The 57,671-nt window shown below is 63.0% G+C and carries 42 protein-coding genes and 1 pseudogene (1 of these 43 running past the window's edge); 27 read left to right on the forward strand and 16 right to left on the reverse strand.

Features of this window, described 5'->3' with window-relative positions; translation table 11 throughout:
• Positions 1 to 206 precede the first annotated feature (206 nt).
• Positions 207 to 719 carry a GNAT family protein gene (locus VHD36_11055; GenBank protein ID HVU87850.1) on the reverse strand — a complete coding sequence of 171 codons (513 nt, stop codon included), beginning with the start codon at positions 717 to 719 and terminating at the stop codon, positions 207 to 209.
• Between the two features lie 133 nt (positions 720 to 852).
• Here VHD36_11055 and VHD36_11060 point away from each other — a divergent pair, with 133 nt between their 5' ends.
• The 6 genes from VHD36_11060 (at position 853) to VHD36_11085 (ending at position 10,710) form a co-directional block, all read left to right on the forward strand.
• On the forward strand, positions 853 to 987 hold the full coding sequence (locus VHD36_11060) for a hypothetical protein (GenBank protein ID HVU87851.1): 135 nt from the start codon (positions 853 to 855) through the stop codon (positions 985 to 987).
• 414 nt (positions 988 to 1,401) lie between these two features.
• A complete protein-coding gene (locus tag VHD36_11065) occupies positions 1,402 to 2,859 on the forward strand; it encodes a DUF1501 domain-containing protein (GenBank protein ID HVU87852.1) in 1,458 nt (485 codons plus the stop codon).
• Positions 2,860 to 3,014: 155 nt separating this feature from the next.
• Positions 3,015 to 6,146, forward strand: coding sequence for a PSD1 and planctomycete cytochrome C domain-containing protein (locus tag VHD36_11070; protein HVU87853.1), 3,132 nt, complete (start codon positions 3,015 to 3,017; stop codon positions 6,144 to 6,146).
• A 168-nt stretch (positions 6,147 to 6,314) separates the two neighbouring features.
• Positions 6,315 to 7,793, forward strand: a complete 1,479-nt coding sequence (locus VHD36_11075; protein HVU87854.1) for a DUF1501 domain-containing protein — start codon at positions 6,315 to 6,317, stop codon at positions 7,791 to 7,793.
• Positions 7,794 to 7,797: 4 nt separating this feature from the next.
• Complete coding sequence (locus tag VHD36_11080) at positions 7,798 to 9,318, forward strand: DUF1501 domain-containing protein (GenBank protein HVU87855.1); 1,521 nt, start codon at positions 7,798 to 7,800, stop codon at positions 9,316 to 9,318.
• Positions 9,319 to 9,402: 84 nt separating this feature from the next.
• Positions 9,403 to 10,710, forward strand: coding sequence for a Gfo/Idh/MocA family oxidoreductase (locus VHD36_11085; GenBank protein ID HVU87856.1), 1,308 nt, complete (start codon positions 9,403 to 9,405; stop codon positions 10,708 to 10,710).
• Between the two features lie 220 nt (positions 10,711 to 10,930).
• Here the strand turns inward: VHD36_11085 and VHD36_11090 are convergent, their stop codons facing one another.
• Entirely contained in the window at positions 10,931 to 11,425 is a 495-nt protein-coding gene (locus tag VHD36_11090) for a flavin reductase family protein (protein ID HVU87857.1), read from the reverse strand.
• 183 nt (positions 11,426 to 11,608) lie between these two features.
• On the opposite strand from VHD36_11090, the gene VHD36_11095 reads away from it, so the two are divergent.
• Complete coding sequence (locus tag VHD36_11095) at positions 11,609 to 13,027, forward strand: sulfatase (GenBank protein HVU87858.1); 1,419 nt, start codon at positions 11,609 to 11,611, stop codon at positions 13,025 to 13,027.
• Positions 13,028 to 13,321: 294 nt separating this feature from the next.
• Positions 13,322 to 13,723 (forward strand): response regulator, encoded by a 402-nt coding sequence (locus VHD36_11100; protein HVU87859.1) that lies wholly within the window; start codon positions 13,322 to 13,324, stop codon positions 13,721 to 13,723.
• A 43-nt stretch (positions 13,724 to 13,766) separates the two neighbouring features.
• Here the strand turns inward: VHD36_11100 and VHD36_11105 are convergent, their stop codons facing one another.
• Both VHD36_11105 and VHD36_11110 read right to left on the reverse strand, forming a co-directional pair.
• Entirely contained in the window at positions 13,767 to 14,978 is a 1,212-nt protein-coding gene (locus tag VHD36_11105) for an argininosuccinate synthase (protein HVU87860.1), read from the reverse strand.
• Positions 14,979 to 15,233: 255 nt separating this feature from the next.
• Positions 15,234 to 16,628, reverse strand: coding sequence for a DUF1501 domain-containing protein (locus VHD36_11110; GenBank protein ID HVU87861.1), 1,395 nt, complete (start codon positions 16,626 to 16,628; stop codon positions 15,234 to 15,236).
• A 157-nt stretch (positions 16,629 to 16,785) separates the two neighbouring features.
• Between VHD36_11110 and VHD36_11115 the strand changes: the two genes are divergently transcribed.
• The 3 genes from VHD36_11115 to VHD36_11125 all read left to right on the forward strand — a co-directional run bounded on the left by VHD36_11115 (position 16,786) and on the right by VHD36_11125 (position 21,136).
• Positions 16,786 to 18,138, forward strand: a complete 1,353-nt coding sequence (locus VHD36_11115; protein HVU87862.1) for a mandelate racemase/muconate lactonizing enzyme family protein — start codon at positions 16,786 to 16,788, stop codon at positions 18,136 to 18,138.
• Between the two features lie 320 nt (positions 18,139 to 18,458).
• Positions 18,459 to 18,698 carry a BON domain-containing protein gene (locus VHD36_11120; GenBank protein HVU87863.1) on the forward strand — a complete coding sequence of 80 codons (240 nt, stop codon included), beginning with the start codon at positions 18,459 to 18,461 and terminating at the stop codon, positions 18,696 to 18,698.
• 536 nt (positions 18,699 to 19,234) lie between these two features.
• Complete coding sequence (locus VHD36_11125; protein HVU87864.1) at positions 19,235 to 21,136, forward strand: M12 family metallo-peptidase; 1,902 nt, start codon at positions 19,235 to 19,237, stop codon at positions 21,134 to 21,136.
• Positions 21,137 to 21,220: 84 nt separating this feature from the next.
• Here the strand turns inward: VHD36_11125 and VHD36_11130 are convergent, their stop codons facing one another.
• From VHD36_11130 to VHD36_11160, 7 genes are all read right to left on the reverse strand, one after another.
• Positions 21,221 to 22,459 carry an amidohydrolase family protein gene (locus VHD36_11130; protein HVU87865.1) on the reverse strand — a complete coding sequence of 413 codons (1,239 nt, stop codon included), beginning with the start codon at positions 22,457 to 22,459 and terminating at the stop codon, positions 21,221 to 21,223.
• Between the two features lie 102 nt (positions 22,460 to 22,561).
• On the reverse strand, positions 22,562 to 22,864 hold the full coding sequence (locus VHD36_11135) for a hypothetical protein (protein ID HVU87866.1): 303 nt from the start codon (positions 22,862 to 22,864) through the stop codon (positions 22,562 to 22,564).
• A gap of 45 nt (positions 22,865 to 22,909) precedes the next feature.
• Entirely contained in the window at positions 22,910 to 24,166 is a 1,257-nt protein-coding gene (locus VHD36_11140) for a cystathionine gamma-synthase (GenBank protein HVU87867.1), read from the reverse strand.
• 44 nt (positions 24,167 to 24,210) lie between these two features.
• Entirely contained in the window at positions 24,211 to 25,593 is a 1,383-nt protein-coding gene (locus VHD36_11145) for a pyridoxal-phosphate dependent enzyme (protein ID HVU87868.1), read from the reverse strand.
• Positions 25,594 to 25,978: 385 nt separating this feature from the next.
• Complete coding sequence (locus tag VHD36_11150) at positions 25,979 to 26,524, reverse strand: hypothetical protein (GenBank protein HVU87869.1); 546 nt, start codon at positions 26,522 to 26,524, stop codon at positions 25,979 to 25,981.
• Between the two features lie 280 nt (positions 26,525 to 26,804).
• The gene (locus tag VHD36_11155; GenBank protein ID HVU87870.1) at positions 26,805 to 27,404 is read right to left on the reverse strand and encodes a non-canonical purine NTP pyrophosphatase; all 600 of its coding nucleotides are present in this window, start codon (positions 27,402 to 27,404) and stop codon (positions 26,805 to 26,807) included.
• Between the two features lie 38 nt (positions 27,405 to 27,442).
• Complete coding sequence (locus VHD36_11160; protein HVU87871.1) at positions 27,443 to 28,573, reverse strand: hypothetical protein; 1,131 nt, start codon at positions 28,571 to 28,573, stop codon at positions 27,443 to 27,445.
• Positions 28,574 to 28,948: 375 nt separating this feature from the next.
• Between VHD36_11160 and VHD36_11165 the strand changes: the two genes are divergently transcribed.
• The 3 genes from VHD36_11165 to VHD36_11175 all read left to right on the forward strand — a co-directional run bounded on the left by VHD36_11165 (position 28,949) and on the right by VHD36_11175 (position 35,715).
• On the forward strand, positions 28,949 to 30,328 hold the full coding sequence (locus tag VHD36_11165) for a TolC family protein (protein HVU87872.1): 1,380 nt from the start codon (positions 28,949 to 28,951) through the stop codon (positions 30,326 to 30,328).
• Positions 30,329 to 30,591: 263 nt separating this feature from the next.
• Positions 30,592 to 32,049, forward strand: coding sequence for an efflux RND transporter periplasmic adaptor subunit (locus tag VHD36_11170; protein HVU87873.1), 1,458 nt, complete (start codon positions 30,592 to 30,594; stop codon positions 32,047 to 32,049).
• Between the two features lie 201 nt (positions 32,050 to 32,250).
• A complete protein-coding gene (locus tag VHD36_11175) occupies positions 32,251 to 35,715 on the forward strand; it encodes an efflux RND transporter permease subunit (protein ID HVU87874.1) in 3,465 nt (1,154 codons plus the stop codon).
• A gap of 17 nt (positions 35,716 to 35,732) precedes the next feature.
• On the opposite strand, the gene VHD36_11180 is transcribed toward VHD36_11175, so the two are convergent.
• Positions 35,733 to 37,007, reverse strand: a complete 1,275-nt coding sequence (locus tag VHD36_11180) for a threonine/serine exporter family protein (GenBank protein HVU87875.1) — start codon at positions 37,005 to 37,007, stop codon at positions 35,733 to 35,735.
• Positions 37,008 to 37,226: 219 nt separating this feature from the next.
• Between VHD36_11180 and VHD36_11185 the strand changes: the two genes are divergently transcribed.
• Positions 37,227 to 37,661, forward strand: coding sequence for a VOC family protein (locus tag VHD36_11185; protein HVU87876.1), 435 nt, complete (start codon positions 37,227 to 37,229; stop codon positions 37,659 to 37,661).
• A 48-nt stretch (positions 37,662 to 37,709) separates the two neighbouring features.
• Here VHD36_11185 and mprF read toward each other — a convergent pair whose 3' ends face one another.
• Positions 37,710 to 40,304, reverse strand: coding sequence for a bifunctional lysylphosphatidylglycerol flippase/synthetase MprF (mprF, locus tag VHD36_11190; protein ID HVU87877.1), 2,595 nt, complete (start codon positions 40,302 to 40,304; stop codon positions 37,710 to 37,712).
• Positions 40,301 to 41,161, reverse strand: coding sequence for a lysoplasmalogenase (locus VHD36_11195; protein HVU87878.1), 861 nt, complete (start codon positions 41,159 to 41,161; stop codon positions 40,301 to 40,303). Before VHD36_11195 ends, mprF begins: the two co-directional genes overlap by 4 nt.
• 382 nt (positions 41,162 to 41,543) lie before the next feature.
• Between VHD36_11195 and VHD36_11200 the strand changes: the two genes are divergently transcribed.
• Positions 41,544 to 42,305 (forward strand): PEP-CTERM sorting domain-containing protein, encoded by a 762-nt coding sequence (locus VHD36_11200; GenBank protein HVU87879.1) that lies wholly within the window; start codon positions 41,544 to 41,546, stop codon positions 42,303 to 42,305.
• A gap of 23 nt (positions 42,306 to 42,328) precedes the next feature.
• Here VHD36_11200 and VHD36_11205 read toward each other — a convergent pair whose 3' ends face one another.
• A complete protein-coding gene (locus VHD36_11205; GenBank protein ID HVU87880.1) occupies positions 42,329 to 43,042 on the reverse strand; it encodes a hypothetical protein in 714 nt (237 codons plus the stop codon).
• Between the two features lie 318 nt (positions 43,043 to 43,360).
• Between VHD36_11205 and VHD36_11210 the strand changes: the two genes are divergently transcribed.
• From VHD36_11210 to VHD36_11235, 6 genes are all read left to right on the forward strand, one after another.
• Complete coding sequence (locus tag VHD36_11210) at positions 43,361 to 43,900, forward strand: hypothetical protein (GenBank protein HVU87881.1); 540 nt, start codon at positions 43,361 to 43,363, stop codon at positions 43,898 to 43,900.
• 230 nt (positions 43,901 to 44,130) lie between these two features.
• Positions 44,131 to 47,133: a PVC-type heme-binding CxxCH protein gene (locus tag VHD36_11215; protein HVU87882.1), complete on the forward strand. Its 3,003-nt coding sequence runs from the start codon at positions 44,131 to 44,133 to the stop codon at positions 47,131 to 47,133.
• 2 nt (positions 47,134 to 47,135) lie between these two features.
• Positions 47,136 to 50,210, forward strand: a complete 3,075-nt coding sequence (locus VHD36_11220) for a PVC-type heme-binding CxxCH protein (GenBank protein HVU87883.1) — start codon at positions 47,136 to 47,138, stop codon at positions 50,208 to 50,210.
• Positions 50,211 to 50,379: 169 nt separating this feature from the next.
• On the forward strand, positions 50,380 to 50,904 hold the full coding sequence (locus VHD36_11225) for a hypothetical protein (protein HVU87884.1): 525 nt from the start codon (positions 50,380 to 50,382) through the stop codon (positions 50,902 to 50,904).
• Between the two features lie 5 nt (positions 50,905 to 50,909).
• Positions 50,910 to 51,746, forward strand: coding sequence for a type II CAAX endopeptidase family protein (locus VHD36_11230; protein HVU87885.1), 837 nt, complete (start codon positions 50,910 to 50,912; stop codon positions 51,744 to 51,746).
• A complete protein-coding gene (locus VHD36_11235; GenBank protein ID HVU87886.1) occupies positions 51,743 to 52,672 on the forward strand; it encodes a hypothetical protein in 930 nt (309 codons plus the stop codon). The genes VHD36_11230 and VHD36_11235 overlap by 4 nt, the downstream gene beginning before the upstream one ends.
• A gap of 21 nt (positions 52,673 to 52,693) precedes the next feature.
• Here the strand turns inward: VHD36_11235 and VHD36_11240 are convergent, their stop codons facing one another.
• Positions 52,694 to 53,236, reverse strand: a complete 543-nt coding sequence (locus VHD36_11240; protein ID HVU87887.1) for a DUF1697 domain-containing protein — start codon at positions 53,234 to 53,236, stop codon at positions 52,694 to 52,696.
• 42 nt (positions 53,237 to 53,278) lie between these two features.
• Between VHD36_11240 and VHD36_11245 the strand changes: the two genes are divergently transcribed.
• From VHD36_11245 to VHD36_11265, 5 genes and pseudogenes are all read left to right on the forward strand, one after another.
• A complete protein-coding gene (locus tag VHD36_11245) occupies positions 53,279 to 54,175 on the forward strand; it encodes an alpha/beta hydrolase (GenBank protein ID HVU87888.1) in 897 nt (298 codons plus the stop codon).
• A 109-nt stretch (positions 54,176 to 54,284) separates the two neighbouring features.
• Positions 54,285 to 55,148 (forward strand): tetratricopeptide repeat protein, encoded by an 864-nt coding sequence (locus VHD36_11250; protein HVU87889.1) that lies wholly within the window; start codon positions 54,285 to 54,287, stop codon positions 55,146 to 55,148.
• A gap of 44 nt (positions 55,149 to 55,192) precedes the next feature.
• Positions 55,193 to 55,336 (forward strand): annotated as a pseudogene (locus tag VHD36_11255) (GYF domain-containing protein).
• Between the two features lie 51 nt (positions 55,337 to 55,387).
• A complete protein-coding gene (locus tag VHD36_11260; GenBank protein HVU87890.1) occupies positions 55,388 to 56,194 on the forward strand; it encodes a TIGR00266 family protein in 807 nt (268 codons plus the stop codon).
• Between the two features lie 428 nt (positions 56,195 to 56,622).
• A protein-coding gene (locus tag VHD36_11265) for an APC family permease (GenBank protein ID HVU87891.1) crosses the window boundary here: on the forward strand, positions 56,623 to 57,671 show its 5' portion. It continues 1,201 nt past the right edge of the window; 1,049 of the gene's 2,250 nt are visible here — the first part of the coding sequence; its start codon is at positions 56,623 to 56,625; its stop codon lies beyond the right edge, outside the window.

The following is a 57,671-nucleotide window of genomic DNA, read 5'->3' on the forward strand; positions in this document are numbered from 1 at the left end:
TGCTTGCACCAACCACTCGATCGCCCAGCTATGAACATCCTGGCTCGTTATGGTATGACTCACCCTTGAACGCATGGCTCCCTCCTTGGAAGTGACCTGCTGGACACAAGTCATGTACAAGAGGAGCCTTGCGTTCACCTACACCAATTCGCCAAACTTGGCACTACTGTCATTCATCATTCTGCCTTCTGCATTTTTCTTCCCTCTCACCGCACGATCGCATACACCAGTTCATCGCGCGTGCGGCCGTTTTTGGTAATCGTCTGGCGCAGGCGGGCCTCGAACGTGAAGCCGGCTTTTTCCAACACGCGGGTGCTCGCCACGTTGCCCTCGAACACTCCGGCGAAGAGCCGGCAGATGTCGAAGTTCTCGAACGCGTAGTCGACGGTCGCCTGCACGGCGGCGGTCATGATGCCGCGTCCCCAGAAGGGCTCGCCCAGCCAGTAGCCGATCTCCATCGAGCGGCGATAGACGTCCTCGCGCAGAACCAGCCCTAAGCCACCCGCCACCCCACCTTCGACAACCAACGCGAAATTGCGAGGCGGCTCGTACTTGTTGGCCACGGTCAGCCAGCGGTCGGCATCGGCCGGCGTGTACGGGTGAGGAAAGGCATCGCGCAGGTTCCCGGCAATGCGCGGATTGTTCGCCAGCGCCACCAGCGCCTGGGCATCCTCCCAGTCCCAGGGACGCAGCACACCGTGGGAGAATTTGATCTGCATGGGCGGCTCATTTTCGTCGTCCGCGGCCACCGACTTCGCGGGCATGGTAACAAATCGACCAGGATTTCGCTTAACCCGATAGTGAACCTGACGCGTAGAACAAGGTGGACAAGGGAATTGAGGAGGCCGAGCCATGCCAGACGGGAAACGGGCACGCAGGCACTGCACGAACAAGGCCAAGCGACAGTGGTACGCTCGCTATCGTTCGATCCGCTTTCACCGCCGCTTTGGAATCGTGGAAGTCGCCATCGTACAGGTCGTCGTCTGATACGTTTTCGCTTTTTCGTGACAGGTTGTCAGAAGAATCAGAGCAGGACCGGCGAATCTGGGTTCGCCTTCTCCTTGCGAAGCAAGCCCGCGGTCTTGGCCTCCTCGACAGGCCGAGCGTCTTCGAAGTCCGCGGGATGCAGGGCGTGAGCCTGGCACCTGTTCTTTATGTAATCCGGTTCGTCTTATCCGGATGCCATGCCTTTTCGCGCCACGAATAAGCATGCGATCAAGGGTTATCGGCACCCAGGCCCCTTTTTGCTCCTTTGTCAGAAAAGCAAGCCGCACCAGGCGAAATCTACCGGCCAAACGGTGAAAGCCCCCTGTCGGTCAAATTTGGCGTGCAAAGCCCCCCGCATTTTGCTAACATCCACGTTCGTTGATGCGTTGGCGAACCAGCCGGAGGCGGGCCGCGATGTTGAACATCCTGGGCGGAACACAGCGAGTGTGCGGCGGAGTCTCGCGCCGCCAGGTCTTGCAGGCCGCGGGAGCCGGCTTGTTCGGCCTGCACGTGAATCAGGTTTGGGGAGCCGAGAGCGCTGCGCGCGGCTCGGCCGCGCCGCCGCGGCCGGCCCGGGCCAAGAGTGTCATCTTCTTGTTCCTGTTCGGCGGCCCCAGCCAGTACGAAACCTTCGACCTGAAGCCCGACGCGCCGTCGAAGCTTCGCGGACCGTTTAACCCGATCGCGTCGCGCACGCCCGAGCTGCGTATTTGCGAGCACCTGCCGCGGCTGGCGGCGCAAAGCGACAAGTTCTGTGTCATCCGCACGATGACGCATCCCTGGAACGACCACAGCTCGGCCGGCCATTACATCCAGACCGGGCATCCTTGGCACATTCCGATCGGCGGCGGCTTCAATGCCACCGAAAAAGACTGGCCGGCGATGGGCTCGGTGGTCGAGCACGTCGACCAGCACGCCCCGGGCGGCAGCAATCGCGAAATTCCCAGCTACGTTTACCTGCCCAATCGGCTCGGGCATCTGCAACCGTACACGACCAAGCTCGACCGGCCCGGGCAGTACGCCGGCTGGCTGGGCCGCGGCTATGATGCGCTAGCCACCGACATCCGGCTGCGGAACGAGAAGGACAATCCCTTCTTTCGCGACTGCACTGACGAAGAGCTCGACTTCCGCATCAAGGGATTGGCCGCCGACGACAGCCTGTCGCTCGATCGCTTGCACGGGCGCCGCACGCTCTTGGAACAATTCGACGACCAGCGACGTCGCCTCGATCACGACGCCTTCGCGGTCCCTTATCAACGATTTCAGCAGCGGGCACTGTCGCTTGTGACGTCGGAGCGAACGCGCCAGGCCCTCGACATTCGCCAAGAACCCGCGGCCCTGCGCGACAAGTACGGGCGGCACCTGTTCGGGCAGTCGACGCTCTTGGCGCGCCGGCTCGTCGAGTCCGGAGCGCGGTTCGTCACCGTCGCCTGGGACTGCCCCGACGGCTATAGCTGGGATTCGCACGTGAATAGCGACGACGTGCGCAAGCATTTGCTGCCGGGCCTGGATTCGGCGCTGGGTACACTACTGGAAGACCTCAGCGAGCGCGGATTGCTTGACGAGACGCTGGTCGTGTGCCTGGGCGAAATGGGACGCACGCCCGCGGCCAATGGCACCTGGGGGCGCGGTCATTGGAGCACGCTGTTTCCCGCGGTGCTGGCCGGCGGCGGTATCCGCGGCGGCATCGTTTATGGGCAATCGGACAAGGACGGCGCCCTGCCGCAGCAACATCCCACAAGCCCCGAGGACCTCGCCTGCACGGTCTTTCACGCGCTGGGGATCGATCACGAAATGCGCGTCCACGACCCACAAGGACGACCCACGGCGGTTGTCGATGGCGGACGGCCGCTGGTAGAATTATTTTCGTAAGCGATTCTCGTCTGTGTAACGGCCGGAAATCGCGGAAGAAGCGCCGAGCAGATACGGGCTTACGTCACGGCCTGTCAACTTGTCAGAGATTGACCGTCTTGTGGCCGTAAAAGAAAATGGGCAGGTTGTTGCCCCCAGCCCGCAATCTCCCGCCTATGCTGCGAACATCCCTTCTCCCTGCGGCGCTCGTTCTGTTTGCATCCATCGCCACGGTGCGCGCCGAGACGCCGAGCGCCGCCGACGTCGAATTCTTCGAGACCAAGGTGCGGCCGGTGCTGGTGGCGCGCTGCTACAAATGCCACTCGCAGGAGGCCGAGAATTTGCGCGGCAGCCTGCTCCTCGATAGCCAACCCGGTTGGATGGCCGGCGGCGACTCGGGCCCGGCGATCGTGCCGGGCGATCCTGCGGCGAGCCTGCTCGTCAAGGCTTTGCAGTACGACGGCGACGTGCAGATGCCTCCCGAAGGGAAGCTGCCCGACGCGGAGATCGCGACCCTCACGGAATGGGTCAAGCGCGGCGCGCCCGACCCTCGCGCGACAAAACCCACCGGCAAGGCGAAGCGGACGATCAACCTCGCCGAAGAGCGCAAGCACTGGGCGTTTCAACCGCTCGCGCCGCAGGTGACGCCGTACGTGGCTGATCCCTCGTGGTGCCGTACGCCCGTCGATCGCTTCATTATCGCACGGCTGAACGACAAGCAGCTCGCGCCGAACGCCGCGGCCGATAAGCGGACCTTGATTCGCCGCGCGTATCTGGATTTGCTCGGTCTGCCACCGAAGCCGGAGGAGGTCGAGGCGTTCGTCGCGGACCTGTCGCCCGACGCCTACGACCGGCTGGTCGAACGGCTCCTCGACAGTCCGCACTATGGCGAGCGGTGGGCCCGGCACTGGCTCGACCTCGCGCGGTTCGCCGAGAGCCACGGCTTCGAGCACGACTACGACCGGTTAAGCGCCTATCACTATCGCGATTTCGTCATCAAGGCTCTGAATCAAGATCTGCCGTACGACACGTTCGTGAAGTGGCAGATTGCCGGCGACGAGTATGAGCCCGAAAACCCGCTCGCGCTCATGGCCACGGGCTTTCTGGCAGCCGGGGTACACAGCACGCAGATCACGAAGAACCAGGTCGAGAAGGAACGCTACGACGAGTTGGACGACATGTCGGCCACGATTGGCAGCTCGATGCTCGGGCTGACGATCGGCTGTGCCCGCTGCCACGACCACAAGTTCGACCCGATCCCCACGGCCGACTACTACCGATTGTTATCGACCTTCACCACGGCGGTGCGCAGCGAGGTGGATTTGAACCTCGATCGGGCCAATTACGAAGCCGCGCTGGCAACGTTCAACCGCGAGCACGCTCCGCTTGCCGAGGCGCTTGCCCAGTACGAAGCTCAAGATTTACCAATCCATTTCGACGCGTGGCTCGTCAATCGCTCGGCGCCTCATGCCGCCGCCGGCGGCGGTTCGTCGACAGCGAACGTGCCGGTGACCGGTGCGGCAACCACGTGGCAGATTCTAGAAATCACGGACGCCAAGTCGGAAGCAGGCGTGCCGCTCGCCCCATTGGAAGACGGCTCACTGCTGGCCGGCGGCAAAGCCGCGGATAAGGACACGTACACCTTCGTCGCGCGGACGCACCAAAGAAACATCACCGGCATCAGGCTGGAAGCCTTGGTCGACGACACGCTTCCCAAGCACGGGCCCGGCCGCGCAGCCAACGGCAACTTTGCGCTTTCCGACGTTCAGATCACCGCCGCCCCGCAAGGGAGCGAGAAGGATGCCGCGCCGGTGAAGCTGGCGGCGGCGCGGGCGACATTCGAGCAGCCCAACCTGCCCGTCGCCGCGGCGATCGACGAGGACAAGAAATCGGCGTGGGCCGTCGATGGCCAGATCGGCAAGGATCAGGCGGCGGCTGTTGAATTCGCGGCGCCGGTCGGGTTCGATTCCGGCACGGTCTTTACGATCACGCTGCGATTCGAAAACAACGCCGGGCACTCGATCGGTCGGCCGCGCATCGCCCTGACCACGTCGCCGACGCCCCCGGCACTCGATGCGCCGAGCGAGCGACAGAATGCCGCCGAGATTGCCGCGCTGCTCGCGCAGCCGGGTGCGGCGGACGCAAAAGCACGTGAAGCGATGCTCCGTTGGTATCGGCCCCTGGACGACGGATGGCGCGAACGCAACCGCTCCGTTCTTGAACATTCCGCGAAAGCACCGCAGCCGACATTGACCAAGGTGTTGATCACGAGCGAAGGCCTGCCCGCCGTGCGACTGCACACGCAGGGAGACGATTTCCTCAAGGAGACGCACTTCCTCGAGCGCGGCGATCCGAATCGCAAGAAGGACGTAGCCACGCAAAGCTTCTTGCAGGTCTTGATGACCTCGGCCGATGGCGAGCGCGCCTGGCAAACGCCTCCGCCCGCGGGCTGGCGCACGTCGTACCGGCGCCGGGCACTGGCGGAATGGATCACCGACCGCGAGCATGGCGCGGGAACGCTTTTGGCCCGCGTGATCGTCAACCGGCTCTGGCAGCATCATTTGGGACGCGGCATCGTGGCCACGCCGAGCGACTTTGGCACACAAGGCGCGCGGCCCACGCATCCCGAGCTGTTGGATTACCTGGCGGCCGAGTTGATCGCCAACGATTGGCGGCTGAAGCCCATTCACCGCCTGATCATGCAGAGCGCCGTGTACATGCAGGGCTCCGCCGCGGACGAATCGCGTGCCAAGATCGATCCCGACAACAACCTGTTGTGGCGGCGGCCGCGGGCACGGCTCGAGGCCGAGGTGATTCGCGATTGCATCCTGGCCGCCGGCGGCATGCTGGACGAGCGCATGTTCGGACCCGGCACGCTCGATGACAATCAATTGCGTCGCAGCATTTATTTCACCGTCAAGCGCAGCAAGCTGGTACCGATGATGATGCTTTTCGACGCGCCCGACGGCTTGCAAGCGATCAGCGCGCGCTCCAGCACCACGATCGCGCCGCAGGCCTTGCTACTCTTGAACAATCGCCAGGTGCGCGAAGCAGCGCGACATTTCGCGGCCCGCGTCACGGATCCGGCCGCCGCGGATTCCGATTCCTGGACGGAACCAATACGCCGCGCCTATCTGATCGCGCTGTCGAGAACGCCCAGCGATGCGGAAGTGGCCGACGCCGTACAGTTTCTGGATGAACAGTCGCAGTTATACGCCGCCGACGGAAAGGCCGATCGGCGCTTGGCAGCGCTCGCCGATTTTTGTCAGGTGCTGTTCGGACTGAACGAGTTTGTGTACGCGGATTGAAGGGTGCGAATTTTCACGATCAAGCTTTATGGATGAAACCCCTCTCCCTCCGGGAGAGGGAAGGGTGAGGGTCAAACCGTTCACTAAAAATCAACTCGCGCGTAGTGCCAAGCGTTACCCTCCCCTGACCTCCCTGGCATACAGGGGAATTAGAAGAGAGCCACCGAAATGGAAAAACTTTTTGCTACGCCGGCACCGCACTATCCCGATCGGCGCGAATTTCTCCGCCGCACCGGCAATGGCTTCGGCCTGATGGCGCTCGCGTCGCTGTTGGGCGATGACGTGCTGCGATCAAACCCGCGTTGCGGCGCCGCCTTCGCCAACACACCGTCGTTGAATCCGCTCGCGTCGCGGCCAGCCCATTTCCCGGCCAAGGCGCAAAACGTGATCTGGCTCTTCATGAACGGCGGCCCCAGCCAGGTCGACACCTGGCAGTACAAGCCAGAGCTGGAAAAGTGGGACGGCAAGGAACTCCCCGGCTTCGACAAGAACACGGGCTTCTTCGTCGAACAGGTGGGCCCACTGATGAAGTCGCCTTTCAAGTTCGCGCAGCACGGCAAGTCCGGCGCCTGGGTCTCGGAAATCTTTCCACGCATGGCCGAGCACGTCGACGATATGGCGTTCCTGCACGGCTGCTTTACCGAAACCAACAATCACTCCCCTGCCCTGTTCCAGGTGAACACCGGTTTCAGCCGCATGGGCTTTCCCAGCGTGGGCGCTTGGGTGACCTACGGGTTGGGCAGCGTCAGCCAGAACCTGCCCGCCTTCGTCGTGATGTACGACACGCTCGGCCGCGGCCTGCCCAAGGGCTATGCGCAGAACTGGGGCGCCGGCTTCCTGCCCGGTATCTTCCAGGGAACCGCGCTCAATGCGCAGGGCGCGCCGATCGACAACCTGGCCCGCGCCGAAGGGATGACCGAGGCCGAGCAGCAGAACCAACTGGCACTGCTCAACCGCTTGAATCGCCGCCAACAAGAGCAGCATCCGGGCGAAGCTGAATTTGCCGCGCGGATCGAAAGCTTCGAGCTGGGCTACCGCATGCAGATGGCCGCGCCCGAGGCGCTGGACGTCGACAGCGAGCCGGAGTCGATCAAGCAGCTCTATGGCCTCGACAATCCCAAGTGCAAGCATTTCAGCCGGCAATGCCTGATCGCGCGGCGGATGATCGAGCGCGGGGTCCGCTTCGTTCAGATTTACTCAGGCGGCACCGAAAACGAGAAAAGCTGGGACGGCCACACCAACATCGCCGACAATCATCGCGGCTTCGCGGCCGAGACCGATACGCCGATCGCGGCGCTGTTGGCCGATCTCAAGCAGCGCGGACTGATGGAATCGACGCTCGTGGTTTGGAACGGCGAATTCGGCCGCCTGCCGATCGTGCAAAAAGGAGGTACCGGCCGCGATCACAATCCGCACGCTTTTACCACGTGGATGGCCGGCGCCGGTGTCCGCGGCGGCGTGCACCACGGCGATACCGATGATTTCGGTCACAAAGCAGTCGCCGGCCGTGTCAGCATCAACGACCTGCACGCCACGATGCTGCACCTGTTGGGCATCGATCACAAGCGATTGACGTATCATTTCAATGGCCGCGACTTTCGCCTGACCGACGTGGCCGGCGAAGTCGTGCGCGAGATCCTGGCATAAACCGATGCTCCCACCCCGCGACAGCTTCTGTGCCAGCCGGCAGCGGCCGCTCGCGGCGGATCTTGCCGGCGCAAGCGCGGCGCATCTTCCGCGGCGCGATTTTCTCTGGCAACTCGGTGGCGGATTGGGCGGGATCGCGCTCGCGCAGCTCTTGGGCCAGGAGGGGCTTTTGGCCGCCGACGCGCCTGCAAACGATGCTGAGCACGCTCGCGCCGATCTTAACGGCGGATTGCACCATCGCGCCCGGGCCAAACGCGTGGTGCAGCTTTTCATGTCGGGCGCCGCCAGCCAGTGCGATACGTTCGATTACAAGCCGGAACTCTTGCGCCGCAACGGCCAACCCTTCGACCCCGGCGAAAAAGTCGAACTGTTTCAGAGCGACCCGGGCCTGTGCATGCAAAGCCCTTGGGCGTGGCGGCAGTACGGCCAGTGCGGCAAATGGATCAGCGACCTGGTGCCGCACCTGGCCAGGTGCGTCGACGACATCGCGTTCATTCACTCGATGGTGTCGAAATCGAACGTCCACGGGCCGGCCACGTTCATGCAGAATTCGGGCTTCGTGCTGCCGGGCTTTCCCGCCTTTGGCGCGTGGCTCAGCTACGGCCTGGGGAGCATGACGGGCGACCTGCCGACGTTCGTTGTGCTGCCCGACGGGCGCGGCTTCGCACCGAACGGGCCGGGCAATTGGACGGCCGGTTTCCTGCCGGCCACGCATCAGGGAACGATGATCCGGCCGGCGGCCGCGAACCCGATCGCCGATTTGTTTCCACCGGCCGCCGCGAAATTCATCAATCGCGCGAGCGAAGCGGCCGGGCTGGCGGTGCTCGGCGAACTGAACCGCGCGCACGAAGCGGCGCGGCCAGGCGATTCACAGCTCGAAGCGCGCATCCGCTCGTACGAACTGGCGGCACAATTGCAGACGAGTGCCCCCGAAGTGCTCGATCTCTCGAAAGAGAATGCCCGCACGGTTGACGAGTACGGTTTGAACGACCCCGTCACCGAGGATTTTGGCCGCAACTGCCTGGTGGCGCGACGCCTGCTCGAGCGCGGCGTGCGTTTCGTACAGGTATGGAGCGGGGCAGACAACGGCTTCCCGCGCCGCAACTGGGATTCGCACGAAGACATCGCCCGCGATCATGCCACGATGGGGCGCAGCATGGACCAGCCGGCCGCGGCCTTGCTCACGGACCTGAAACGTTGCGGCCTGCTCGACGACACGCTCGTGATGTGGACCACCGAGTTCGGCCGCATGCCATGCAGCCAGGGAACCAAGGGGCGCGACCACAACCCGTTCACGTTCACCAGTTGGCTGGCCGGTGGCGGCGTCCGCGGCGGCACTACTTACGGCGCAAGCGACCAGTGGTCGTACAAGGCCCTGGAAAACCCCACCTACTGCTACGACGTACACGCCACGATGCTGCACCTGTTGGGCATCGACCACACCAGGCTGACGTATCGCCACAACGGCATCGACCGGCGCCTGACCGATGTACATGGGAGGGTCATTGCCGCGATTATGTCGTAGAATGCAGCCCCAACGGTATCGCATTCTCGGTTCGATTATATCGTCGCTCCATTTCCACTCAGCTGCCGCAGGGAGACGCGTCTCATGCACGATTCCACATCCTTTTCGACTTCGCGTCTTTCGCGCCGCGGTTTCGTCGCCGCTGGTACCGCCGCCGCGGGCGCGATCGCCGGGAGCAGCCTGCTCCAGGCTCCCGCCACCGGAAAAGTCCTCGGCGCCAACGACCGCATTCAATTCGGCGTGATCGGCGTGGGCGGTATGGGCTCTGGCCACGTCGGCGACCTGGTCGGCCGCGCCGAGCGCGACAATATCCGCTGCGTCGCCGTGTGCGACGTCTATCAGAAGCGGTTGAATCACAATCGCGAGCGTTGCGGGGGCGAGGGCTTTACCGACTATCGGAAACTGCTCGACAGCAAAGATATCGACGCCGTGATCATCGCCACGCCCGACCATTGGCATTCCAAGCAGGCGATCGACGCCATGGAGGCCGGCAAGGACGTGTATCTGCAAAAGCCGATGACGCTGACCATCGAGCAAGCCCTGGAAGTGCGCGATGCTGCCAAGAGGCTGAAGAAGAAGCTACAAGTGGGCACACAGTACGCCTCGGAGCCCGAGACCTGGGCCGCGCGCCAGGCCATCGCCGACGGACGCATCGGCAAGGTCGTCTGGTCGCAAAACGGCTATTGCCGCAACAGTCGCGATGGCGAATTCAACTGGCCCATCGATGCCGCCGCCGGCCCCGAGGCAACGGGCGAAAACCACATCGACTGGGATATGTGGCTGGGGCACGAATTCGGTCGAGCCGCGAAGATTCCCTGGAACGCCGAACACTTTTTCCGCTTCCGCAAATATTGGGCTTACAACGGCGGCGTGGCCACCGACCTCTTGTATCACGCGCTCGCTCCGCTGGTGATCGCGGTCGCCGGCCCCAAGGGTGAATACCCGAAGAAAGTCGTGGCGGGCGGCGGCCTGTACGTGCAAAAGGACGGCCGCGACATTCCCGACAGTCATTTCATGCTGATCGAATACCCCAGCGAGCACACGATCTTCCTTGCCAGCGTGATGACCAACGACAACGGCATCCCGCGCGTCATTCGCGGGCAGCAAGGCACGATCGAATTCGGTGGTGGGCTGAAACTGCGCGGCCAGGGGGCCTGGAAGCAGGAATTCTCGGCAGCCAACGGCGGCCAGATGGAAGCCACGATTCCCGCCGAGCCGCGCCGCGACCACGTGGGAAACTTCATCGACGCCGTGCGCGGCCAGGCAGAATTGACCTGCAACGAGGACGTCGGCTGCGCCCTGATGGTCGCCATCAAGATGGGCGAAGATGCCTATCGCGAGAACAAGGTCCTGCTGTGGGACGCCGGCAAAGAGCGCGTGGTGCCGGCGTGATTAACTCTGTTTGAAATCGCCGCTCTCGAAATGAGGCGGATCAGCGAGCAGATACCCCCCTTGTTGCAAGATACATGGGCAGGGTGAGGGGTGAAACTTTCACCAAGAATCGGCTGACGAATCAAGAGAACCGCATGCACGGCTCTTGGCTGGTATCGAGTCGCGCGGAGCCGGTAGCCGTCATCCTCCCCTAGCCCCTCCCTGACAGGGAGGGGGAGTTCTACACGTCGCCCGCATCCTGAATGTCCGCTAGCGCTCGGTACTTGCCGCTGAAGTAGAGCAGCGGCTTTCCGTCGCGCGCTTCGCCCGCCACGATTTCGCCGACGAAAATATCGTGGTCGCCGCCGGGCAGAATTTCCGTCACGCGGCAATCGACGTAGCCCAGCGTGCCCGTCAGGATCGGCGCGCCGGACGCGCCGATGGTGAAGTCGACGTCCGTGAAATCCTTGGGCCCGGGCGTCGCGAACTTCTGCGACAAATGCTCCTGCTCGGCAGCCAGAATGTTCATGGCGTAAATCCGATCGCGCATGAGATACTCGTGGGAGTGCGCTCGCTTCTCGACGGCCACGAGCACCAGCGGCGGATTGAGCGATAGCGACGCCACAGCATTGGCCGTCAGGCCGGAATAGTTGCCGTCGCGTCCGGTCGTGACCACCGTCACGCCGGTGGCGAAGCGTCCCATGATCGTCCGCTGCAGCTTTGAATCGAAAGGCACCAGAAACCTCCCGGCCAAGGAAAATCGAAACTCAAGGCAGCCCGCCACGATAGGTTTGCCCACGGCGCGCGTCAACCGCGTCGGCGGCCAGCTGCTGGCGGCGCCATGGCGCCGCGACTATAACCGGCGGTGATCGGATTCGCGTGCGGTCGCTTGCGCGCAGACTTGACGGAGTTTATCAACATGCCGATTCGCTTCTCTTTTCTGTTGGCCGTCGGTTGTGCTTTTGCATGGTCGGCGCTCCTCGCCGCGCCGTGCCCTGCCGCGGAAGACGCCCGGCCCGCCAAGTTGAACGTCCTTTTCATCGCTTCCGACGATCTGAACAATCGGCTCGGCTGCTATGGCGATACGATGGTCCGATCACCAAATATCGACCGGTTGGCGGCGCGCGGCATGCGCTTCGATCGTGCCTATTGCCAGTTCCCCCTGTGCAATCCCAGCCGGGCGTCGTTCCTGACGGGCTTGCGTCCTGACACGACCGGCGTGCGCGAAAATCAAACCCATTTCCGCAAAAACGTGCCCGACGCCGTCACGCTGCCCGAGTTGTTTCGCAAGCACGGCTATTACGTGGCCCGCGTCGGCAAGCTGTATCACTACGGCGTGCCCGGCCAGATCGGCACGAGCGGGCTGGATGATCCTCAGTCGTGGCAGGAAGTCGTCAATCCGCGCGGCCGCGATAAGGACGACGAGGACAAGATCTTCACGATCAAGCCGGGCTCAGGCTTCGGCGCCACGCTCTCCTGGCTAGCGGCCGACGGCGAAGACACCGAACAGACCGACGGTCGGGGCGCCACGGCGGCGATCGAGCTCTTGGAAAAACATGCCGGCGAGCCCTTCTTCCTGGCCGTCGGTTTCTATCGCCCGCACACGCCGTACGTCGCGCCGAAACCGTACTTCAGCTTGTATCCGCTTGAGAACATCATGCTGTCTGACGGTCCCAGCGACGACCGCGCCGACATTCCCAGCCTGGCGCTGACCGTGAAACCACCCAACTACGGCCTGAGCGAAGAATTACAGCGCCAGGCGATCGAAGCTTACGCCGCGTCGATCACTTTCATGGACGCGCAGGTCGGCCGCCTGCTCGACGCCCTCGATCGACTGAAACTCTCGGACCGCACCGTCGTCGTCTTCATGAGCGACCACGGCTACCACCTGGGCGAACATGGGCTGTGGCAGAAAATGACCCTGTTCGAAGAATCGTGCCGCGTGCCGCTCGTGATCAGCGCGCCCGGCATGAAGGCGGCCGGCCAATCGTCGTCGCGGCTCGTGGAATCCGTCGACGTTTATCCGACCGTCGCCGATCTGTGCGGCCTGCCGGCGCCAACTCAGCTCGAAGGGCGCAGCCTGCGGCCCCTCTTGGATGATCCGGCGCAGCCTTGGAAGAAAGCTGCCTTCACGCAGGTACGTCGTGGCGAAGGAGTGCTGGGCCGGTCGGTGCGCAGCGAGCGTTTTCGCTACACCGAGTGGGACGAAGGACGCCAAGGCGCCGAGCTGTACGATCACGACAGCGATCCGCACGAGTACCGCAACCTCGTTAAGGATGACGCTCACGCGGAAACAGTGCGTGAACATCAGGTGCTACTGCACGCAGCCAAGCCATAAGCGATTCGTCCGGCATGGCACTGGTGATCGTAACGTGGGCAGACCCGGGAGCCGTTCGACGCGCGGCTTGATTGCGCGAACTCCTTTGGTCTCCACGTACGCGCGATGCCCCCCGTATGGACGGACATCGTCGAACCTTTGCGCTTCCTGTTGGCCCCAAGACTCGCGCCTGTAACATCTTTTTGAACTCGATTGCCGGTTCGGTGCTTACCACCCCTTGGCATGAGGTCTAGGCTTGCCTATAGATGGCGGCGGCGCTCAGAATTCAGAATTACGAGCAACATTAACGGGGGCGTGGCTCGATGGCAGGCCGCGACGGGCATGGAGATTTTGCGAGTTCTGCTGCTGTCCGGCGATCGCGAATTCGCAAGTGCCTTTGCGTCGCTGGTGCGGGCGTTCGGCCACGAGGTCGAAGTCCACGACGACGAGCAGGTTGCCGGTGAGGCAGCGGCTGTCTTGCCGCCGGACGTCGTGTTCGTCGATCAGACCACATCGACAACCGACGGCAGCCAATTGTGTCGCCAGGTGCGCTCCGCCGCGATACGGTCGGCGCGCTTCGTTGCCGTAACCCTCGACAATTCCAGCGAAACGCTCGCTGCCTGCCGGGCAGCCGGCTTCGACTTCCGCTTTTCGAAGCCGCTGGTGGCCACCGAGCTCGAGCGGTTTCTCTCGGTTACCAAAGCCGACCCGACGTGAACGCCATCGGCAAAAGGAATGAATCGTCGGGCAGGCGGGAATCTTAGCGGCGCGGATTCACGCGCCCCTGCACCCGTAACGGCAGCCCCTGGATGCGGAGGAATCCCTCGGCGTCGGTCTGATTGTACGACCCGCCCCCCTCCATGCTGGCGATCCCCTCGTCGTACAAGCTGCGGGGGCTCGTGCGACTCGCGACGTCGATATTTCCCTTGTACAGGCTCAACGTCGCTTCGCCCGTCACGGGTCGCTGCGCCTGGCGAATAAACGCCAACAGCGCGTCAAACTTGGCGTGGTACCAGAAGCCGTAATAGACCATCTCGGCCACTTCCGGCGCCAGCCGATCGCGTAAGTGCGTCAGGTCGCGGTCCAGTGTTAATTGCTCGACAACGCGGTGCGCGGCGTACAAGAGTGTCATGCCCGGAGCTTCGTACACGCCGCGGCTTTTCATGCCCACAAAGCGATTTTCGACCATGTCGATCCGCCCCACGCCGTTGCGGCCACCGATCTTGTTCAGCTCCGAAACGATCTCGAAGGCGTTCAACTTCTTGCCGTTCACCGAGATCGGCACGCCGGAATCGAAGCCGATCGTCACGGCCTCGGTTTTGTCGGGCGCCATCTGAGGCGAAACCGTCATGCCGAAATCGACCAACTCCACGCCATGGACGGTCAGGTCCTCGAGCCGTCCCGCCTCGTAACTGATGTGCAGGCAGTTTTCGTCCGAACTGTAGGGCTTGGCGATCGAGGCCTTCACCGGAATATTCTTCTGCTCGCAGAAAGCGATCATTTCCGTTCGGCCCGGGAAGCGCTGCCGGTATTTTTCGATCCGCCAGGGAGCAATCACCTTGACCGCCGGATCGAGCGCCTCGGCCGCGAGTTGGAAGCGGCATTGGTCGTTCCCCTTGCCCGTTGCTCCGTGCGCGTACGCGTCGGCGCCTACTTCGCGGGCCACGGCCAGGCAGACCTTCGAAATCAGCGGCCGCGCAATCGACGTGCCCAGCAGGTACACCCCTTCGTACTTGGCCTGCCATTGCAGGACCGGGAAGGCGAAGTCGCGGCACAACTCCTCGCGGGCGTCAACGATACGGGCCGACTTGGCCCCACACTTGCGCGCCTTCTCGAGCACGGCCTGGCGATCCTCGCATGGCTGTCCCAGGTCGACGTACACACAATGCACGTCGTACCCTTCTTCCTGCAGCCATCCGAGAATCACCGACGTATCAAGTCCGCCGGAGTACGCAAGCACGCAACTAGGCATAAATGTCTCTTCAGACTCGATTTACCGCGGGGGCCGGACCCCTGCGTCGACAAAGGGACGAGCAAAACACAAGGGGCCATTTTGCGATTCGGGGTTCCAAGTGACAAGTGCCCCCCATCGCCGGTGTCTGGCCATCGGAACATGCACGAGCACCACGGCCAGCGCCCGGCGCGCCGGCGTCGGGATTCGATCAAGGACACGGGTGAACCGTCGCCGGTTCGTCGGACCATGCGATCGCGCCGCGTTGCCCACGTGCTAGGCCCACATTTCGAGCGCCGGCGGTTCGTCCGCCAAGCGCCAGCGACGTCCCGCCGATACGGTCAATTCGGTGCTGGGATCGATCCCCAAGGCGTGAAAGATGGTCGCAGCCAGCCGCGCAGGCGAGATCGGACGTTCGCTCGGATAGGCGCCGTACTTGTCGGTGGCGCCGTAATAAGTGCCGCCAGGCAATCCCGCCCCGGCCAATAGAACGGTGAAGGCATTCGGCCAGTGATCGCGTCCTGCGCCGGAGTTCACTTTCGGAGTACGGCCGAATTCGCCCGCCACGACGACCAACGTCTCGTCCAGCATGCCGCGCTGGTGCAGTTCTTCGAGCAACGCCGCGATGGCGGCGTCGGCCGGCGGGAGGCGATGGTCTTTCAAGATATTGAAATTATCCTTGTGGCTGTCCCAGGTGCAGTTCGGCTCCAGGATGCTCGACATGCAATTCACGTGGACCAGGCCCACGCCCGCCTCAATCAATCGTCGCGCCAGCAAGGTCGACTGCCCCAGTTGCGTGCGACCGTATCGGTCGCGCAGCGTGGCAGGTTCGGCGGCAATGTCGAACGCCTGACGCGACGTTCCTCCGGCGAGCAGGTTGAAGGCTTGCGCGTGGCAGCCGTTGAAGTCGATAATGGATGGATCGCGGCGAAGATCGGCGCGCACCTCGTTCAACGAAGTCAGTAGCGCACGCCGCGCAAGGATCTGCTCGCGATCCACCGTCGCGGCCAGCCCCAAATCCTTGGGTCGAAAATCCTCGCTGTTCGGATCCCCGCCGGGCACGAGCGGATCGAAGCGGCGGCCCAAAGCGCCCGCGTTCTGCCCCGAACGGAACTGGCCGTTGACGATCAAATACTGCGGCACCAGGACGTACGGCGGTGCCGGGCAGAGAGGCCTGGCAACTGCCGCCACCGACGACCCCAGGTGCGGATGATCTTCGCGCGTGCTGTTATCCGCCAGGTTCTGCGCGCGCGGATATTCCCGACCGGTGGTCATTTGGTAGGCGCCGCTGGGATGTCCCGTATCCGTGTGAGACATCGAGCGTACGACCAGCAGTTTGTCGGCCTGGCGCGCCAGTCGCGGCAGATGTTCGGCGAAGCGCATCCCCGGCACTACCGTGTCGATCGGTCGAAATTCGCCGCGGATTTCCACCGGGGCGTCGGGCTTCAGATCGAACGTATCGAGATGCGAGGGCCCACCTTTAAGCCAAATCAGGATGCAGCTCTTGGCGCGGCCGAAGGATGAAACTTCGTTCGGTGCCCGGGAATTCGCCCGCAACCGGCCGCGCAGCAGGTCAGCCAGGGAGAGACCAAATAGTGACGCTGTGCCGAAGGCCAGTGCCTGCCGGCGCGTGGGGCGCGGGATGTTTGCAGCGTAATCCGATCGCGGCATCGGCGGCAAACTCCAAAAAATCTCCTGACTAGGAAAACGCACACGATCCGCAGGACGCATAAGCGCATCCTGGTGGTTTGCCGATGGATCGTCAAGTAAATTCAAATGGCTGCGCTTCCATCGCAGGCCCGATAACTCGATCAGCATTGAACTTTTCATGGCCAAACCCACCGACATTCGCCTGCGGGAACTGAGCAGTTCGACCGAGCGATTCGCCTACCGCACGCCCATCAAGTTCGGCGGCCGCGTCGTCACCGATGCCGTGGTGCTCGACGTGCACTTGGACGTCGAAACCCGCGACGGCCGCCGGGCCCGCGGCACGGGATCAATGTCGCTGGGCAATGCCTGGGCGTGGCCCAGCGCAAAAGTCAGCGGCGAGGAGACGCTGCGCGCCGTCCAGCGCATGGCCGACTTGCTGCTGGCCGACGCGCAGACTTACAGCGACTTTGGTCATCCGCTGGAAATCACGCGCGACCTGGCCGCCGGGCATGCTCGCATTGCCGAGCAGGTGCGGCGCGAGCTATCGCTCGCCGAGCCGATGCCGCGGTTGCCGCAGCTCCTGGCCGCCAGCCCCCTCGAGGCAGCGATTCACGACGCCTTCGGCAAGGCGCTGGGCCAGAATTCCTACAACGTGCTGGGGCCGGAATTTGCCAATCGCGACCTGGCCGCTTATCTGACGCCCGCTTTCCAGGGCGAATACCTGGATCGTTATACGCTCCGCGCACCCAAGCCGCGGATGCCCCTTTATCATCTGGTCGGCGCACTGGATCCCTTGACCGACGCCGACGTCGTGCAGCGAATCAACGACGGATTGCCCGAGACGCTGCCGGAATGGATCGCGCACAACGGCTTGACGCATCTGAAGTTGAAGCTGGCCGGCGACGATCTGGCCTGGGATGTCGACCGGGTGGTGGCCATCGAGCGCGTGGCCTCGGCGGCGCAAGAAGCCCGCGGCTGCCGGGAGTGGAAGTATTCGCTCGATTTCAACGAGCGCTGCGCCAATGTCGATTACGTCCTCGATTTTCTGGCGAAGGTAGGTGAACGCTCGCCGAAAGCGCTCGACCGCGTGCAGTACATCGAGCAGCCTACGCATCGCGATCTGAAAGCGCACCCACACAATCGGATGCACGCCGCAGCGAAGATCAAGCCGGTGGTGATCGACGAATCGCTGGTGGATCTGGAGAGCCTGCTTTTATGCCGCGAGTTGGGTTATTCCGGCGTGGCGCTGAAAGCCTGCAAAGGTCACAGCGAAGCGCTACTGATGGGCGCGGCCGCGCAAAAGTTCGGCATGTTCCTGTGCGTGCAGGATCTCACCTGTCCGGGCCGATCGTTTCTGCACTCGGCCACCCTGTCGGCGCGTATTCCCACGATCGCGGCGATCGAAGGGAACTCCCGTCAGTACTGCCCGGCCGGCAATCGCGGCTGGGAAGATCGTTTTCCCGGCATGTTTCGCGTGACCGACGGCACGCTTGAAACGTCGGTCCTCGCCGGCCCCGGCTTGGGATACTAGGCGCCGCAATCCGCGGTTAGCCCGCGCTGATTATTTGCCCAACGCGGGGGCATTTTGTTGCCCGATCGCTGAGCAAGATCAACCTGCGTCGCGGGCGCCGGCAGCATAGTCTTTGTGCATGAAAAGTCCTAGCTTACGCCGCCGTAATGAGTTACGTCTTCACTGGCGGTTCGCGCACAAACAAACGGCACAACGCTTGCATTACCCCGCCATCGCCCATCCACACTGGACTCCATGGCGGGATGTCCACAGGCGGTTTGGCGGGGCGAACGGACTCTAACAATCAGCTTTTGGCCGCCTGTGTAAAGGAATCCTCTTCCATGAAATCGTCTGGGGTGTTGGTCGGCGAGTTGAACGACAGGGACCTGGAACGACGGATCGTCACGTCTCTCGCGACTCGGCAAATGCCAGGGCTGCGTCAGTTGCAAGTGGACGCCAACAACGGCACTGTCACACTTCGCGGCCGGGTGCGTAGCTTTTACGAGAAACAACTTTGCCAGAACGTTTGTCGCCATGTGGCGGGCGTCGTGCAGTTTGTCGACGCTGTGGTGGTGGCCTGAGCACGATTTTCAGCATCTTGTTCGTTGGACCGGTAGCGGCGTGTGAACTCACACTCTTGTGCGTCGGGGGGTCATCAAATGTCCGAACCTAAAAGCAACGAAAACGTGTCGCCCGCCTACATTCTGGCAGGACTGCTGGCCGCGGCTGCCGTGGCCATCATGTTGTAGGGCGAAGAGTTAGTGACCGCGCTGCGGTCGAGATCGGCGCTGCCGTCGGGCGATGCCGACGTAGCGAAAAAACGCGATTTCAACAGAACATTGGCGCCCGAAGCCGCTGGATTCAGACCCTGAGTCCCCCTTCGCCCCCCCTCATAGCGGCTTCGGGCGTCTCTTTTTCTCGTAGCGGCTTGTTGGCCGCTGTTTCTCCGCGATACCTCTGTCGCTGGCGGCATCCGTGCCCCCGGGTAGACTTGATTAAAGGGCACGTCCGAGCGTTGTCGCCGAACGGCGCAAAGCGGAGGCGACGGCGCCCAAATCCCAGAGGCGCATTTCACTCTGAACGACCATTCTGGCCAAACGACTATCCAGGGCTCGTCGTGGATTCGCTTTCCAGAACCTCGTCGCTAACCGCTTTCGTGGCCGCGGTGCTCGGCTTTCTGGCCATTGATACGTCGAGCGTCCGCGCCGACGTCGTGGTGCTCTCGAATCGGTCGACGGCGGCCGTGAAATTCGCGGCCGCCTGCGGCAGCGCCAAAGGGCAGGCGTACCAACTGGCGGCGGGCGATCTGCTGACATTGCGTTGTCGCCCGGCCGATCGGATTCGACTGGCGTACATGAGCGCGGGAGCCCGTCACGATTTTCAGCTGGCGCCCAACTCGATTTATTTCTTCCATAGGGCGCGGGAGGGGGAGAAGCTCGAACTCGAGCAGATTGCCCTTGGCGAACCGGGCGACGTCGTCGAGGCCGCCGGCGCCAAGACGCCGCCCACCCCGCGCAAGAACGCCGCCCCTCCCGCGGCCGAGCCGCCGCCACCAGCCAAGGTGAAAATCAAGATCCTCGTCGATGATGATGAAAAGGCCGTGCGCGCGGCTTGGGAGGAACGTCTGCGCAAGCGGATCGGCGACGCTTCGAAGATTTTCGAAAAATATGCCGGCGTCAAATTCGAGGTCGTCGCCTGCGACACTTGGGTGACGGACAATAAAGTGCAGGACTTCGAAGCGCAGTTGCGCGGATTCGAAGCCAACGTCGATCCCGCGCCCGCTGATATTGCCATCGGCTTCGCCAGCCAGTACACGCTGGTCACCGGCCGCACGCATCTCGGCGGCACGCGAGGGCCGTTGGCACGGCACATCATGCTGCGCGAGTGGTCGAAACACGTCTCCGAGCCCGAACGATTGGAACTGCTGGTCCACGAGTTGGGACATCATTTTGGAGCAGCGCACAGTCCCGAGCCGACCTCCGTCATGCGTCCCATCCTCGGTGACCGCAAATCGGTGGCCAAGCGCTTCCTGATCGTATTCGATCCGATCAATGCCCTGGCGATGAACCTGGTTGCCGAGGAGCTGCGCGACCATCACATCGAACGGTTCTATCAGGTCAGCCCGCGAACGCGCGACGCGTTGGTCTCGATTTACCTGACCTTGGGCAAGGCCTTCCCGGAAGACACTGCCGCCCGCACTTACCTGGCGACGCTGGGTGAAGATCCGCCCCTTGCTGCGAGTGCGGCCCACACCCCGGCCAAGACGTTTGTCGAGGGCGCTCAGCGCGTACGCGATGCGATCGTCAACGTGGCCGATCGCAATCGCCGGCTGTCGCGCACGTCGACCGACGGCAGCCAGGCACGGGCTACAGGTGACGCACTCACGGAAAAGTATGTCCGCACCGCCGCCTACGCCGCCATGCAATTACCGGTTGCCCAGCGGCCGAAAGCCTTCACGCTGGGATTGGCCGTAGCGCTTGGTGATACCGACATGTTCATGTCGAACAGTCTGACGCGGGATCTGCTGGCCAGCTTGGAAAACGGCCAACAGCGTGAGCGACGCCTGGACGTGATCGGCGCGCCGACCTTGTTGGGACGCAACGATCTGGCGCGGCATTACTTCTTCTCCGCCGCGATGGCGGCGTTATCGAGCGCGTCGATCGCCGAATCGGCGGGACTGTTGAAAGAGATGCGCGATGTTCAGGGGCAAAGCGGCTTCAGCTTTGCCGATATCGCGGCGGACCTGGCAGGCATCGCCCTGGCCGAATTCATCAAGACATCGGACGAAAAGCTGCCCGAGGTGGCGCGCGATTTTTCCTTCGCCAGGTACATGCCGCCGATCGACGGCCTGCGCGATGGGATGACCCAGGAGGAGTTCGTCGCCGAGTACGGCTCGACGTCGGACCCGCGCTTCAAGGAAGCGATGGAAGAAGTACGCCGCCGGGTCAAAGAGCTGCCGATCCATTCTGCGAAGGCCGCCAATTCCCAGCCTGCGGCCCAAGCGAATGGCCGGCGCTAAGTTATCAAATGTCCGAAATGCGCGGGTGCCACTGGTGGCTCGCCCACCAGTGCGGACGCGAGCGCTGAAAACGAGAGTCGGTCGCTAGCCGACCTGCCCGTACACGATCTTGCCATCAAGGATGGTCGCGCGCATCTGCAGCCCGTTGTTGCTTCCGGCCCTCGGACCGCTGGTTGTCGCCGGTCGATCCTTACCCGCCTTCGCCACCAAATCTTCCGGGAGGTCGAACAGTACCAGATCCGCCGCCGCGCCTGGCCTTAATTCAGGCATCGATAGTCCGAGAAGTTCGCTCGGCGTACGCGACGCCATGTCCACGGCCGTCTTCAGTTCGACACCGGCGAACCGTATGACATTCGCCACGCCGACACCAATCGGCAGGCTGGCACCGGCCAGCAGTTGATCCTGGCCGGCGATCACGAGCCGGCCGTCGGGCAGGATTTCCAACTCGCAGCCGCTACTTGTGTAGCGCCCGACCGGCAGGCCCGCCAGGCCCGATACGTCGCTGACGAGCAGGCAGCGCGCCGGCGACTTTGCGCGCACGAAAGTCTTCACAACCTCGGGGGGCAGATGATGGCCGTCGACGATCAGGCTGGCGAACAACCGATCTTCGGCCAATTGATCCCAAATGTAATTCGGGTGCCGCCGCAGCATGCGATGGGCCCCGTTTCCCAGGTGCGTGCTCAAGCGGGCGCCGGCGTCGACGGCCGCGCGAATCTGTGCGCCGCTCGCGCCCGTGTGACCGATCGAAACGACCACTCCCGCGGCCACCACTTGCGCAATGAACCGCGGCGCTTCATCGAACTCGGGTGACATCGTGAGCAGACGCACGCGTCCGCCCGCAGCTTCCTGCCAGGCCTGAAATTCCGCGAAGTCGGGGCGCCGGCAATGTTCGGCCGGGTGCGCGCCGCGCGGCCCGTCCTCGGTCGAAAAATACGGCCCTTCCAGATGGATGCCCGCCACGGCTCGAGCAACGTCGGGCCAGCGCTCGCAGGCGGCAGCGATTGCCGCCACGCCGTGCCGCATGACGGCAAAGCTTTGTGTCGTGAGCGTCGGACAAACGCGCGTCACGCCAAACGCGAAATGCCGCCGCACGATTTCCGTCACGCGCTCGGGCGACAAATCCAGCGAGCTGAACTCCTGCCCGCCGTAGCCGTTGATTTGAATGTCGACGAGCCCCGGCGCGAGCCAGGGCACCGTTCGCGCCTCGGCGGCCGAGCTCGACGTGATGGTCGTAAGGCCCGCGATCCGCCCCTGGGCGATCGCGACGCGCGCCAGCTCACCGGTATCAAAACGGCGGGCCTGGAAAGAGAACGCGTCGGACATGGCGGCTCGGTGGCAATAGGTAAATGTCGCAATTAATTGGGACGACGCCGGACTTTTCGTGACCTGTCGAAAGCGCGCTGAAGGAATGTCGTTCCGCGTTAGCTACTCGGGCACGTTCATCGTTGCATCCTTTAGAGCAACGAAAAGCTCCTCGTCGTAGAGTTCTGATCCATCTACGGTTTTTGCGTCTAGGCGTTTACGTGCTTCCGCTACCGCCAAATGAATGGCGATGCGCTGACGAAGAAACGTCGCGAGGAGGTGATTAGTCAGTTCCTGGATTGGGACTGTCCAGTTCGCTCGCACACGTTGAATCAGCCCGGAATCGAACCCAGGATCCTGCCATGGACCATGAATGTCGGCCGCGCTCTTACGATTGGGAGGCACGAATTGTGGTATGTCGCTCATATCACAATTATGCAATGCCCAGGGTCCGTCGGAAATGAACCTTCCCTACGCCAGAGCCTGTTCCAGGTCGGCGATCAGGTCCTTCACGTCCTCGACGCCGACCGACAGCCGGACCAGGCCGTCGTCGATGCCCAACGCCGCGCGCTTGTCGGCCGGAATCGTGGCGTGCGTCATCAGGGCCGGGTGCTCGATCAGGCTTTCGACCCCTCCCAGGCTCTCGGCCAGCGTGAAAATCTGGCAGCGTTCCAGCATCCGCCGGGCACGCGGCACACCGCCGGCCACCACGGCCGAGATCATGCCGCCAAAGCCGTGCATCTGTCGTTGGGCCAGTCCGTGTTGCGGATGCGTGGGCAAGCCCGGGTAGTGAACCAGCTTCACATCAGAGCGCGCGGCCAGCCACTCGGCGATCATCTGCGCGTTGGCGCAATGCCGCTCCATGCGCAGGGCCAGTGTTTTCAATCCTCGCAGCGCGAGAAAACTGTCAAACGGCCCGGCAATGGCGCCGACTGCATTTTGCAGAAACGCCAGGCGCTCGGCCAACGCCGCATTTTCTCCGACGATCGCCGCTCCACCGATCACGTCCGAATGGCCGTTGAGGTATTTCGTTACCGAGTGTACGACGATATCAAAGCCCATCGCCAGAGGTCGCTGCACGTAGGGAGTAGCGAACGTGTTATCGGCCACGCTGATGATATTCCGCTCGCGCGCCAACGCCGCCACGGCCCTCAGATCCGTCAGCTTCAACAGCGGATTCGACGGGCTTTCGATCCAGATCATCCGCGTGTTGGGGCGGATCGCGGCGCGAAAGCTTTCCAGCTTCGTCGGGTCGACGAAGCTGAAGTCGAGGTTCGCCGATTTTTTCCGCACGCGCTCGAACAGGCGAAACGTTCCACCGTAAATGTCGTCGCACACCAGGACGTGCGATCCGTGGTCCAGCAGTTCGAGCACCGTGGCAATCGCCGCCAGGCCCGAGGCGAATGCAAACGCCTGCCGGCCGTCTTCCAGATCGGCCAGGCAGCGCTCGAAGGCAAATCGCGTGGGATTATGGCTGCGCCCGTAATCGAACCCCTTGTGTACGCCCGGCGATTGTTGCGCGTAGGTGCTTGTGGCGTAGATCGGCGTCATCACGGCGCCGGTCGTGGGATCGGGCGATTGTCCGGCGTGGATCGTGCGCGTGGCGAAGGCGGCGCGCGCGACGGGCGGTTCCGGCTTCTCTTCCGGATAGGGAGCGACGCCCGCCCGATTCCAAACCGTGACCGGCCAGGTCGCTACGCTCGAAAAAAAATCGCTGACGGTGCTCATGAATCAGTCCTGTTGGCAGTCCTGGGTATAGTTTTAGGCGCGTGCTACGCCGCCCGGCGTTCGCGACGAAGGTAGTTCAGCAAGTCGACGCGCGTGATCAAGCCGTGGAATTCGCCGTTGTCGGCGACGATGGCTACCTTGCCGGCGTGCAGAATCGCCAGCAGGTCATGCACGTTGGCATGGCTCGAGACGGTTTCGAGCCGCGTCGTCATCCGCGCGCGGCAAGGATGGCGAAAGGCATCCACGTCGGTCGACGCCGCCAAGAGCAAGTCCGATTCGTCGAGAATGCCGACGATCCGCTTCTCGTCGATGACGGGCAATTGCGAAATGTCGTACATCCGCATGCGTTGATAGGCGATCGCCAGCGGCTCATCGGGCGAAACGCTCACCACGGCACCGTCAGCAAACCGTCGCGAGATCACGTCGCGCAGGTCGCCAAGCGGTTGCGATTTGGCAAAGCCGTGATCGGCCATCCAGTAGTCATTGAACATTTTCGACAGGTACTTGTTGCCCGAGTCGCATACGAACGTCACGACACGCTTGGGCTTAGTCTGCGCGCGACAGTATCGAATGGCCGCGGCCACGAGCGTGCCCGAACTGGAGCCGGCCAGGATCCCCTCTTTGCGCAACAGATCGCGCGCCGTGGTCAGGCTCTCGGTGTCGGTAATCGTAAACGCGCTGCGCACGCGCGAAAGATCGACGATCGGCGGAATGAAGTCCTCGCCGATCCCCTCGACGACCCACGAGCCTGCTTCGCCGATGAAGCCGGTGCGAATGAATTCGGCCAGCACCGAACCGGCCGGGTCGGCCAGCACCATTTCGACGTGCGGTGCATGTTCGGCAAAGAACCGGCTCAAGCCCGTGATCGTGCCGCCTGATCCTACGCCGCACACGACGGCATCGAGATCGTGGCCCGTCTGTTCCCAGATCTCGGGGCCGGTTGTTGTCTCGTGCGCAAGCGGGTTCGCTGGGTTATTGAATTGATTGATATAGAAGGCGCCGGGCGTCTCGTGCGTGATGCGCTCGGCGAGGTCCTGGTAATACTGCGGGTGACCGCGGCCGACGTCGCTGCGGGTCATGACGACTTCCGCGCCGAGTGCGCGCAAATGGAACACCTTCTCGCGGCTCATCTTGTCGGGAATCACCAGCACCAGGCGATAGCCCTTGCGCGCCGCGACCAGCGCCAGGCCCAGCCCGGTGTTGCCGGCCGTGGCTTCGACCAGCGTCGATCCCGGACCGATCTTGCCGTCGCGTTCGGCCGCCTCGATCATCGAGCGTCCGATGCGGTCCTTGATCGACCCGCCGGGATTATGGCTCTCGAGCTTGACCGATAGCTGACAGCAGCCGACGTCGAAGGTGCGCAGTTCCACCAAAGGCGTGTTGCCAATCAGGCTCAGAACGTCGACCGGCGCAAGGATGGTGCTCATGCTCGGGCTCGCCGAAAGGGCCTCGGTTCGGGGCGCACGGAATGTGCGCCCTGGGAAATGGGACAGCGTCGAGGAGGGCGAAGTGCCGCCAAAGCCAGCAGATTGGGCAGCCTCGCCCACGACCGCTGCAACTCTTATATCGAGCAGGGTCCGCCAATCGCATGAGGGGATCGGGCGGTTAAATGCCTGCCTGTGGAGATCGCAATTCTTGCCTTGTCGGCTTAGTTCACCATGTTGATTGTTGGGGTGGTCTTTCGGTTTCGGTTTAAGGCGTTTCGAAAAAAGGACTTGCGAAAAATTCGCCGGCTGCGATAGATTGACCCCCAGGAATTTTTGATCGGAGACGCCGACCCGGCAACGGGAGGCTCACTCACCAAACGTCGCGTCATCCCACTGGACCACCAGAGGACCGCGGGCGAGTTGCCGGCCGGCGCAGGCTGCAAGCGCCTGCTCTGCAGTTTGGCCGGCCGCTCTTTAGATGAAAGGAGTCTGAGATGTCCATGATGATGGTGGATCGTCCCCTCTCGATGTCTGGCATGGCGAGTTCGTCGATGCCCGGCATGCCCTCGATGGCCCCCGGTATGCCTTCGATGGCCATGGTTCCGCAGTGCAAGGTGAAGATGGAGAAGTGCGCCGGCGGTATCAAGATGAACTGCGTTTGCGACGACGAAGTGTCGTGCAGCACGCTGCAGAACATCTGCCGCATGTTGGCCGGTGGCATGTGCAGCTGCTGCTGCATGATGAACGGCATGGTCATGTGCCAATGCAATTTCGCCATGTGCAATTGCAAGTGTGAAATGACCAAGGACGGCGTCTGCATCACCTGCACCTCAGGTGACAAGGCATGCTGCGACATGCTGCAAGCATGCTGCGATTGCGTGTGCGCCTGCATGAAGTCGGGCTGCATGTGCTGCATTTGCATGGGCGGCATGCCCTGCTGCTGCTGCACCTGCTAGGGCGCATCGCTCTTCACGATGGCAATTCCAGCTGCCAAGCGGGCGGTCCCACATCACTATGTAGGGCCGCCCGTTTTCTTGCGCGGTGTGCGAATGCGAACACGGAATGCATCCGCAGATTTCACGGATGTATTAACGAAGAGTCACCCGCTCCCGCACGACTTCAGTAAGATCAGCCGCACGATTCCTCTAAAATCCGTGGAAGTCTGCGCAATTTGTGGACGGATACTTCCGCCTCCGCGCCGGCGCGCCCATTCAGGCGAGAAACGCCACCAATTGTGGTAGTATTTTGCGCATCGCGCGGGCGCGATGGCTGAGACAGCCCTTCACGGCTCCGCCCAGCTCGGCGAAGGTCCGGTGATACTCGGGGATCTCGAAGAGCGGATCGTAGCCAAAACCGGCCGTTCCGCGCGGCACGCGCAAGATGCGTCCGTGGCATTCTCCGCTGGCTTCCGCGACCACGTCGCCCGACGGGTTGGCAAGCACCGCCCAGCAAACATAATGGGCCGCGCGTCGCTCGGCGGGCACACCGGCCAACTCTTCCAGAAGCCGGGCGTTGTTCCTTTCATCGGTCGCCTCCGGCCCGGAATAGCGCGCGGAGAATATGCCGGGCGCTCCCTGAAGCGCGTCGACGGCCAGACCGCTATCTTCGCCCAAGACCCACGCATTGAGATGCGCCGCTTGCCGCTGCGCCTTGAGCCTCGCATTGGCGGCGAAGCTGTCGCCGTCCTCGACCACGGCAAGCGCCTGCGGGTAGTCGGCCAGCGTGCGCACCTCGATCCGCCATGGTGCCACGAGGTCGGCCAGTTCGAGCCCCTTCTTACGATTGTGCGTGCCCAATACGAGTGCGGTCATGGCGCGTCAGGATAGCAGTTTTCGCCGCCGCGCGTACCTTACCGCGCCGTGAGTGCCGGCCGTTCGTACTGGGCTGCCAACGAGCGCTTGGGCACTTCCACGAGCATCGGCTGGATGTCGAGCATGACGCCCGCCTCGACCTTCGGTTTGCCAAGTTGGGGCGCCGCCTGACCGGGAATGATTTTGCGTTCGGCGCCGAACGTTTCGATGATCGCGTGGGCTTGCGGATTGATCTCGATCTTGCCGTCGGCCCGTGGCGTGCCCACCGAATCGAAGCTGCCGATCGTCACCATGCTGGCGTAGCGGTCGTGGAATTCGTAGGCTTCGTATCCCTTTTCCCGCAGCGCCATGGTCACGCGATGCGCCTTGTCGGCAGCGTCGGCCAGTTGGCTTTCGAAGGGCTTCCCTTTCTTTTCGATCTCTTCGATCTGCTTTTGATCGATCACCACGCGGCCGGTGAACGTGGCCACTTTCACCGTGTACTTGCCAGGGCAGTCGAGCAAACAATATTTCACCGGCTCGTTCATTTCGAGCACCAGACGATCGATGCCCTTGGGCACGAAGTATTCATCCGGCAAGAGCGGGTTGGTGGTGATGAAGGCATTGCGCATCGGCCCGCGTTTTTTCTTCGGGCTGCTGTCGGCCAGCATCGCCTGCTGAATGGCGCGCATGGCGCCCAGCGTGCGGCTGTCAGGCTTGCCTTCCTTGGCGCGCTTTTGGATATCGAGGCAGTCCGGTTGGGCAAATTTGAGCTTCTCCAGCGTCTTCTGCGCGTGGCGGTCCTCGACGTCCGTGAAATCTCCGACCAGAACCGCGATCTCTCGCATTTCGTTCAATCGATAACGCACCTTGCGGTGCGCCGCGCCCGGCGACTTGTTCGATCCCTCAGCGCGATGATCGAAGGTCATGGTGTGCGTGTATGCGGGAAGCTTGTATTTGCTGCGCAACTCGTGTACCAGCTCGCGCGCCTGGTCTTCGGCGTAGGGCCCCGAGAAGGTGATGGCCATGATCGTCCACGGGCCATTGCGATCCGTGAGCGGATACGACTTCTCAGGATCCGCTTCCAAGCGGTGAAACAGATCCAGCTTGTTCCAGGGCGCCGCGGCCGAAGCGTACGAACCCAATAGAGCCAGCAACAACAGCCCCAGAAGCATCCCACGCTTCGACATGGCAACTCCTCGCGAAAGGCCCACGACTTCGACGTCCGCCGCGCGGCGCGCGGACAACGATGCAACTCAAATAATGATGAGTAGCAAACAGGGAATCAAAATCGCACGAACATGCTGGCCGGTGCGACGCGTGGTCGCCGGCGGGAAAGGTGGCGGAGTCTAACAAACGACTTTGTCAGGTTCCAGGTCGAAAACCCGGATGTCAGTGCGCCGGAAAGGCCTCGTTCTTCTTCCTAGTCGCCGCCGTTTTCTGCGGCGCCTCCTAAGTACGGCAAACTGGGGCTTCTGCACCTAAAGGCCGGCTTTGACTCGATTGATGAATTTGCGGGGCCGAGATTAGTGCAGAGACACCACGTCGATTGAGGAACTCCCCTCGTGAGTCGCTTACCGCGACCTCTGCTGTGCGTTCTGGGATTGGCGATCTCTTTATCGCCGCCCGTGCTAGCACAGCAGTCGCAGCAGCAGGCGCGCCGCGGCTTGCCGGCGCGGCCCGTCGTGCAACGGCTGACGGCGCCGGAAAGCAGCGCGGAGGTCGTGCCTGCACCCGCGGCCGGAGGCATTGCGATGCAAGGCCCGGCCGGCGCTTCGCTGAATCTCGATCAGGCCAGTGACCTGGCCGTGCGCAACAATCCCTTGCTGGCGCAAGCCCGCGCCCGCATCGATGCGAACATCGGCAAGGCCATCCAGGCCGGCATCTGGAACAATCCGCGCTGGGATACCAACAACCCGCAAGTGTTCGCCGGCAATCAAAGCCAATACAACGCGGGCTTCCAGCAAGAGGTGCCGGTGATGGGCAAGCTGCGGCTCGACCGGGCGGCTGCCACGCAGGACGTCTACCAAGCGCGGTTCGCTTACATACGGCAGCGGTTCGATCTATTGACCGCTGTGCGGCAACAGTTTTACCGCGTCCTGGCACAAGAGCGGCGCGTGGCGGTACTGCGCGAGCTGGTCGAAATCGCGACCCGCTCCCACCATGCCGCACAGCAGCGCGAAAAAGCCGGCGCGGTTGCCGAGACCGACGTGCTGCTGTTATTGATCGAATTGCAGCAGGCGCGCATCGCCTTGGAAAACGCGCAATTGATCCTCGTTGGAGCACGTCGCGCGCTGGCCGCGACGATGGGACTGCCGCGGTTGGAGATTTCCGACGCGCTTGGCGACCTGACCGCAAATCTGCCTGAATTCGAGGAAGGCGCCATGCGGCAGTTCGTCGCCACGCAGAATGCTGCCGTGCGCGAAGCGGAATTGCAGATCGTCCAGAACCGCATCTTGTTGCAGCGCGCGCAGGTCGAGCCGTATCCGAATATCTACACAGGTCCGGCGGTGGCCTGGGGGCCCAGTTCGAGCAGTAACGGCGGATCGGGCAGCCAGTTCTGGTACAACTTTCAATTCAATATTCCCACCTGGAATTTGAACCAGGGAGGCGTTCGCGCCGCCAACGCGAACATACGCGATGCGGTCGCATCCGTCGGCGTGCTGCAAAACGACCTTCTGCGTCAGGCTGCCGAGACACTGGCCGCCTACCGCGCGGCGCGCGATCGAGCACGTTACATAGGCGAGCAGATTCTTCCCACCGCCGAGCGCACGTTCCGCTTGATGCAGAACGCGTACGAGGTCGGACAGGTCGATGTGGCCCCGGTCTTGCAGGCGCAAAAAGCGCTCACCCAGGTGAATCTGGATTACGTCGAAGCGCTCGAGGCCGCCTGGACCAACGCGGCCGCTTTGGCGGGCTTGCTGCAGGTCGAGATCTTTCCCTAACGGCATTGTAATGAAACAACCGGCCACGCCGGTTGCGCCAATGTCACTTCGGCGCTCGCGCCCGAGAACATCTCGACGGATGGCTTCCGTAGCACAAGTGGCGAGGTATGAGGATATTGGGGTCGATGCGCGCGGCGCTGAATGTGGCATCAAGGAACGGCTGCAAACGCCGCGCGACACGTCTCAAGCCGCGCTTGACATTCGGCGGAAGCTTCAAGGATACTTCGATTTAGGGACTTTCTTCTGCGTCGCGCGTGGCGGCCATGATGCGCTCACTTCCGATTCGTAAAATCGTGCCTTGGGTTGTTGTCGGCGTGCCTCTGTTGCTCGTCGGCGCGATCGGCCTGCGCGGTTTCGAGAACTGGGAGAACCCGCCGCAGACCTTCGACCCCGAGCACGATCCGCAGGCGCTAGTCACACTCGCTCCCGGCCAGACCGACACGCTGCAATTCGCGCCCGACGCGCTGAAGAAGATGGGCTATCGCATGGCTACGGTCGAGGCCGCGCCGCCGCCGCCGCCGTTGCGATTACAAGGCCGGGTGGAACTGGACGCCGAAGCCACGGTGCGGGTGAAGCCGCGCTTCGCCGGTAAGGTTGTAGAGACTGGCCCGTTCGAAGATGGACCACCTGGCGAGCCGCCTCGCACGCTGCGTTACGGTGATCACGTTCACAAGGACCAGGTGCTGGCCGTGATCTGGAGCACCGAAGTCGGCGCCAAGAAGAGCGATCTGGTCGACGCGCTCTCGAAACTTCACACGAACAAGGAAATCCTCGAACGGTTGCAAAGCGCCGAACAAGGGGCGATTGCCCAGCGGGCCATCATCGACGCCACGCGCGAGTACCAGCAGGCGGTCGTGGCCGTCCAAGACGCCAGGCGGACGTTGCTCTCTTGGGGGCTGTTGGAGAAGGACCTCGAGGCCGTTTATCGCGAGGCCAAAAAGCTCGAAAAGAAGAAACCCCAGGGCGGTGACCGGGAGGTCGAACTACCGGCCGAACCCGGGGACCTGGCCGTGGAAAAAAGCTGGGCCAATACCGAGCTGCGATCGCCGATCGACGGCCAGATTTTCGAAAAGAATTTCAACGCCGGCGACATCGTCGACCCGTCCGACGACTTGTACAAGATCGCCGACAATAGCCACGTGCGCATTTACGCGCGGGTCTATGAAGAAGATCTGCCGACGCTCCGCCACCTGAAGCCCGAAAAACGTCGCTGGAAGATCGATCTCGTTTCCGATCCGTTCGATGAGCCGATTTCCGGAACCTTCGAGCTGGTGGCCGGCATCATCGACCCGGCGGACCACACGGGTACCGTAATGGGCATGCTCGACAACAAGAGCGGGCGGATGAATCTCGGGCAATTCGTCACCGCCAATATCGCCCTGGACGCCGATCCAGGCATGGTGGCCGTTCCCGCCAAGGCGGTGATCGAAGATGGCAGCCTGGCCGCGTTGTTCGTGCAGGACAATCACCACCCCGACGATTTCACGCGCCGCCTGGTGGCGATCACCAGCCGCCTTCCCGGCAAAGTTTGCATTCGCAGCGAACCGAATGAGGCCGAGCGGGCCGCCGGCGCTTCGTCGCTGAAAATCGGCGAGCGCGTTATCGCCTCGGGCGTACCTGAGTTGAATGCCGAGTTGGCCGTCCTCAAGGCCTCGCAACCACAGGTGCAAGCCCAGGCTCCGCATCCGTTGAACGGGCTGCTGCGGCCGGCCAGCGAGTAAAGGATTACATCTCGTTCAGCAATTGCCACGCGGTGGGAAACCAGTCGCCAGACGGCGCGACTGACCCGCGCCGCCCTGCGTAGAAACAGGAGAACGCGCCCCGGGGTTTCTCTTGCGATCCTACGTCCCTCGCCTTTCAGACAATCGAACATCACCAGGGAATGAACCTGATCGCAAGTTGCTTGCGCCAGGTTAACCGCCATGGTAGCCAAACTCGTCCAATGGGCCCTCAATAGCCCCGTGGTGGTGCTCCTGGTGGCCGTTGCGCTCATGCTGGTGGGCGGTTATGCGTTCACGCACGTGAACGTCGAGGCTTATCCTGATCCCGCGCCAGCCATCGTCGAGGTCGTCGCTCAGTACCCGGGCGCCAGCGCCGAGGAAATCGAACGTCAGGTGACGATTCCGCTTGAAGTCGCCCTGGCCGGCATCCCCGGCTTGAAGTACACGCGCGCGAAATCGATGTTCGGCCTGTCGCACTTGCGCAACCAGTTCGAGTACGGCGTGGATTATGAATACGCCCGGCAGCAGGTCATCAACCGCCTGCAATCGGTCGACTTGCCGCCGGGCGTTACGCCGCAGATTTCGCCGGCGTCGCCTATCGGCGAGATCGTCCGCTACACGCTGACCAGCCCCAGGGACTCGCACGGCCGTCCCATCTATACGCTCAACGATCTCAAGTCGCTGCAAGACTGGACGCTGCAGCGCGAGTTTCGGCGCGTGCCGCGCATCGCCGGCGTGGTCAGCACGGGCGGCGAGGTGAAGCGCTATGAAATTCGCCCCGACCCCGATCGGCTCAAGGAATACGGCATCACGCTCAGCCAGTTGCAGGATGCCGTCAAGCAAAGCAATGCCAACGTCGGCGGCGATTACGTCGTGCAAGGCGACACGATCCAGGTGGTCCGCGGCATCGGCCTGATTGGCGGCGGCGAGGACCCCATGCTGGTCGCCATGCAGATGCACACGCCAGAGGAGGCCACGGCCTATTTGCGCGCCGAGGAAAACCGCCGCATCCAGGAAATTCGGCGCATCGTCATCGCGGCCACCAACAACGTCCCGATTCGCGTGGAACACGTTGTCGAGGGCGGACCGGTCAAGACCGGTGGTGCACTCGGCGAACGCGGCGTTGTCGTCAATCATCAAACGCGGCAGGGGCGCCTGGCCATGACCAGGCCGCTGACGGACGAGCACGGCGAAGATCTCGTCGACGCGCAGGGCAAACGGCAATGGCTTGATTTGCCGGACGAAGTGCAGGGAATCATCCTGCTGCGCAAAGGCGAGCAATCGATTCCCGCCCTGACCGACGTGATGGCCAAGATCGACGAAATGAACAACACGCCCGGGCGTTTGCTCCCCGGCGTGCGGATCGACCCGTTCTATGATCGCGCGCGACTGATCGATGTGACCACGGAAACGGTGCGTGAGAACCTGGTCGTGGGCATGCTGCTCGTGTCCGTTATCTTGCTGATGTTCCTCAGCAACGTGCGCGCGGCGTTGATCGTGGCCATCAATATCCCACTGGCCCTGTTGTTTGCCTTCGCCGTGCTGTTCTTGCGCCACAAATCGGCCAACTTGTTGTCAATCGGCGCGGTCGACTTCGGCATCATCGTCGACTCGTCGGTGATCATGGTCGAGAACATTTACCGCCGGCTCAGCGCCGGCGAGAACGCCAACTTGCCGCTCAAGGATCGCATCTTGCGCGCCTCGCGCGAGGTGGAGCGCAGCTTGTTCTTCTCGACCGTGATCATGATCTGCGCCATGCTCCCCTTGTTCACCATGACGGGGCCCGAAGGGCAGATCTTTGGTCCGATGGCCGATACTTACGCTTTTGCCTTGGCGGGCGCATTGGTGTTGGCGCTCACGGTTTCGCCGGTCCTGTGCTCGATCTTCTTCAAGCATCTCAAGCCGGCCCACGACAACGTCCTGGTCCGCGCATTGAAATCTTTCTTCCTGGCCGAGTTGGACCTGCTGTTGAAGCACCGCCTGCTGACGATGATCTTTTTCGGCTTCGTTTCGGTCGGAACGATCTGCTACTTGCCGTTTTTGGGCCGCGAGTTCATGCCCGAGCTGGAAGAGGGCAACATGATCGTCCGCGGCACGTTCCCGGTGAACGTATCGCTCGATGAAGCGGTGGAAAAGGCGAAAATCGCCCGCAACATCATGATCAAGTATCCCGAGGTGCGGTTGGCCACGTCGCAGATCGGCCGACCGGACGACGGCACCGACCCCACCGGCTACTACAACGTGGAATGCTTCGTGCCGCTATACCCACCGGATGAATGGCCCAAGATCGACGGCCATCGCCGCACGAAGGAAGAACTGATCCAGGATATGAACGAGGAACTGTCGCGCAGCCTGGTCGGCATCAGTTGGGATTTCTCGCAGATGATCCGCGACAACGTGATGGAATCGCTGTCCGGCGTCAAGGGAGAGAATTCGGTCAAGATCATCGGGCCGCAGTTGGACGAGTTGGAACGATTGGCGGGTGAATTCAACAGTGTGCTGAGCACCGTACCAGGCATCGTCGACCCCGGCGTGTTCCACATTCGCGGCCAGTCGAACCTGGCGTTCCCCGTCAATCGCGAGAAATGCGCTTTGTGGGGTGTGAGCGTGGCCGACGTCGAGGACGTCATTCAGACCGCGGTCGGCGGTAAGCCGTTTACGGACATGGTCGAGGGAGAACGATCCTTCGACGTGACGTTGCGCTGGCCGCGCGAGTTGCGCCAGACCGAGGAACAGATCCTCGATATTCCTGTCGACGTCGTGAAGAACAATATTCCGGCGGCGACCGACGGAAGCACGACCGGCGCGTTGTCGGCTACGGGGACGAGTGTCGCGCAGCCCAATATCACGGGCAGCTCGTACAGTGCGACGGGGGGCGCGGTTAGCCGCGTGCCGCGCCGGCGATTGAAGGACCTGGTCACGCCCGTCGACGCGCAAGGTGTCCCGGATCCTCACGGCACGTTTGTGCGACCGGGTGCTGCGATCATTTCGCGCGAACAGGGAAGCCGATTGATCGCCGTCAAGTTTGGCGTCCGCGGGCGCGACCTGGCTAGTGCCGTGGCCGAAGCACAAGCGAAAACCGCGAACCTGCTCAAGCCCCCTTACCGCGCCGTGTGGAGCGGCGAGTTCCAGCAAATGCAGGAAGCCGAGCAACGCATGGCGATTATTGTCGGGCTGGCCATGGTGCTCATCATGGTCATGCTCTACCTGGCGTTTCGTTCTTTGCTGGATGCCATCGTGGTGCTGGCCAACGTGGCCGTGATGTCGATGGGGGGCGTGTGGACGCTGTGGCTCACGGGCCTGAACTTCAACGTCTCGGCGGCCGTCGGCTTCGTATCGATTCTCGGCGTCGCCGTGATGAACGGGCTGTTACTCGTATCCTCGTTCAACGCCCTGCGCGCCAGCGGCGTCCCACTTCGCTCCGCCATTCGTACCGGCGCGCTGAACCGCATCCGGCCGCTGACCATGACGGCGCTGACGGCCATTCTTGGTCTCTTACCGGCGGCGCTATCGACCAAGATCGGCGCCCAATCACAGCGGCCGCTGGCCATCGTCGTCGTCGGCGGTATGGTGACCACCCTCTTGATGTTCAACTTGATCCCGGTGCTCTACAGCTTCTACGGCCACCGCGAGCCGCCCGAGGGCGCCGGCCACCTGGCCGAATGATCTCGGTCGGCGCACGATCAGCCGGCATTCCGCTCGCCCACCAGCGAATTGCTGAAGAGCAGTCCGGCCACCAGCGCGATTCCGACCAGGAACATCTGAAACGCCGAGTCGACGCCGTGCTCGGTATCTTGGCTGAGGAAGGCCTCCAGGCTGCGATAACCGATCGAGCCGGGCACTAAGAGTGCAATGCCCGGAACGATGATCAGCTCGGCCGCGCGACGGCTGAATCGGGCATAGGCATTGCCGGCGATCCCCAGCGCGGTCGCGGCCAGGAACGGGCCGGCCAATTCACCAACGTACGCCTTGCCCAACCGCGAGCCGACAAGTGCCGTGGCCGATGCCACCAGGATCAACCAGTAATCGCTGGCCCGCGCGCGGAACCGCAGCGACGAGCCGATGGCCACGACCAATAGCGCCGGCAAGATGGACCATTCCGGCAGATGCGCGGGCTCGACGTCGCGAATATTGGGCCACAGTTCGGCCAGTTGGTAGCCCGTCACGGCGCCTAGCGTCAGTGAGAGAAAGACGACACCCACGTTGGCCATACGACTGGCCCCGGCGGTGAGCTGGCCGTTGGCCAACTCCTCCAAAGCGTCGACCAGCCCGATCCCCGGCAATAGCACGACCAGTCCCGCCGCCAGCGGAATCCAGCCGCCGTAGGCGCCAAAGATTTCGTCGGCCGATCCGGCAATAAACGCCGCCGCGGCCGCGGCCACCAGCTCGAACGGTCGTCCGGCGCGCCGATAGCGTGCCATCAGGTACGCGATAGCACCGACGGCCAGCCCGACCAAAGTCGAGACGATCAACTCCTCGTACCCGCCGCCGAAGAAGACCGAGAAGGGAGCAGCGCTCAACGTGTAGGCGGCCACCGTGGCCCAGGCACCACGCGGCGTCGCGTCGTGCATGAGCTTATCGACCTTCGCCTTGCCGGCTAGGGCCGAAAGCGATCCATCGCTCAGCCCTTCGGCCACAAGCATGACCTGCGAGAGCCGATCGAGATCGGCCACCCCCGGCTTCATCCGCAGAACAAACGTGATCGGCCCCTCCGGACGGTGAACCGACAGGAATTGCCCCGTCGGCACAACGAATACTTGCAGCGGGACCTGAAACCGTTCGGCGATGCGCAAGAGCGCCCGCTCGACCTTGTGCGCGGGTTGTCCGAATTCGTGCAGCGCCGTCCCCACCGACACCAGCACCTGGACGACCTCGTTCAATCGAGCGTCCGAGGACGGCGCGGCGATGATCGCCGTATCGTACAAGCTGGGCCGTTTTTTGCGGGGCTGAGGCGTCATACGGTTGGTCGCGAACACCCTTGAGAAGACCAGACTCGTCGACAGCAAGGTTGCTGATAAACGACGCACCGGCCAAACAGGAAAGTCTACATTCGTCTCGCGGCCCCGTCCCGCGGACTTTCGCCCGCAAAATCGTCACGCTTGCCGCGCCGGATGAGACGCCGGCGGGGTATGATGGGCGCGGTCAATTCATCCGTGCTACCGGCGAGCCACTCGATCATGGGCATCTTCAAGCGTTTGGATCATGTATCCATCGGTGTCGTCGATATCAATCGCGCCTGGCGATTGTTCGTCGACGTACTGGGAGGCGAACCGCTCGGCGATCGCGGCCAAAGCGATGCGGAAGGATTTCACTGGGCTACGTTTCAACTCGGTGGCAAAAAGCTCGAGCTCGTTTCGCCCACCGTCGCCGGCGAAGGGGGCGTGGGCCGTTATATCGCGCGGCACGGTGAGGGCTTTCACCACATTTCGATCAGCGTCGAGAACCTGCCCGAGGCGATCAAATATTTCGAATCGCAAGGTATCCGCGTGCTGGCGGCCAACTACGACAATCCCAATTGGCGACACTGCTACCTGAACCCGAAGGACACCTGCGGCGCGCTGATTCAGGTGTTCGAAGAAAACGAAAAGACGCTGGCCGATTCGGGCGGGTGAGCGTGGCGATGATTACGCGGCATCCAGTGTTTCGACGCTTTCGCGCTCTCACTCCTTCGTCCGCGTGGCGCCGGCCGAAATCAACGTGGCCACATTGGCCAGGATCTTCGGTAGGCGCAGTCCGCCCGGCGACGCAAGGTACTTCGGCTCCCACTGCGGGTGGAACTTTTCCTTGTATTGCCGCAGCCCTTGAAAATTGTAGAAGTGCTCACCGTGGCGAAAGACGAGCGTGCCCAATCGGTGCCACAAGGGGGCGAGCGGCCCCACGTCCAAGCCTGACAACGGGGCCATGCCCATGCTGAAGTTTTCGAACCCTTGCGCGCGCCCCCACAGCATGAGCTCGACGAACAGATAATCCATGATGCCAGCGGGCCCCGCCGGTCGATAGCGCATCAGGTCGATCGACAGTTCGTGCTTACCGGCGCCGCACAGCACATTGGCAAAGCCGACGATGCGTTCCTCGTGGCGTACTAGCGCCAGCGGAAACCGCCGCAAATAATCTTCGCGGAAGAAGCCGAGCGAAAAGCCCTTCTCACGCGCGTTGCGCGTCGCGAGCCACTGGTCCGAGATTTCTTTCAATTCCGGCAACAGAGGCGGAACCGCCTCGCGCGGTATCACCTCGAACGTGCAGCCGGCGTGCTGGGCCTTGCGAACCGCTTCGCGTAAATGGCGCTGGCTACCTCCCTCGAGTGAGAAATCCGCGAGCGACACGCGCCCTTCTTCCCCCAACTTCAACAGCGACAAGCCCAGGTCGAGATACAAGGGCAAGTTCGCCGCCGACACCTGGTAGAAGACCGGCGTGCCGGCATGCCGGTCGCACAACTCGCGAAACTGCCAGGCCAACTCGTTGGCCTCGGCCCTCGTTCCCACGGGATCGCCGAGCACCACCCAACTCGAACCTTCGATGGCGTACATCAAGAAGGCGGTGCGGCTCTCGTTGAACAAGAGCGACTTATCGGCCAATAGCGCCAGGTAGGCCGACGTGCGTGGCGATTCCGTGGCGACGCGCTCGGCGGCCGCCAGTTCTTCTTCGTCCGGCGTGTGCGCCTGCGGATCGGCCGGCCGCAAGAGCCGCGCGACGCCCGCCGCGACGAGCACAGCCGCCGCGCCGACCATGGCCCGCAGCGAGCGCGGGGCGTCTTCGGCCAGGGCAAATCGCCACCACAGCGAATTGGTGTACTCGACGTGCTTATGAGAGAAAACACCCAGCCATAGCGTGCCGAGAAACACCAGCACGATCGAAGTGATCCAGCCCGGCGTCAATGTCTCGTGCAATAGCGAAGCGCGCCGATCGAAGTAGCGGCGCGATGGCAATAAGGCGAGCAGCATGACGGTGAGAATCGACGCCTCTTCGAGGTTGAACCCTCGCAAGAGCGAAACCACGATCCCGCAGGTCAGCAATCCCACCGACAAATGGTAAGCGGCGTCCAAGCGTTCGAGCAGGCCGCGCGCCAAGAGCAGCAACCCCATGCCCGCCACGCTACCGAAGAGGTGCGAGAACTCGACGACCGGCAACGGCACGAAATCCGATAGCCAATGCCAGCGCGATACGGTGCGCGGGAGTGCGCCGTACACCAGCAAGGCCGCGCCGCTGGCGAACGTCGTGCCGGCCAGCACGCGCGGCACGATTTCCGGCGCCCAGCGCCCGAACAATCCGGCGTAACGGGTTACCGTCTTCCAGCGCAGCGACGCTTCGTGCCCGGCCAAGAGCCCCGTGGCCAGCACCAGCGGCAGCAAGTAGTACGTCAACCGGTAAACTACGAGCGACCCCATTACAGCGGCCGGATCCTGCGGCGCAAGGGTATGCAGCAAGATCGCCTCCACGACCCCCAGGCCTCCCGGCACGTGGCTCATGATGCCCGCGACCTGCGCCGTGAGAAACATGCCCATGAATTTGGGATACGACACGGCGATCTCGGCCGGCAACAGTGCGTACAAGACCGCGGATGCGGCCATCAGGTCGGCCGAAGCGATGAACATCTGCATCAGCGTGAAGCCCGGCGGAGGGAGCGAGAACTCCCAGCCGCGTACCGCGACCGGTCGCAGCCGCAACGCGCTGAAGCACAAATACGCGCCGACGCCAGCCAGCAGGGTGATGCCGATCGGAAAAACGGTCGTGACGGGAAGTTTCACCTCCACAACCTCGGGCAGCGGTAGTGGATCGAACGTGAAGACCGCCCCGGCCAGCGTGCAAAAGCCCAGCACGAAGGTCACCGTGCAGATGGCGATGATCTTCACCACCTCGACGGCCGAGAGGCCGAAAGTCGAATACAGGCGGTAGCGCATGGTCGAGCCGCCGAGGATCGCGCCGAAGTTGTAACTCGACACATAGCTGACGAACGAAGCCAGCGCGATCCGCGAGTACGATAACGACCGGTCGATATAGTGCAGCGCCAGCCAGTCATAGCCGGTCAACAGGGTGTAGCTAAGCGCCGTCATCGCGAGCGCCGCGCCGAGTTGCTTCCAGGACAAAAGTGACAAGCGTTCTTCGATGTCGCGGAGCGAATAATCGCGCAACTCGCGGTGCAGCACGAACACGGCGGCCGAGAAGATGAGTACCACCGCCAGCGACCCCGCAACGCCGAGCACCCGCTGGCGCCAGGCCGGCGCGCCGCGCGCCGCGTGTCGAGAGTCCTGCTTCATAGCCGGTCCCCACTCTGGGGCGGCGCGATATCGGGCGCTACGCCTTCGACCGCCAGCAGCGGACAGACGGCCAGCGCCCCGAAGACGATCAACATCTGGCCCGGCGAGTACGTCAGCCACACCCATTCGGTCGAATGCGGCAAAGAGCCGCGAAACAAGCCGATGGCCAACAGCATGTCGCTGAGAAAAAAGAGCGCGGCGCCCACGGCCATCAGGCCGAACATTCGACATTGCCAGGCCAACCCTGTCGCAAATCCTGCCGTCGCCGCCAAGAGCAGCGAATAAGGAAGCGCCGGAAACACAAGCGGCCGCGTCTTTTCATTCGGCGCGAGGTACACGATCGCGTACCAGCCGATCGTGGCAATGACTAGCCACGCGAAGAGCGCCATATTTCGCTTGCCACGATTTTGCAATGCGAGCACGCGCGCGGCTTCGAAACAGGCCGCGATATAGGCAATGTGTCCGAGGCCGAAGGAGATCATGCCGCCGAGCACCGGGTCCGGTAGCGGCACCAGGTTGTTGAGCAAGTCGGCGTTGAAGAAATCGCCGAGCGTCCCCAGAGCCATGCCCAAGGCCACGAGCGCAATGAACCGGCCGGCACACGAACCGCGATAATGGGCGTAGCCCGCCACGCTCGCCGCGACAAGCGTCAGCGACGCCCCCATGCGTCCCCAAGTGGCCGGCAGCGACGAGTGTCCGGCCGTGGTATTGCCCCAAATCATGGCAAAGGCCAAAGGTGCGGCCCACAGAAACCACAGGGCGCGCAGGAACGGCCGCGATGGCGTGGCCACCTTGAATGCCCAGCCGTCCGCTTTGCGCGTCCGATCCGGCGGCTGAGCGTTGCCTTGATTCATCATGCCACCCCCCAGGAGAGAATCTGGCCTTTTTACTCGAAATGCCCTCACAAACCTATCCCGGAGGCTGCCTAGTTTTGCGGCGCATGTTCGTCGACACCGTACCCTGTTTTTCGATCATCGCGGATTTCCTATGGATTCTTTGATCGTTGGTTTGTTAGATTGCCGCTCAGCAGGATTCGGAACAACGCCTGCGCCACTTTACGGCGGCTGATTTCGCAAACTCTCGGATAGCTAGTGAAAACCTGACAAGCGTTTCTTCAATCGCTCGTCCATCCACAGGTTTTCCACTCCGAGGGGTATTATGCCGCACTCTTTGCGTTGCCGCGTTGATCGTACTCTTGTCCTCATCGCATTCTTCGTCCTTGCTTGCTCCGCGCTTTCCGTGCGCCCGGCCTGGGCCGCCACCAGTTTCGCGCAGTTCACCGAGGGAAACGTCAGCAACACGACACCGCCCATCCCGCTGGGCAACTTGTTCGGTTACGACGGGAGCACCGCGGGCAATGCGTCCCTCGGGACGATTAACGGAACCGGCTTTGGCGACCCCATTCCTGCCAACTTTTTCTTTTTGAACCTGCCGGGGCTGCCCGCCGATTTGCAAGGGCTTCAGAACGCGACCATGAGAATGACCGCCAGCACGACGGCGCAGGTGGTAACGGGCTTTGGCGACACTGTGGGCTCCCAACTCTTCGATGGCGAGGGTGATCTCGAAAGCGTCATTCAATTCACGCGCAACACGCCCGCGGCCGAGGGGAACGGCTCCCGCACAAACCTGCTGACGATCAACTTCACCGCGCAGCTATCGGGCACCCTGGGCGGAGAAACGGCGTCGCTCACTGCCGATACGCTGACGGGTTACTCGATCACCTACACTTCGGACTTTTTGAGCTTTTCGCCGAACGAGCAAGGCAGCTTCAATATCGCGCTGACCAGCTGGCAAACGCTCTCCGTCGACCAGAACATTGCTGGCAGTGGACCGCTCAGCATTAATGACGCCACCCAGAACTTCAATATCGCGACGGCCGCGGGCGCCGGCAGCTTCGCGGGTGGCCCGTCGGTCTCGATTCCCGAGCCGAGTTCCTGCGTGCTGGCGATCCTTGGGCTGGGACTGCTAGGAGTTCTCGGCCGACGGCGATTGTCGGCTTAGAATTCACTGCGACGATCGAAGATCTACCTGCCCTGCGCCGCAACCTCGTGCGGCTCGACAAAGGCCTCGCGCACCCGGCACAGGGGCAGGCATTGCACGAGGAGCACGAGCGGCGCGACGATGCACCAGCCGACGGCGGCCAAGGGTACCTCGATCACGCGCGGCAGATGAAGGTCGTCGTACCACGGCACCTTTGGTATGCGCGACGGCAGCTCAGGTCTGTAGGGTCGCCTTTGAAACTGTGGATTCGCCCGCAACGTCCTGGCAAGCGCAGCCAGCGATGGAAACGGCCAGGCGTGCCACGGGTCGCGTTCGGAATCGGACGACTTTAATCGACGGCGATGTCGCCCGACGGTGTTCGCCGTCACGCCAGCGATCACCAATGCCAGAACAAAATTGACGGGCACCCACAGGGCCGTCTTCGCCAGCCCGGCGCCAGCCATCAATTGCGACGGATGCCACTGCCAGGATCGGTGAAACTCGATCTCGGCGTTTGAAGTCAGTAGCAGCACCAACCGCTGCACGCTCTTCCACGTGCGGCGGTCATAGCGCACCAGGTGGTCTTCCATGTCGGAGTACGTCAGCCATAGCTGGCTGATCACGTGTCGGACCGTCTGGTCCGGCGTCTCTCGGTAGAGGCTCTGGATCTCCGCGTCGAAGGCCTCGGAACCGATGCGATCGAACAAGAAATCGTCGACGGCCTGACAGAGCTCGGTGCGCGCTTCGCGGTCGATCATAAGTAAGTATTATGGAGTTCGGCGAGAAAAATGGGGAGTCGTAGTTTTCACGGTGGATGGACGACTGACATTTTACCGACACGTCCGTTGTTTCGCTGCCGGCGCGCGGGTGGATTATGGACCGCCAAGAATTACGTGCCAAGCTCGAAGAGCTATTCGTACGGCTTGAGGCTGAGATCACCTCTCACGGCTTCGCCACGGAACTCCAGACATGTCTTCAAGGAGTACTTACAAGCGCACGAAATGAAATCGGCGCCAAGTACGACTCCGGCGAGCTAACCTGGGCGGACATTCTCGAAGTGGAAACGGAGTTCCACCGTGTCCTGCAAATATTCGCCAACCCGCGACCGTCGTGGTTGCCGACACCGCTGCAAATGGAATGGTGCGCATTCGCCGAACAACTCGCCACGCGACAGGGTACGCGCATTCCCGATTGGAACGAGTTCTACGCCGACCGAGAAGCTTTGGAGCGCCGAATCAGCGAGCAAGGAATGCATGATTGAGTTTTGCCTTGCCATGCTGGTCTACTGGCTCGTTTACGCGGCCATCGCACTCGCGCTCTCGGCCCCCTTTATCTTTCTGGCACGAAAGCGCGTTGATTGGCATGCCTGGGAGTTGCTCGCGTTTGTATTGCCATTTTCCCTCTGGGCAGTGTTGGTCTATGTGAATGACGCCGGGAAATCTCTCTCCAATCTGGTCGAGCCATTCGTGTTCGTTCCGGCCATTCCGATGGCCGTACTGGCCCGCGCCATCGTCGGACGACGCTATGACCAGACGCGTTTGGCCGCGTTTCTGATTGTTCTGCTTTGTCTTGTTGCCGCCGGGGTATACCTGCTCATGCCGGCGCTGCCGGAGTAAGTCCAGGCGCGAAGCCGAATTTGCGACCGGCGTCGCTGGCAGGCTAAAATGATCCTTTTGGCGAACATGGCGGCGAGCGCGGCCGTTTAGCGGCTGCGCGACCAGCGGTTCCGCACCCCCCGCGGCGCTTGTTGCGGTATGCTTGTGAGGCCCGCACCGGTGCACCAACTTGGCCGTCGCGCGTGCCTCCCCCCTGCCCTCTACCGCTCACCACTCACCAGGATTCTGGAATGCTTCGCTTGCGGATTGCTTTTCGCGCGGCCCTGCTGGTTCACGCCGTCGTTCTAGCGACGGCGATCACCGCCTTGGCCCAAATGTCGCCGGAAGACGAATTGAAATCGTTGTCGGTGCCCGACGGCCTCGAACTCAAGCTCTTCGCCAGCGAGCCCATGATCACCAATCCTGCAGCCATCGACGTCGACACGCATGGTCGGGTGTGGGTCGCCGAGATCCAGTGGTATCGCGCCGCGGCCAAGCAACCAGCGGCTGACAAGATCAAGGTCCTCGAAGATACCGACGGCGATGGCCGCGCCGATCGCGTGGTGGTGTTCGCCGAAGACGTCTTCTGCCCGATGAGCATTTGCGTGGCGGGCGACAAAGTGTATGTCGCGACGAGCCCCGACTTGTGGGTTTACGAAGATAAGGACCACGACCTGAAGGCCGACGGTCCGCCGACCAAACTGCTCACCGGTTTCAAGGGACAAAACCACGACCACGGCGCGCACAGCCTGGTGCTCGGTCCCGATCACAAGTGGTGGATGTCGCACGGCGACGCCGGCTTCGCCGTCACCGGCACGGACGGCAGCCAGGTCGAGTATCAATGGGGCGCCGTCCTGCGCGGCGAGCTCGACGGCGCGAAGCTGGAAACGGTCGCCAAGAATTTTCGCAATCCTTACGAAGTGTGTGTCAGCTCGTTCGGCGAATCGTACTTGAGCGACAACGACAACGACGGCAACTTCAGCGTTCGCATCTGCTGGCTGCTGGGCGGCGGCAACTACGGCTGGTTCGGACGGCCGCCGGCGCGCGTCCCGCACGAAACACCTTTCGGCGAGCATTGGCATTTCCGCGGCCACGTGCCCGGCTACGTGCCCGCGACGCTGGTTACCGGCTTTGGCTCGCCGTGTGGCATCTGCTTTTACGAAGGAGACGCGCTCGGGCCCCATTACAAGAATGCGGCGCTGCACACCGATGCCGGCCCGCGCGAGGTGCGGCTGTACCGATTCGAAAAGTCGGGGGCCGGCATGCGGACCGACAGCGAGCTGATCGTCACCAGCAAGGACGACAAGTATTTCCGGCCCGACGACATCTGCACGGCACCCGACGGAAGCGTGTACCTGTCCGACTGGTACGACGGCGGCGTCGGCGGCCACGCTTACAACAACCCCGACCAGGGGCGCATCTTCCTGCTGCGTCCGGCCGGCAAAAAGCTCTCGCGCGTCGGCCAGCCCGGTCCATACTCAAACGTTCCTGACGCGATCGAAGGATTGAAGAACCCGAACCTGGCCACGCAGTTCCTGGCGCGCGAGCGGTTGCTGGCGGCCGGACAAGAGGCAGTGCCGGCGCTGGCCGCGCTTCTGCATGACGAAGACCCGAACTATCGCGCCCGGGCCCTGTGGGTGCTCGATCGCGTCGGTGGCGAAGCGCGGCAAAAGGTTGCCGAACAGCTCAAGAGCCTGTCGGGGCGGGAAAGGGCTTTGGCCGTGCGCATCTTGCGTCGGCACGGCGAAGAGTATCGCGCGCCGCTCTTGGCACTGGCCGACGATCCCGAGATCGAAGTCCGCCGGGAAGTGATCCTGGCGCTGACCGATTGGCGCGGCGCCGACATCGACGCGGCCCTGTTGAGATTCGCTTCGGCGTACGACGGCACCGATCGCTACCTGCTCGAAGCGATTAACATCGCCGCGGGCGACCGGCGCAAAGAATTGGCCAAGGCACTGGCCGATGCCGGCCGCGTGTCGTTGGACAATGTCGATCTCGTGCAGGCGCTCGATCCGGATGCGGCCGCGCGCTTCGTGATCCAGGCTCTTGCGGATAAAAGGCTCGAAGCAGCGGCGCGTGGCCGGTTGCTCGTGCGTCTGAGCACGATTCCCTCGTTGGCTGCCGGCGAAGCCGTGTTGTCGGTCGCCGCCGATCGCGCCGAGCCACTCGCCACCCGGCAAGATGCGCTCGCGGCGCTTGGGCGCAATTTGGAGGGAGACTGGAAAGAACTGCCCGAGCGGCCGGAATTCCTCTCCGCAGCGGCGCAGTTGCTGACCGAATCGGACTTGCGCCAGCCGATGATCGCGCTCATCGAAAAACAGGGCCTCAAGCCGTGCGGCAGCATGCTGCTGGTCGTGGCGCACGCCGCCAGCGTTCCGTCCGACGCGCGGGCCAAGGCACTGGCGGCGGCGGCGCGCTTGAACACCGCCGGAGCGGCGACGGCCTGCGAAGCGCTGCTCACGGCAAAAGACGAAGGCCTTCGGACAACCGCCGCTCGGGCCCTGGTCGATCTGCAAGCCTGGGCCCCGATCAAAAAGTTGATCCTGGCACCTGATACGCCCCCCGCGCTGCGGCAAACCGCGCTTGAGCGCACAAGCGATAGCGTGGGCGGATCGCTCGTGCTCTTGAAATTGATCGAGGACGGCAAGCTGCCCGACGACGTGCGACAGGCAATCATTGCCCGTACCACCAGGCACGTCGACGCGGGCATTCGCGTGCTGTATGAACGCTTCATCCCCGAGGGTGATCGGCCGAAGCGCCTGGGCGCGGCGGTGAAGCCGGATGAAATCCTGGCCCTGACGGGCGACGGCAACCGCGGCCGCACGATTTTCTTCAAGAGCTCGGCCGCCCGCTGCCAGTCGTGCCATCAGGTCAACGGTTTCGGCACGAAGGTTGGACCCGACCTGAGCCAGATCGGCAAGAAGTACGAACGCCGCACGCTGCTGGAAACCATTCTCGAACCCTCGAAGGCCATCGCGCCCGAGTTCGTCGTGCAGCTTGTGGAAACGGCGTCGGGCGAGGTTCACGCCGGTTTGATCGAACAACAGAACGACAAGGAAGTCGTGATCAAAAACGCGCAAGGCAAATCGATTCACGTGCCCAAGGAGGATGTTGTCACGATCGAGCCACAGAGACAGTCGATGATGCCCGAGCTGGTCTTGCAGGATATCACGGCGCAAGACGCGGCCGACCTGCTGGCGTTTTTGACGTCGCTTACAAATGCCACACCCGCACAAGCGCCGGCGGGGGAATGATCGTGAAGCATCTTGGCAGAGGGATTCTGCAAACCGCCAACTGGTCGCGACGCATTGGTGCCTGCGCAATCTTGGCGCTCTCGACCTCGAACATGCTGCGCGCCGCTGAGCCGGCTGCACAAGCGCCGCCCGCGCCGATGCTTGTCCCGCACGGACAGAACAGGGCGCCGGGCCCCGCGCTATCTCCCAGCGAAGCCATGGCGCGCATGACGGTGCCGGAAGGGTTTTCCGTTGAACTCGTGGCGGCCGAGCCTGACCTGGTGAACCCCGTCGCCATGACGTTCGACGAGCGCGGGCGGATCTGGGTGACCGAAAGCCTCGAATACCCACGGCGCGAGCCGGGCCCGGGCCGCGACCGCGTGAAGATCCTCGAAGACACCAACCACGACGGCCGCGCGGACCGGTTCACGATCTTCGCCGACGGATTGAATATCCCGTCGGGCATCGCCGTCGGCGCGGGCGGCGCATGGGTGGCCAACGCGCCCGATATCTTGTTCTTGCAGGATACCAACGGTGACGATCGGGCCGATCGACGCGAGGTGGTCGTCACTGGGTTCGGCCGTGACGACACGCACGAGCTTCCCAATTCGCTCACCTGGGGACCGGACGGTTGGCTCTACGGCCTGAACGGCGTCTTCAATCGCAGCGTGGTCCGGCAGGACGATCGCGAGCTGCGCTTCACGGCCGCCATGTTTCGCATCGATCCGCGCACGCGCCACTTCGAACTCTTTGCCGAAGGAACGAGCAACCCGTGGGGCATCGCCTGGGACCATGCTGGCAGCGCCTTCGTCAGCGCTTGCGTGATCGACCATTTGTGGCACCTGGTCGAGACGGGCTACTACCATCGGCAGGCCGGCGCGTATCCTCCCTTCACGTGGAAGATCGAGTCGATCGTCAAGCATCATCATCAGCAGGCGGCCTACTGCGGCATCCACTTTTTCGACAGCGACGCCTACCCGGCCGAGTATCGCGGCAAGCTGTACATGGGCAACATCCATGGTAACTGCATCAACTGTGACGCGATCGCGCGCAACGGCGCGACGTATGCCGGCCGGCCTGAGAAGGACTTTCTCTCCGCCAACGATGCCTGGTTCATGCCCGTCGTGCAAAAGACGGGACCCGACGGCTGCTTGTACATTCTCGATTGGTACGATCGGTACCACTGCTACCAGGACGCCAACCGCGACCCGGCCGGCATCGATCGGGGGCGCGGCCGCCTGTACCGCGTGCGCTACAAGGACACGCCGCGGGCTGGCGCCCTCGACCTGGCGCAAGAATCGACGCTGCAGCTCGTCGAGCGCTTGCGCAGCCCGAATGTCTTTTTCCGCGACATCGCGCAGCGGCTGTTGGCCGAACGGGCCGAGCCCGAGGCGCTCGATCAACTCGAACAGTTAGTGCTCGACGACACGGCGCCGCGCACCGCGCGGATGCATGCCCTGTGGGCGCTCCTGGGGGCGGGCGCACTCGATCCAGGTTTTCACTCCAAGCTGCTCGAGCATAATGATGCCGACTTGCGCGCCTGGGGCGTGCGGGCCGCGGGGAACCAGCGCACGATCGCCGTCGGGTTACGCCACGAGATCGTCACCCTTGCCGCCGATCCCGCGCCCGAAGTGCGGCTGCAAGTCGCGATCGCCGCCGGCAAGATCGCCGACGTCGACACGGTCGATTTGTTGGTCGAGGTTTTGTGCCGCTCGGCCGATGATCCGCTGATTCCGCACATCGTGTGGCAGAATTTGCATCCGCGCCTCGAGCGCGACGCCGACCGCTGCTTCGCGGCGCTCGCGCGCGACGGACGCCGCGAATCCCCCGGCGCGGCGCTCATCTTGCCGCGCCTGTGCGAGCGTTTGCTGGCGACGCGACCGCTCCCGGCCGAGCAGATTGCCCGCGCGCTCACGCTGGCGGTGCAGGCCGCCGACGCCCAGCCGGTGTTCGCCGAGGCGGGCGTGCGATGCCTGGATACGGTCGCCGACGAGATTCGCGATCGCGAGCTGGCCGAGTCTGACGCCGCGCAATTGCAAAAGGCCTGCGCACCGCTGGTCGCCACGCTGCGCAAGCGCGCCGACCATGATTCGCTGCGCGTAGCTGCTGTTCTGCTGGCGGCTTCGTGGAACGATGCCACGGCGGTCGAGGCAGCACGCGAGATTCTGGTCGCGCCCCGATATTCCGATGCCGCACGCGGCCAGGCGCTCGAGGCCCTGGTGACCCTGCACGATGAGAAACTGCTGACGGCGCTTAAGCCCCTTTTTGCGGAGGGCGATCAGGCCAGTACCGACTTGCAGCGCCGCGTGTTGGGATCGCTGGCACGTCTCGACCACGACGATGTCGCGCTCCTGGCGCTCGAGGTATTCTCGCGGCTCGCCCCCGAGTTGCAGCCACAGGCGGTTGGCCTGCTGACGAGCCGGCCCGCTTGGGGACGGAAGCTGCTACAAGCACTGGCCGACGGAGCCATCGATCGTTCGGCCGTGAACGCCAGCCACATCCGCAAGCTGCTGGCCGCCGGCGACAACGAACTGCGCGACCAGGTGGCGCGCGTCTGGGGCACCTTGCGCGAGGAACGCAGCCAGGATCGAGAGAATGTCATCCGCCAGACGCGGCAACTCGTGCGCACGAGCCTCGGCGACCCCGCGGCTGGGCGGCTGGTTTTCCGCAAAGTGTGCGGCAACTGCCACAAGATCTATGGCGAAGGGCAGGAAGTCGGCCCCGACCTGACGGTCAATGGTCGCGGCTCGTACGAGCAGCTGATATCGAACGTGCTCGATCCCAGTTTAGTGATCGGCGCCGCCTATCAGGCGCGTACGGTCGTAACCGACGATGGTCGCATTCTCACGGGCCTCTTGGTCGAGGACAGCCCCCAGCGCGTCGTCCTCAAACAACAAGGGGGCAAGCTCGAGACCATCCCGCGCGACGGGATCGCCGAAATGGACACGAGCAAACTGTCGCTCATGCCCGAGGATCTCGATCGTCAACTGACGCCGCAGCAACTGGTCGACCTGCTGACTTTTCTGGCGCTCGATCGGGCCCCCGAGGATCCCGAGGCGAAATGGCTGTCAGGCTTTGACGGTCCGGCCGCGCGATAGTGCCGAAAAAACGTTTTGCACAAGTTGGTGCCGACCATTAGCTTGAAGGGGCCGCGCAAATAGCGGTCAGGCGCGAGCGAGCCCGCCTCCAGGTGCTAAATTTCAGGGTGCGTCGCGATTTCGCCTCGAGCACCGTGCGTGCCCTCGCAACACAGGAGTCAGGGAAGCCATGTCGAGCGAATCCTCGAATCTACCGCCCCTGGGCGCCACCGAGCTACCGCGCCTGGGCAGTCTCGCCCAGGCGGTGCGCGACAAGTCGCTGCGACAAGCGCGCAATATGCTGATTATCATCGGTGTGATCACGGTCGCGGTGAATTTGTTCGCGGCGATCGAAATACGTGATCGCATCCAAAAAGAAGCAGCCGGCTTGCAGGCCAAGGGGCAATTGATCGATCACGACAAGCTCGAAGCGCTGATTCGCGCCGGCCAGGTCAGTCTCGGCGCTTTCGTCGTGCTGGGTATCATCTTTTTGCTGCTCGGGTTGACGGTACGCACCTATCCCGTACCGATTACCATCACTGCGTTTGTCCTTTACGTCGCCGCGAATGTCATTGTGGCGATCTCCGACCCGTCAGTGCTGGCATCCGGATTCATCTTCAAAATCATTGTCGTTGCGGCGCTCGTGAAGGCGATTCAAGCGGCCCTGGCCTATCAGCGGGAAGAGGCAGCTTCGCTGGGCGGCGCGGCGGCGTGACAGGCATGGATGACGCGCTTTTGCCGCCGGATCATTTTTCCCAGCCTTTTGCGGCCGACGGCGATACCGCGCCCGAGCCGACGGTCACCTGTTGGCGCTGTCACAGGGCCTCGCCGGCTTCGACGGCCATTTGCCCCTATTGCGAGGCGGAGCTTGCCCCACCCGTTCTCGGCAAGCGGCGCGCAAGCGCTTCGCCCATTGCGCCGGTGTGCTTCGTCTTTTCGCTGCTGCTCGTGGTGACGATCGTGCAAGCGGGTCTTACGTTTTTCGTCGATCCCGATGCCCGCAATGCCGACGCGCAGCGGCTGCAGATCATGTTCGTGGCCGAAGCGATCGACACGGCGATCGTGATCGCGGCCTGGGCTCTGCTGGGGCGCCGGATTCCGCCTTTCGGCGCAGGTCCGTCGCGCCCTTGGGTCGCCTGGTGCGCCGCGCCGTTCGTGCTGATGGCTGCCTTGGGTGCGAATGTCGGGTACCACGCGCTGTTGCGCGCTTACATCAACTGGCCCGGCGAGATCGACGCCCGGGCGCTGCCAGCGCCCGACTTGACACTGGCGATCCTGGCCATCTGCGTCCAGCCGGCCATCATCGAGGAGCTGTTTTTCCGCTACCTTTCCCTTGGCGCTCTGCGCGACAGCATGAACATTCATGGCGCCGTATTCGTCTCGTCGGTGATGTTTGGCGTTGCACACGTCGGCTCGCCTTTGAGCGTCCCCGTCCTGGTGCTGCTGGGATTCACGCTCGGGTACTTGCGCGTCTTCAGCGGTGGGCTGGCCCTGCCGATGCTGGTTCATTTTGCTCATAACGCGGCGATTCTTCTGGCCGAACATTTACTCCCGTGATTGGCAAAACCATCGAAACCGCGCCGCGGCTGCCGTGGGGCACGATCTTTTGGCTGGCCGTGGGAGGCACCATGATCGGCGCAAGCTTCCTGCTGGGAAACCGGCACTGGGCCGTCGCCGCTGCCGCGCCCATCCTGCTGGGGCTCGCTCTGTTGTGGGCGCGGGGAAAACCACTGCACGTCCGCGTGACCGAGACGGGACTGGAAACCGGCGGCCCGTTGGACGTCATTCCCTACGAGTCCCTCGAAATGCTCTCCTTCGCCGGTGGCGATCCCCTGTCGCCCAAGAGCACGTTGTACGTCTACCACCAGCGCGGCATCCTGGCGTTGCCCGCCGACCTATCGGTCGATCGTGGCGAGTTGCAGGCGTTTCTCGCGCACTGCCTGGCGACGTTCAAACGTCCACGAGTCCCAGCGAACCTGGCCGGCTACCTGGCCGACCAGCAGGCAAAGTTTGGCGGCCAGCACGTGTGGACCTATGGCGGTCGCAACATCATTCGCTCGCCGCGCAAGAATTTGGCGCGCACGGTGCTGGGGACCCTCGCATTGACAGGTCTCGTCTGGATCGTGGCAGGCGCCGTGATGGGCGGACACGAAACCTGGATCGGCGCCGGCATCATCTGCGGCTTGCTTTTCGGGCTGTTGTTCCTGGCGACGCTGGCGCGGCCTGCGCCCCCCTTGAGAATCAAAAACTGGCGCGACGCATGCCTCGTCATCAGCCCACTGGGCATAGCGCTCTCGCAAGGGGACACGCACGGGCAAATGCGCTGGAGCGAGCTGCGTGATATGAAACTCATCCAGCCGCGCGGCACGCCCGTGCTTCTGCGGCTCAACGTGGCCGGAGCGCAGATTCTGTTGCCTGACATTTACGACGCGCCGCTGGCCACGATCCATCAGCAGATGCGCGACTACTGGCGGCGACCCTGACGAGCGTGTCAGAGCCGGGCTTTACTCTTCGCCTAGCATGCGATGCAGCTCTTGGATCGTATTCCAATTCCTCAGCGTGACGGGGGATCCGGCCGCCCTGTCGAGAACCGCGGGCGTCAATTTCGATTGGCCTACGCTTTCGATGAAGTCGATCCACAGGCCATCGCCGACCACTCGGATTTTTTCTCCTCGGGTGGCGTAGCGAGCCAGGTTCGCAACCATGGTCTTCGGACAGGGGACCTTGGCTAGTCCCAAATGCACCAGATGAGGACGGGTATGAGCGGAGCCCTGGAAAGGGCTCCGCGCAAAATATTGCTTCCACTGCGCGGCGGTTCTGACGATGACGGGCACCTCGAAATGGAAGGTGTCGAGGACGACGGCTTCCAACCGCGCGCTCGCTTGTTCCGGCTTCAATTTGCCGACGTCCACGACGAGGTTGCCGCTTTGGATATAGGTCCGCGGATTCTTAAAGCCCGCCTTGGTCACGGCCGCGCAAAGCGCCGCCATCGGCACCTTTCGGTGGCCGCCGACATTGATCCCTCGCAGAAGCGCGACTATTTTCATCGGATATCAACTTACCGACCGCCCACGCAGGGAGAAACCATCATGACGCGTTTCGTCGCTACGGCACTACTCGCAGGTTTAATCTTCGGCGGAGTTCTGCGCGGCGCGCAGGCCGAGGAACCGCCGCAATTACTTCTCTGGCCCGAGGGCGCGCCGGGCGCGGTCGGCAGCGAAGACACCGATAAGCCCTGCGTGTGGCTGCATCGGCCGCCAGCCGAAAAAGCGGGCGGCGGCGCCGTGATCGTCTGCCCCGGCGGAGGCTACGGTCACCTGGCCATGACGTACGAGGGGCACGAAGTCGCCGACTGGTTCAACGAGTATGGCGTCACGGGCTTCGTCCTGCGTTATCGCCTCGCTCCCCGGTACCATCACCCGGCGCCGATATCGGACGCCCAACGTGCCATTCGCCTGGTGCGCTCCCGCGCCAAAGAGTGGGGGATCGATCCGGCGCGGATTGGCATCATGGGCTTTTCGGCAGGTGGGCACCTGGCTTCGACCGCGGCCACGCATTTCGACGATGGCAAATCAGACGCTGCGGACCCGATCGACCGCGTGAGCTGCCGGCCTGATTTCGCGATCCTGGCTTATCCCGTGATCACGCTGACCGGGGAGTACGCACATGGCGGTTCGCGCGAAAACCTATTGGGCAAGAACCCGCCGCCCGACCTGGTGGCCAGCCTTTGCAATCAAAACCAGGTGACGTCGCGCACTCCGCCGACGTTTCTGTTTCATACCGCGGCCGATAAGCCGGTGCCGCCGGAAAACAGCATCATGTTCTTCCAGGCGCTGCGCAAGGCCAACGTTCCCGGCGAGATGCATATCTACCAGGAGGGACCGCACGGCGTGGGACTGGCGCGCAACAATCCCGTGCTCTCCACCTGGCCCGAATGCCTGGCCACGTGGCTGGAAGAGCGCGGCGTGCTGAAGAAGAAGGAGTAGAATGCGCGATGGCGTAGACGTTTCAGCACAACGTCGAACATCGCGGTACGTTTTGACCCTCCCCCTGCCCCCTCCCTGACAGGGAGGGGAGCCAAGGTTGGTTTCCCAAATGGCTTCGACTTCGCCTTGGATCATTGACGTCACGGATGCGACCTTCGACCAAGAGGTTCTTGCGCGCTCCCAGGAGCTGCCGGTCGTCATCGACTTCTGGGCCCCCTGGTGCGGTCCTTGCCGGCAGTTGGGACCGCTTCTGGAGAAGCTGGCCGCCGAGGGAGCCGGCAAGTTCCTGCTGGCGAAGATCAATGTCGACCAGTCGCCTGGCATCGCGGGCGAAATGCGCGTCTCGTCGATCCCGGCCGTTTTCGCGGTGCGACGCGGGCAACTGGTGAATCAATTCGTGGGGCTGCTGCCGGAGCCCGATTTGCGGCGCTGGCTGGAAGCCCTGGAGCCGAGCCCCGCCGAGCGATCGCTGGCCGAAGCCGAGGCGCTCGAAGCCAACGATCCGGCCGCGGCCGAGGCGAAATTGCACGCAGCGCTGGAACAATCGCCGCAGAACCGGCCACTGCGAATTGCCCTGGCCCGGGTCCTGGCGGCGCAAGATCGGCTCGACGACGCCGAAGAACAGATCAAGCACTTGGAGCGCGAAGGCTATTTGGAAAACGAGGCCGAGCAGATCAAAGCCCGCTGCCAGTTGCGGCAGGCAGCCCGGCTGGCCGGTGACGTGCCGACGGCACAAGCGGCGGTTGCCGCGGCGCCAAGCGATCCTCTGGCCCAGCTAAAACTGGCCTACGCGTTGGCGGGGGACGGCAAATATGCGGAAGCCTTGCAGACGGCGCTTGTGGTCGTGCAGACGGATCGCAAGGGGCAAGGGGACGCGGCCCGGCAATTGATGGTTGATATCTTCCACGCGTTGGGCCCGGACGATCCGGTCGTCGGCGAGTATCGGCGCAAGCTGTCGTCCGCCTTGTACTAGCCCGGAATTTTTGACGTTTCACGCTCGCAAAGGAGTGTTTTTCGATGGCCGGCGACACATGGTATTACGCGCAGGATGGTAGATCGGTCGGGCCGATGTCGTTCGAGGATTTGCTGAAGAAGCTGCCTGGCGTGGGCGGCGGCGAAGCTTTGGTGTACGGCCCGTCGACCACGGGCTGGCTCGAAGCTCGTCACATCCCGGCCATCGCCGACGTGCTGCGCGGCGCGGGCGCGCCGCCGGTGCCTCCCGCAGCGCGAAGCTCCGACGAGATCGACTACGAAATCTTCGGCCAGGAGATGCAGTACGTCGAAGTCACGCTCGACCCCGAGGAAGTCGTCATCGCCGAACCGGGCGCCATGATGTACATGACTTCCGGTATTCAAATGGAAACCCTCTTCGGCGACCCGTCGAACAAAGGGGGCTTCTGGTCGAAGATGATGACCGCCGGCAAACGGGCCCTGACCGGCGAGTCGCTCTTCATTACCGCCTTTGCCAATCATGCGCAGCAGCGCGAGCACGTCGCGTTCGCCGCGCCGTATCCGGGCAAGATCTTGCCACTGCACCTCGACCAGTTAGGGGGCGAGCTGATCTGCCAGAAAGAATCGTTCATCTGCGCGGCGCGTGGCATTCAGATCAACATCGCGTTTCAAAAGCGCTTCGGCGTGGGCCTCTTCGGTGGCGAAGGTTTTATCATGCAGCGGCTTCAAGGCGACGGCATCGCCATGGTACACGCCGGCGGCACGCTGATGCGGCGCACGTTGACCGCTGGTGAAAAGCTGCGCGTCGACACCGGCTGCCTGGTGGCCCTGGCGCCGAGCGTCGATTACGACATTCAGTTCGTTGGCGGCATCAAGAACACGCTCTTCGGCGGCGAGGGCTTGTTTTTCGTAACACTCACGGGACCAGGCGACATCTGGCTGCAATCGCTCCCCTTCTCGCGCCTGGCCGGCCGCGTTTTGGCCGCGGCGCCCGAGCGCGGCGGCGGCCGGGACGAAGGCTCGGTCCTTGGTGGCCTGGGACGGCTCTTGGACGGCGATAACCGTTAAACCACGGGAAAACGCCTGATTTGTGCGCCGGATACTCTGGCCGCGGCCGGCGCCGGCCAGCGGCGCCAATTGCAGGTAATTTGGGCCAAAGCTAGAATTCATCGACCGCGAATAGGGAAGGGTTCTCGCGGCAAACGCCCCACCCGGCCGCAGCCGGCGAAAACAAGGACGATTTTCAAGCGTCATCGCCCGCCACGAGCCGTGCCTCGGGGGCGACGTAAATTTCCCCAGGGCATCCAGCCATGTAGCAATCGATTCGATGCGGCGGCCAGTCGGCGGCGAGAGTGATTCTCCTGCTTGGCTCCCGGGTTCCTTCGGCGCGGCAGGACGTCCGAAGCCCCCCGAGCGACACGCCATCGGTTCGACGTGCTTCTTTTTGCGCTCGAGGTCGCTGCGTTGCCCTGTTGCACGCGCGCCATAAACGACGAATGAACGACAGTTCAGCAAACAATCCGGCGGCGACTCCTGGGTCCCCGGCAGGTTCGTCCGCGGAGGGGACCGCCGAATCGAATAACGCCAGTCCGAATAGCGGCGTTCCAAGCAGTGCCGCTTCGAACGGCAGCGTTAAGGACCTGGCCGCCCAGGCCGTCGCGGCGGAAGAAGCCACGCCCCCCTTGCCCGAAGGGAACGAGACGATCTCCGAACCCGAGCGCGAGGGACCGATCGTCACGACCATTGGCGCCCCGACCGGCGAAACGGTCGTGCAGAAGATTCCCGAGAAGGTCAAAACCCTGTTGGTCGGCAAGCCGCGCGACCTGGCCGACCAATCGGTCTTTCACCACGTGTCGCTGGTGGCGTTCTTGGCCTGGGTGGGATTGGGAGCGGACGGACTCTCCAGCTCTTGTTACGGCCCGCCCGAGGCGTTCGCCACGCTCGGCGAGCACGCGTTCCTGGCGATTTTCCTGTCGCTGATGACGATCCTTACCGTGTTCGTCATCTCGGCCTGCTATCGGCATATCATCGAGGAATTCCCCAGCGGCGGTGGCGGCTATCTGGTCGCCTCGAAGCTGCTCGGACCGCGCGTGGGGGTCGTGTCGGGCTGTGCCCTACTGGTCGACTACGTGCTGACGGTCACCACGTCGATCGCGGCGGCGGGGAATGCGCTCTTCGGTATCGAGCCCTTCAATCATTTTCACAGTTGGAAGGTCGAGACCGAACTGGCCGCGATCATCCTGCTGATCGTGCTCAACCTGCGCGGCATCAAGGAATCGGTGAAGTTCCTGCTGCCGATTTTCATCGTCTTTCTCATCACCCACGCGCTCTTGATCTTTGGCAGCCTGGGGTTGCACGTCGGCAGCAGTGTGACGGTGGTCAACGATATTGCTGCTGAGGTGAAATCGAACATGAGCGGCGGGCTGGGCCTGATGGGCATGATCGCCCTGTTGCTCAAGGCCTACACGATGGGGGCCGGTACTTACACCGGAATCGAAGCGGTTTCCAATAGCATGCCTGTCATGCGCGAGCCGCGCGTCGCCAC

The organism is Pirellulales bacterium (assembly GCA_035546535.1).
Taxonomy (GTDB): Bacteria; Planctomycetota; Planctomycetia; order Pirellulales; family JACPPG01; genus JACPPG01.

Bases quoted from the DNA above. Each gene is read 5' to 3' on its own strand.
- VHD36_11240 (HVU87887.1), bottom strand. From the start codon at position 53,236: ATGAAAATAGTCGCGCTTCTGCGAGGGATCAATGTCGGCGGCCACCGA.
- VHD36_11195 (HVU87878.1), bottom strand. From the start codon at position 41,161: ATGATGAATCAAGGCAACGCTCAGCCGCCGGATCGGACGCGCAAAGCG.
- VHD36_11155 (HVU87870.1), bottom strand. From the start codon at position 27,404: ATGACCGCACTCGTATTGGGCACGCACAATCGTAAGAAGGGGCTCGAA.
- VHD36_11075 (HVU87854.1), top strand. From the start codon at position 6,315: ATGGAAAAACTTTTTGCTACGCCGGCACCGCACTATCCCGATCGGCGC.
- VHD36_11065 (HVU87852.1), top strand. From the start codon at position 1,402: ATGTTGAACATCCTGGGCGGAACACAGCGAGTGTGCGGCGGAGTCTCG.
- VHD36_11140 (HVU87867.1), bottom strand. From the start codon at position 24,166: ATGAGCACCGTCAGCGATTTTTTTTCGAGCGTAGCGACCTGGCCGGTC.
- VHD36_11245 (HVU87888.1), top strand. From the start codon at position 53,279: ATGACGCGTTTCGTCGCTACGGCACTACTCGCAGGTTTAATCTTCGGC.
- VHD36_11095 (HVU87858.1), top strand. From the start codon at position 11,609: ATGCCGATTCGCTTCTCTTTTCTGTTGGCCGTCGGTTGTGCTTTTGCA.
- VHD36_11055 (HVU87850.1), bottom strand. From the start codon at position 719: ATGCAGATCAAATTCTCCCACGGTGTGCTGCGTCCCTGGGACTGGGAG.
- VHD36_11230 (HVU87885.1), top strand. From the start codon at position 50,910: ATGGATGACGCGCTTTTGCCGCCGGATCATTTTTCCCAGCCTTTTGCG.
- VHD36_11080 (HVU87855.1), top strand. From the start codon at position 7,798: ATGCTCCCACCCCGCGACAGCTTCTGTGCCAGCCGGCAGCGGCCGCTC.
- VHD36_11170 (HVU87873.1), top strand. From the start codon at position 30,592: ATGATGCGCTCACTTCCGATTCGTAAAATCGTGCCTTGGGTTGTTGTC.
- VHD36_11110 (HVU87861.1), bottom strand. From the start codon at position 16,628: ATGCCGCGATCGGATTACGCTGCAAACATCCCGCGCCCCACGCGCCGG.
- VHD36_11115 (HVU87862.1), top strand. From the start codon at position 16,786: ATGGCCAAACCCACCGACATTCGCCTGCGGGAACTGAGCAGTTCGACC.
- VHD36_11225 (HVU87884.1), top strand. From the start codon at position 50,380: ATGTCGAGCGAATCCTCGAATCTACCGCCCCTGGGCGCCACCGAGCTA.
- VHD36_11175 (HVU87874.1), top strand. From the start codon at position 32,251: ATGGTAGCCAAACTCGTCCAATGGGCCCTCAATAGCCCCGTGGTGGTG.
- VHD36_11215 (HVU87882.1), top strand. From the start codon at position 44,131: ATGCTTCGCTTGCGGATTGCTTTTCGCGCGGCCCTGCTGGTTCACGCC.
- VHD36_11185 (HVU87876.1), top strand. From the start codon at position 37,227: ATGGGCATCTTCAAGCGTTTGGATCATGTATCCATCGGTGTCGTCGAT.
- VHD36_11205 (HVU87880.1), bottom strand. From the start codon at position 43,042: ATGATCGACCGCGAAGCGCGCACCGAGCTCTGTCAGGCCGTCGACGAT.
- VHD36_11135 (HVU87866.1), bottom strand. From the start codon at position 22,864: ATGAGCGACATACCACAATTCGTGCCTCCCAATCGTAAGAGCGCGGCC.
- VHD36_11105 (HVU87860.1), bottom strand. From the start codon at position 14,978: ATGCCTAGTTGCGTGCTTGCGTACTCCGGCGGACTTGATACGTCGGTG.
- VHD36_11120 (HVU87863.1), top strand. From the start codon at position 18,459: ATGAAATCGTCTGGGGTGTTGGTCGGCGAGTTGAACGACAGGGACCTG.
- VHD36_11180 (HVU87875.1), bottom strand. From the start codon at position 37,007: ATGACGCCTCAGCCCCGCAAAAAACGGCCCAGCTTGTACGATACGGCG.
- VHD36_11160 (HVU87871.1), bottom strand. From the start codon at position 28,573: ATGTCGAAGCGTGGGATGCTTCTGGGGCTGTTGTTGCTGGCTCTATTG.
- VHD36_11070 (HVU87853.1), top strand. From the start codon at position 3,015: ATGCTGCGAACATCCCTTCTCCCTGCGGCGCTCGTTCTGTTTGCATCC.
- VHD36_11085 (HVU87856.1), top strand. From the start codon at position 9,403: ATGCACGATTCCACATCCTTTTCGACTTCGCGTCTTTCGCGCCGCGGT.
- VHD36_11150 (HVU87869.1), bottom strand. From the start codon at position 26,524: ATGCCGCCCATGCAAATGCAGCACATGCAGCCCGACTTCATGCAGGCG.
- mprF (HVU87877.1), bottom strand. From the start codon at position 40,304: ATGAAGCAGGACTCTCGACACGCGGCGCGCGGCGCGCCGGCCTGGCGC.
- VHD36_11250 (HVU87889.1), top strand. From the start codon at position 54,285: ATGGCTTCGACTTCGCCTTGGATCATTGACGTCACGGATGCGACCTTC.
- VHD36_11130 (HVU87865.1), bottom strand. From the start codon at position 22,459: ATGTCCGACGCGTTCTCTTTCCAGGCCCGCCGTTTTGATACCGGTGAG.
- VHD36_11060 (HVU87851.1), top strand. From the start codon at position 853: ATGCCAGACGGGAAACGGGCACGCAGGCACTGCACGAACAAGGCCAAG.
- VHD36_11145 (HVU87868.1), bottom strand. From the start codon at position 25,593: ATGAGCACCATCCTTGCGCCGGTCGACGTTCTGAGCCTGATTGGCAAC.